This window comes from Brevundimonas sp. Leaf363, assembly GCF_001424025.1.
Taxonomy (GTDB): Bacteria; Pseudomonadota; Alphaproteobacteria; order Caulobacterales; family Caulobacteraceae; genus Brevundimonas.
In genome coordinates, this window is the sequence record NZ_LMPZ01000002.1 from 994,899 (window position 1) to 1,050,320 (window position 55,422).

56 protein-coding genes (2 of these 56 running past the window's edge) are annotated in these 55,422 nt (G+C 68.5%); 39 read left to right on the forward strand and 17 right to left on the reverse strand.

The annotated features are described in order from the left end of the window. The 4 genes from ASG17_RS07970 to ASG17_RS07985 all read left to right on the forward strand — a co-directional run. A protein-coding gene (locus ASG17_RS07970) for an amidohydrolase family protein (protein WP_056101524.1) crosses the window boundary here: on the forward strand, positions 1 to 63 show its end. Its footprint begins 951 nt before the window's first position; 63 of the gene's 1,014 nt are visible here — the last part of the coding sequence; its start codon lies beyond the left edge, outside the window; the stop codon is at positions 61 to 63. A gap of 529 nt (positions 64 to 592) precedes the next feature. Then, positions 593 to 1,909, forward strand: coding sequence for a proline--tRNA ligase (gene proS / locus ASG17_RS07975; RefSeq protein ID WP_056103270.1), 1,317 nt, complete (start codon positions 593 to 595; stop codon positions 1,907 to 1,909). Continuing rightward, positions 1,906 to 3,204: a lipoprotein-releasing ABC transporter permease subunit gene (locus ASG17_RS07980; RefSeq protein WP_082496156.1), complete on the forward strand. Its 1,299-nt coding sequence runs from the start codon at positions 1,906 to 1,908 to the stop codon at positions 3,202 to 3,204. The genes proS and ASG17_RS07980 overlap by 4 nt, the downstream gene beginning before the upstream one ends. Then, positions 3,197 to 3,901, forward strand: coding sequence for an ABC transporter ATP-binding protein (locus ASG17_RS07985; RefSeq protein WP_056101526.1), 705 nt, complete (start codon positions 3,197 to 3,199; stop codon positions 3,899 to 3,901). Before ASG17_RS07980 ends, ASG17_RS07985 begins: the two co-directional genes overlap by 8 nt. A 71-nt stretch (positions 3,902 to 3,972) precedes the next feature. Here ASG17_RS07985 and ASG17_RS07990 read toward each other — a convergent pair whose 3' ends face one another. After that, positions 3,973 to 4,416, reverse strand: coding sequence for a hypothetical protein (locus ASG17_RS07990; protein ID WP_056101528.1), 444 nt, complete (start codon positions 4,414 to 4,416; stop codon positions 3,973 to 3,975). Positions 4,417 to 4,626: 210 nt separating this feature from the next. Between ASG17_RS07990 and dnaE the strand changes: the two genes are divergently transcribed. The 18 genes from dnaE to ASG17_RS08080 all read left to right on the forward strand — a co-directional run bounded on the left by dnaE (position 4,627) and on the right by ASG17_RS08080 (position 25,709). Then, on the forward strand, positions 4,627 to 8,124 hold the full coding sequence (gene dnaE, locus ASG17_RS07995) for a DNA polymerase III subunit alpha (RefSeq protein ID WP_156367775.1): 3,498 nt from the start codon (positions 4,627 to 4,629) through the stop codon (positions 8,122 to 8,124). A gap of 270 nt (positions 8,125 to 8,394) precedes the next feature. Further along, positions 8,395 to 8,910, forward strand: a complete 516-nt coding sequence (locus tag ASG17_RS08000) for a nucleotidyltransferase family protein (RefSeq protein ID WP_056103279.1) — start codon at positions 8,395 to 8,397, stop codon at positions 8,908 to 8,910. A 361-nt stretch (positions 8,911 to 9,271) separates the two neighbouring features. Further along, a complete protein-coding gene (gene rpsB, locus ASG17_RS08005) occupies positions 9,272 to 10,207 on the forward strand; it encodes a 30S ribosomal protein S2 (RefSeq protein WP_056101531.1) in 936 nt (311 codons plus the stop codon). Positions 10,208 to 10,315: 108 nt separating this feature from the next. Next, positions 10,316 to 11,257 (forward strand): translation elongation factor Ts, encoded by a 942-nt coding sequence (tsf, locus tag ASG17_RS08010; protein ID WP_056101534.1) that lies wholly within the window; start codon positions 10,316 to 10,318, stop codon positions 11,255 to 11,257. A gap of 235 nt (positions 11,258 to 11,492) precedes the next feature. Further along, the gene (pyrH, locus tag ASG17_RS08015) at positions 11,493 to 12,236 is read left to right on the forward strand and encodes a UMP kinase (RefSeq protein ID WP_056103282.1); all 744 of its coding nucleotides are present in this window, start codon (positions 11,493 to 11,495) and stop codon (positions 12,234 to 12,236) included. A 20-nt stretch (positions 12,237 to 12,256) separates the two neighbouring features. Next, on the forward strand, positions 12,257 to 12,814 hold the full coding sequence (gene frr, locus ASG17_RS08020; protein WP_056101537.1) for a ribosome recycling factor: 558 nt from the start codon (positions 12,257 to 12,259) through the stop codon (positions 12,812 to 12,814). Positions 12,815 to 12,858: 44 nt separating this feature from the next. Next, complete coding sequence (gene uppS / locus ASG17_RS08025; RefSeq protein WP_056101539.1) at positions 12,859 to 13,635, forward strand: polyprenyl diphosphate synthase; 777 nt, start codon at positions 12,859 to 12,861, stop codon at positions 13,633 to 13,635. Further along, entirely contained in the window at positions 13,632 to 14,447 is an 816-nt protein-coding gene (locus ASG17_RS08030) for a phosphatidate cytidylyltransferase (RefSeq protein ID WP_056101542.1), read from the forward strand. The genes uppS and ASG17_RS08030 overlap by 4 nt, the downstream gene beginning before the upstream one ends. Further along, complete coding sequence (gene dxr / locus ASG17_RS08035; protein WP_235560382.1) at positions 14,447 to 15,640, forward strand: 1-deoxy-D-xylulose-5-phosphate reductoisomerase; 1,194 nt, start codon at positions 14,447 to 14,449, stop codon at positions 15,638 to 15,640. The genes ASG17_RS08030 and dxr overlap by 1 nt, the downstream gene beginning before the upstream one ends. A 78-nt stretch (positions 15,641 to 15,718) precedes the next feature. Continuing rightward, positions 15,719 to 16,957, forward strand: a complete 1,239-nt coding sequence (locus ASG17_RS08040) for an RIP metalloprotease (RefSeq protein WP_235560383.1) — start codon at positions 15,719 to 15,721, stop codon at positions 16,955 to 16,957. Between the two features lie 29 nt (positions 16,958 to 16,986). Continuing rightward, the gene (bamA, locus tag ASG17_RS08045) at positions 16,987 to 19,413 is read left to right on the forward strand and encodes an outer membrane protein assembly factor BamA (protein ID WP_056101545.1); all 2,427 of its coding nucleotides are present in this window, start codon (positions 16,987 to 16,989) and stop codon (positions 19,411 to 19,413) included. A 33-nt stretch (positions 19,414 to 19,446) separates the two neighbouring features. Next, positions 19,447 to 20,037 (forward strand): OmpH family outer membrane protein, encoded by a 591-nt coding sequence (locus ASG17_RS08050; protein WP_056101547.1) that lies wholly within the window; start codon positions 19,447 to 19,449, stop codon positions 20,035 to 20,037. Between the two features lie 15 nt (positions 20,038 to 20,052). Next, the gene (gene lpxD / locus ASG17_RS08055) at positions 20,053 to 21,066 is read left to right on the forward strand and encodes a UDP-3-O-(3-hydroxymyristoyl)glucosamine N-acyltransferase (protein ID WP_056101550.1); all 1,014 of its coding nucleotides are present in this window, start codon (positions 20,053 to 20,055) and stop codon (positions 21,064 to 21,066) included. Then, a complete protein-coding gene (gene fabZ, locus ASG17_RS08060) occupies positions 21,059 to 21,526 on the forward strand; it encodes a 3-hydroxyacyl-ACP dehydratase FabZ (RefSeq protein ID WP_056101554.1) in 468 nt (155 codons plus the stop codon). The genes lpxD and fabZ overlap by 8 nt, the downstream gene beginning before the upstream one ends. Beyond that, positions 21,523 to 22,308, forward strand: coding sequence for an acyl-ACP--UDP-N-acetylglucosamine O-acyltransferase (gene lpxA / locus ASG17_RS08065; protein WP_056101556.1), 786 nt, complete (start codon positions 21,523 to 21,525; stop codon positions 22,306 to 22,308). The genes fabZ and lpxA overlap by 4 nt, the downstream gene beginning before the upstream one ends. A 20-nt stretch (positions 22,309 to 22,328) precedes the next feature. Beyond that, the gene (locus ASG17_RS08070; RefSeq protein WP_056103291.1) at positions 22,329 to 23,159 is read left to right on the forward strand and encodes an LpxI family protein; all 831 of its coding nucleotides are present in this window, start codon (positions 22,329 to 22,331) and stop codon (positions 23,157 to 23,159) included. Positions 23,160 to 23,164: 5 nt separating this feature from the next. Continuing rightward, positions 23,165 to 24,322, forward strand: coding sequence for a lipid-A-disaccharide synthase (gene lpxB, locus ASG17_RS08075; protein ID WP_056103294.1), 1,158 nt, complete (start codon positions 23,165 to 23,167; stop codon positions 24,320 to 24,322). A gap of 19 nt (positions 24,323 to 24,341) precedes the next feature. Beyond that, the gene (locus ASG17_RS08080; protein WP_056101559.1) at positions 24,342 to 25,709 is read left to right on the forward strand and encodes a DUF6880 family protein; all 1,368 of its coding nucleotides are present in this window, start codon (positions 24,342 to 24,344) and stop codon (positions 25,707 to 25,709) included. A 156-nt stretch (positions 25,710 to 25,865) separates the two neighbouring features. Here ASG17_RS08080 and gltA read toward each other — a convergent pair whose 3' ends face one another. Together gltA and gltX are read right to left on the reverse strand one after the other, a co-directional pair. Beyond that, the gene (gene gltA, locus ASG17_RS08085; RefSeq protein ID WP_056101560.1) at positions 25,866 to 27,167 is read right to left on the reverse strand and encodes a citrate synthase; all 1,302 of its coding nucleotides are present in this window, start codon (positions 27,165 to 27,167) and stop codon (positions 25,866 to 25,868) included. 58 nt (positions 27,168 to 27,225) lie between these two features. Further along, complete coding sequence (gene gltX, locus ASG17_RS08090; protein WP_056101563.1) at positions 27,226 to 28,647, reverse strand: glutamate--tRNA ligase; 1,422 nt, start codon at positions 28,645 to 28,647, stop codon at positions 27,226 to 27,228. Here gltX and ASG17_RS08095 point away from each other — a divergent pair. After that, positions 28,646 to 30,784: a ComEC/Rec2 family competence protein gene (locus ASG17_RS08095; RefSeq protein WP_235560385.1), complete on the forward strand. Its 2,139-nt coding sequence runs from the start codon at positions 28,646 to 28,648 to the stop codon at positions 30,782 to 30,784. The genes gltX and ASG17_RS08095 overlap by 2 nt on opposite strands. Positions 30,785 to 31,076: 292 nt before the next feature. On the opposite strand, the gene lexA is transcribed toward ASG17_RS08095, so the two are convergent. The 4 genes from lexA to ASG17_RS08115 form a co-directional block, all read right to left on the reverse strand. After that, positions 31,077 to 31,772 (reverse strand): transcriptional repressor LexA, encoded by a 696-nt coding sequence (lexA, locus tag ASG17_RS08100; protein WP_056101569.1) that lies wholly within the window; start codon positions 31,770 to 31,772, stop codon positions 31,077 to 31,079. Positions 31,773 to 31,870: 98 nt separating this feature from the next. Continuing rightward, positions 31,871 to 32,656 carry an indole-3-glycerol phosphate synthase TrpC gene (gene trpC / locus ASG17_RS08105; RefSeq protein ID WP_056101572.1) on the reverse strand — a complete coding sequence of 262 codons (786 nt, stop codon included), beginning with the start codon at positions 32,654 to 32,656 and terminating at the stop codon, positions 31,871 to 31,873. Further along, entirely contained in the window at positions 32,653 to 33,678 is a 1,026-nt protein-coding gene (gene trpD / locus ASG17_RS08110) for an anthranilate phosphoribosyltransferase (RefSeq protein WP_056101575.1), read from the reverse strand. The genes trpC and trpD overlap by 4 nt, the downstream gene beginning before the upstream one ends. Further along, positions 33,679 to 34,269 (reverse strand): aminodeoxychorismate/anthranilate synthase component II, encoded by a 591-nt coding sequence (locus ASG17_RS08115; protein ID WP_056101576.1) that lies wholly within the window; start codon positions 34,267 to 34,269, stop codon positions 33,679 to 33,681. An 86-nt stretch (positions 34,270 to 34,355) separates the two neighbouring features. On the opposite strand from ASG17_RS08115, the gene ASG17_RS08120 reads away from it, so the two are divergent. Further along, positions 34,356 to 34,556, forward strand: a complete 201-nt coding sequence (locus ASG17_RS08120; RefSeq protein ID WP_056101579.1) for a hypothetical protein — start codon at positions 34,356 to 34,358, stop codon at positions 34,554 to 34,556. A 4-nt stretch (positions 34,557 to 34,560) separates the two neighbouring features. Here the strand turns inward: ASG17_RS08120 and accC are convergent, their stop codons facing one another. The 3 genes from accC to aroQ are packed head-to-tail and all read right to left on the reverse strand — an operon-like array spanning position 34,561 to position 36,926. Beyond that, positions 34,561 to 35,907, reverse strand: coding sequence for an acetyl-CoA carboxylase biotin carboxylase subunit (accC, locus tag ASG17_RS08125; protein WP_056101582.1), 1,347 nt, complete (start codon positions 35,905 to 35,907; stop codon positions 34,561 to 34,563). A 9-nt stretch (positions 35,908 to 35,916) separates the two neighbouring features. Further along, entirely contained in the window at positions 35,917 to 36,435 is a 519-nt protein-coding gene (gene accB, locus ASG17_RS08130; protein ID WP_056101585.1) for an acetyl-CoA carboxylase biotin carboxyl carrier protein, read from the reverse strand. 38 nt (positions 36,436 to 36,473) lie between these two features. Beyond that, positions 36,474 to 36,926 carry a type II 3-dehydroquinate dehydratase gene (gene aroQ, locus ASG17_RS08135; RefSeq protein ID WP_056101588.1) on the reverse strand — a complete coding sequence of 151 codons (453 nt, stop codon included), beginning with the start codon at positions 36,924 to 36,926 and terminating at the stop codon, positions 36,474 to 36,476. 98 nt (positions 36,927 to 37,024) lie between these two features. Here aroQ and thiS point away from each other — a divergent pair, with 98 nt between their 5' ends. From thiS to ASG17_RS08155, 4 genes are read left to right on the forward strand one after another with little or no spacing between them, the layout of a single operon-like run. Then, on the forward strand, positions 37,025 to 37,222 hold the full coding sequence (gene thiS / locus ASG17_RS08140) for a sulfur carrier protein ThiS (protein ID WP_056101591.1): 198 nt from the start codon (positions 37,025 to 37,027) through the stop codon (positions 37,220 to 37,222). Between the two features lie 44 nt (positions 37,223 to 37,266). After that, entirely contained in the window at positions 37,267 to 37,491 is a 225-nt protein-coding gene (locus tag ASG17_RS08145; RefSeq protein ID WP_056101594.1) for a hypothetical protein, read from the forward strand. Position 37,492: 1 nt separating this feature from the next. Continuing rightward, complete coding sequence (locus tag ASG17_RS08150) at positions 37,493 to 38,503, forward strand: SPFH domain-containing protein (protein ID WP_056101597.1); 1,011 nt, start codon at positions 37,493 to 37,495, stop codon at positions 38,501 to 38,503. A 46-nt stretch (positions 38,504 to 38,549) separates the two neighbouring features. Next, complete coding sequence (locus ASG17_RS08155; protein WP_369796676.1) at positions 38,550 to 39,326, forward strand: thiazole synthase; 777 nt, start codon at positions 38,550 to 38,552, stop codon at positions 39,324 to 39,326. 113 nt (positions 39,327 to 39,439) lie between these two features. Here ASG17_RS08155 and ASG17_RS08160 read toward each other — a convergent pair whose 3' ends face one another. Further along, positions 39,440 to 40,234, reverse strand: a complete 795-nt coding sequence (locus tag ASG17_RS08160) for a polysaccharide deacetylase family protein (RefSeq protein ID WP_056101602.1) — start codon at positions 40,232 to 40,234, stop codon at positions 39,440 to 39,442. Here ASG17_RS08160 and ASG17_RS15780 point away from each other — a divergent pair. From ASG17_RS15780 to ASG17_RS08180, 4 genes are all read left to right on the forward strand, one after another. Beyond that, a complete protein-coding gene (locus ASG17_RS15780; protein ID WP_235560386.1) occupies positions 40,233 to 40,844 on the forward strand; it encodes a DUF3224 domain-containing protein in 612 nt (203 codons plus the stop codon). The two genes, ASG17_RS08160 and ASG17_RS15780, sit on opposite strands and share 2 nt — an antisense overlap. A 71-nt stretch (positions 40,845 to 40,915) precedes the next feature. Next, on the forward strand, positions 40,916 to 42,649 hold the full coding sequence (locus tag ASG17_RS08170) for a hypothetical protein (RefSeq protein WP_056101606.1): 1,734 nt from the start codon (positions 40,916 to 40,918) through the stop codon (positions 42,647 to 42,649). 80 nt (positions 42,650 to 42,729) lie between these two features. Further along, complete coding sequence (locus tag ASG17_RS08175) at positions 42,730 to 43,485, forward strand: RluA family pseudouridine synthase (RefSeq protein ID WP_056101609.1); 756 nt, start codon at positions 42,730 to 42,732, stop codon at positions 43,483 to 43,485. A gap of 21 nt (positions 43,486 to 43,506) precedes the next feature. Then, a complete protein-coding gene (locus ASG17_RS08180; protein WP_056101611.1) occupies positions 43,507 to 44,001 on the forward strand; it encodes a hypothetical protein in 495 nt (164 codons plus the stop codon). Between the two features lie 52 nt (positions 44,002 to 44,053). Here ASG17_RS08180 and ASG17_RS08185 read toward each other — a convergent pair whose 3' ends face one another. Continuing rightward, complete coding sequence (locus tag ASG17_RS08185) at positions 44,054 to 45,199, reverse strand: hypothetical protein (protein ID WP_162238782.1); 1,146 nt, start codon at positions 45,197 to 45,199, stop codon at positions 44,054 to 44,056. 226 nt (positions 45,200 to 45,425) lie between these two features. Between ASG17_RS08185 and crcB the strand changes: the two genes are divergently transcribed. The 5 genes from crcB (at position 45,426) to ASG17_RS08210 (ending at position 50,635) form a co-directional block, all read left to right on the forward strand. Then, a complete protein-coding gene (gene crcB / locus ASG17_RS08190) occupies positions 45,426 to 45,812 on the forward strand; it encodes a fluoride efflux transporter CrcB (protein WP_056101617.1) in 387 nt (128 codons plus the stop codon). Next, positions 45,809 to 46,804: an RluA family pseudouridine synthase gene (locus tag ASG17_RS08195; protein WP_056101619.1), complete on the forward strand. Its 996-nt coding sequence runs from the start codon at positions 45,809 to 45,811 to the stop codon at positions 46,802 to 46,804. Before crcB ends, ASG17_RS08195 begins: the two co-directional genes overlap by 4 nt. Next, positions 46,801 to 48,270, forward strand: a complete 1,470-nt coding sequence (locus ASG17_RS08200) for a putative 2OG-Fe(II) oxygenase (RefSeq protein WP_056101622.1) — start codon at positions 46,801 to 46,803, stop codon at positions 48,268 to 48,270. The genes ASG17_RS08195 and ASG17_RS08200 overlap by 4 nt, the downstream gene beginning before the upstream one ends. Further along, positions 48,267 to 49,025: an ATP12 family chaperone protein gene (locus tag ASG17_RS08205; protein ID WP_056101625.1), complete on the forward strand. Its 759-nt coding sequence runs from the start codon at positions 48,267 to 48,269 to the stop codon at positions 49,023 to 49,025. Before ASG17_RS08200 ends, ASG17_RS08205 begins: the two co-directional genes overlap by 4 nt. Before the next feature lie 77 nt (positions 49,026 to 49,102). Then, a complete protein-coding gene (locus ASG17_RS08210) occupies positions 49,103 to 50,635 on the forward strand; it encodes an acyl-CoA carboxylase subunit beta (RefSeq protein ID WP_056101629.1) in 1,533 nt (510 codons plus the stop codon). Here the strand turns inward: ASG17_RS08210 and ASG17_RS15475 are convergent. Continuing rightward, a complete protein-coding gene (locus ASG17_RS15475) occupies positions 50,630 to 51,544 on the reverse strand; it encodes a hypothetical protein (protein ID WP_156367777.1) in 915 nt (304 codons plus the stop codon). The two genes, ASG17_RS08210 and ASG17_RS15475, sit on opposite strands and share 6 nt — an antisense overlap. A gap of 79 nt (positions 51,545 to 51,623) precedes the next feature. Between ASG17_RS15475 and ASG17_RS15995 the strand changes: the two genes are divergently transcribed. Together ASG17_RS15995 and ASG17_RS08220 are read left to right on the forward strand one after the other, a co-directional pair. Then, positions 51,624 to 51,770: a hypothetical protein gene (locus ASG17_RS15995; RefSeq protein WP_200935043.1), complete on the forward strand. Its 147-nt coding sequence runs from the start codon at positions 51,624 to 51,626 to the stop codon at positions 51,768 to 51,770. A gap of 207 nt (positions 51,771 to 51,977) precedes the next feature. Continuing rightward, entirely contained in the window at positions 51,978 to 52,325 is a 348-nt protein-coding gene (locus tag ASG17_RS08220) for an endonuclease domain-containing protein (protein WP_200935044.1), read from the forward strand. A 335-nt stretch (positions 52,326 to 52,660) separates the two neighbouring features. On the opposite strand, the gene cobS is transcribed toward ASG17_RS08220, so the two are convergent. The 4 genes in view from cobS to pyrC are tightly spaced (at most 41 nt apart) and all read right to left on the reverse strand, a layout consistent with a single transcriptional unit that may run on beyond the window. Then, complete coding sequence (cobS, locus tag ASG17_RS08225) at positions 52,661 to 53,665, reverse strand: cobaltochelatase subunit CobS (protein ID WP_056101636.1); 1,005 nt, start codon at positions 53,663 to 53,665, stop codon at positions 52,661 to 52,663. 31 nt (positions 53,666 to 53,696) lie between these two features. Next, positions 53,697 to 54,344, reverse strand: coding sequence for a glutathione S-transferase family protein (locus ASG17_RS08230; protein ID WP_056101638.1), 648 nt, complete (start codon positions 54,342 to 54,344; stop codon positions 53,697 to 53,699). 41 nt (positions 54,345 to 54,385) lie between these two features. After that, positions 54,386 to 54,814 (reverse strand): organic hydroperoxide resistance protein, encoded by a 429-nt coding sequence (locus tag ASG17_RS08235; RefSeq protein WP_056101640.1) that lies wholly within the window; start codon positions 54,812 to 54,814, stop codon positions 54,386 to 54,388. A gap of 17 nt (positions 54,815 to 54,831) precedes the next feature. After that, positions 54,832 to 55,422, reverse strand: partial view of a dihydroorotase gene (gene pyrC, locus ASG17_RS08240; protein ID WP_056101642.1) — the end only. The gene runs 693 nt beyond the window's last position; 591 of the gene's 1,284 nt are visible here — the last part of the coding sequence; its start codon lies beyond the right edge, outside the window — the gene reads right to left on this strand; it ends in the stop codon at positions 54,832 to 54,834.

Consider the following 55,422-nt stretch of genomic DNA (forward strand, 5'->3'; position numbering starts at 1 on the left):
GATAATGCGGCGCGCTTTCTCCGGATCGACCCGGCGGGGACGGGCGTGTTGGAGCGCCCCTGAAAAAACCGCGTGCGGAGCGTCCAATGCGTCCGATCCGTCCAATGCGTCCGATCCGTCCGACCCGTCCGATCCGTCCGAACCGTCCCCTAGGTGCAGGTCGTTGAGCGCGGGCGGCGTTTGCTTTTGGCCATGTCAAAGACCGGTTCGGGCGGGAGCTTAAACGGGGTGCGGACCACGGCGCGTTGGAGGCAAGTCTGGACTGCGGCGGTTGAGGCGGATCAAGGGCTTGGCGGGATGGGCTGCGCCGGGATGGTCGGCGCAGCGCGCGTAGTGCGCCCTCTCTCCCACAGGCAGAGGGCTTGAGCGCCTGGGAGCCAAAGGCGAGCAGACTTGCGCGAAAGGGTGAGGGGACTGCCCTGTCCTGTGTACCGCCTACCCCTCACCCTTTCGGCTTGGCCAGTCGCTTCGCTCTTGGAGCCTCAAGCCCTCTCCCTCTGGGAGAGGGAGTAATCTCGATCTTTCGGCGCCGCCTAGCTTTCGCCCCGCTGCCCCGGCTAAAGCAGTGGCCCGCTGCAACGTCGAGACGCCCATGCGCCTGTCGCGCTATTTCCTGCCCACGCTGAAAGAGGCGCCGTCGGACGCCCAGATCGTGTCGCACCAGCTGATGCTGCGCGCCGGTCTGATCAAGCAGGAGGCCGCGGGCATCTATGCCTGGCTGCCGCTGGGTCTGCGTGTGCTGCGCAAGATTGAGACGATCGTGCGCGAGGAGCAGGAGCGGGCAGGGGCGGTCGAGCTGTTGATGCCGACGCTGCAACTGGCCGACCTGTGGCGCGAATCGGGGCGGTACGACGCCTATGGCCCCGAGATGCTGCGCATCACCGACCGGCATGAGCGCGAGCTGCTGTACGGGCCCACCAACGAGGAGATGATCACCGACATCTTCCGGGGCTTCGTGAAGAGCTACAAACAGCTGCCGCTGAACCTGTTCCACATTCAGTGGAAGTTCCGCGACGAGCGCCGGCCGCGCTTTGGGGTCATGCGCGGGCGCGAATTTCTGATGAAGGACGCCTATTCGTTCGATCTGGACGAGGACTCGGCGCGGGTGGCCTACAACCGCATGTTCGTCGCCTATCTGAACACCTTCGCCCGCATGGGCCTGAAGGCGGTGCCGATGCGCGCCGACACCGGCCCCATCGGCGGCGACCTGAGCCACGAGTTCATCGTCCTGGCGGACACCGGCGAGAGCGAGGTCTTCTGCGACCGCAAGCTGGTCGAGATGCCGGCGCCCGGCGGCGACTTCAGCGCCGAGGCGGTGCAGGCCGTGTTCGACGAGCGCACGGCCCTCTATGCCGCCACCGAGGAAATGCATGACGCGGCCCGGTTCGAAGCCGAGACGGCCAAAGGCGACCGCCTGTCGGCGCGCGGCATCGAGGTCGGGCACATCTTCTATTTCGGCACCAAATACTCCGAGCCGATGAAGGCCAAGGTGGCGGGGCCGGACGGCGTCGACACCCACGTCCACATGGGCAGCTATGGCGTCGGCGTGTCCCGCCTGCTGGGCGCCATTATCGAGGCCAGCCATGACGCGGGCGGCATCATCTGGCCCGACGCGGTGGCGCCGTTCGACGTGGTGGTCATCAACCTGCGGCCCAACGACGAGGCCGTGTCGGTCGCGTGCGAGGAGGCGGTGACGCGGCTGGAAGCGGCTGGTCTGGACGTCCTCTATGACGACACCGACGAACGGCCTGGCGGCAAGTTCGCCACCGCCGATCTGATCGGCGTGCCGTGGCAGCTGACCATCGGGCCCAAGGGTCTGGCGGACGGCGTGGTCGAGCTGAAGCGCCGCGCCACCGGCGAGAAGGACAGCCTGCCGCTGGACGCCGCCCTGACGAAGTTGCTGGGATGACCGACGATACGTTGCGGGACATGAAGCCCGCCGGACCCTTCGCCGCCTGGGAGTTCGGCCTGGCGCTGCGCTATCTGCGCGCCAAGCGGAAGGAGGGCGGCATCGCCCTGATCGCCATCATCAGCTACGTAGCCATTGCCCTGGCGGTGATGGCGCTGATCACGGTGATGAGCATCATGGCGGGCTTCCGCGCCGAGCTGCTGGACCGGATGCTGTCCTTCAACGGGCATATGTATGTGCAGGGGCCGGTGCTGAACGCCGCCGACCGCGAGCAGGCGCTGTCGCGCATTCGCGCTGTGCCGGGGGTCATCAGCGTGTCGCCGCTGATCGAGACGCAGTCGATCTTCCGCGCGGCCGGACAGACGTCGGGCGGCATCGTGCGCGGCGTTCGGCCAGCCGATCTTCGGGACACCAAGTTCGTCTGGGACAGCCTGACGCCGCAAGCGCGCGCCGCGTTTGGTCAAGGCGCCTACGGCGGCGACGGCATCCTGATCGGCAACGCGCTGGCGGTGCAATTGGGCCTGCGGGTCGGTGACCCTATCACCCTGTATTCGCCGTCGGGCGCCGACAGCGCCTTCGGCAATCTGGGCGGGCTGGAGAAGACCTATAGGGTCGTCGGCCTCTATTCGTCCGGCACCGCCGATTACGACCGCGCCTTCATCTTCATGCCGCTGGAACAGGCGCAGCTGTTCTTTGGGAAGGAGGGGATGTGGGACGTGATCGAGATGAAGGTCGCCGAGCCCGATCGCGTCGGAGAGTATCTCGAACCCGTGCGTCAGGCCGCAGGACCGGGCTCGCTGGTCGTCGACTGGCGTGATCGCCTCGCCGCCTTCTGGGGCGCGCTGAAGGTCGAGCGGGTGGCCATGAGCATCATCCTGGGCCTGGTCGTCGCCATCGCCGCCCTGAACATCATCTCCGGCATCGTCATGCTGGTGAAGAACAAGACGCGCGACATCGCCATCCTGAGGACCGTCGGGGCCAGCCAGGGGTCGATGCTGCGGATCTTCTTCATCGCCGGCGCCACCATAGGTGTGCTGGGCACGCTGACGGGCCTGATCCTGGGGCTGCTGTTCTGCCTGAACATCGGGCCGATCCAGCATTTCCTGGAGTTCGTTTTCCAGACCGAGCTGTTCAACGCGGACGTCTACATGCTGGACGCCGTTCCGGCGCTGGTCGATCCGGCGGACGTCTTCTGGGTCGCCGTCTGGTCCTTCTTCATGAGCTGCGTGGCCGGTCTGATCCCGTCGTGGCAGGCCGCCAAGCTCGATCCGGTCGAGGCGCTTCGTTATGAGTAGTGTGCCCGTCCTTTCGGTGCGTGGCCTGACCCGCACCTATGACACCGCCACCGGCGGACTGACCGTGCTGAAGGGCATCGACCTGGATGTGCGGCCGGGCGAGATCGTCGGCCTTATCGGACCGTCGGGTTCGGGCAAGTCCAGCCTGCTGCACGCCGCCGGTCTGTTGGAGCGGCCGACCGCGGGCGAGGTGCGGATCGAGGGCGAAGATGTCGGCGCCCTGCCGGAGGGCGTGCGCACGCGCATCCGCCTGGGCCGCATAGGCTTCGTCTATCAGTTCCACCACCTGCTGCCGGAGTTCGACGCGCGCGACAACGTGGCCCTGCCGCTGCGGATCGCGGGTCAGACGCCGGCGGCTGCGCGGGCGCGGGCGGACGAGCTGCTGACGGCGCTGGGCCTGGCCGACCGGCTGACGCACCAGCCGTCACAGCTGTCGGGCGGCGAGCGTCAGCGCGTCGCCGTGGCGCGGGCCCTGGCCAACAGGCCGCGCCTGCTGCTGGCGGACGAACCGACCGGCAACCTGGACCCCGCCACCAGCCAGCAGGTGTTCGAGGCGCTGCACGACGTGGTCAAACAGACGGGCGTCGCCGCCCTGATCGCCACCCACAACATGGAGCTGGCCGGTCACATGGACCGGGTGTTCGCCATCCGCGACGGCCACCTGGAAGAGCGTCCGGCCGAAAGCCAGGCCTACTAGAGGCCCGGCTTCCCGGCTTCCCGGCGGCCCGGCTTCCCGGCGGCCTGGCGTCCGGCTCGCGTACGCCCGACCTAATTCGCCCGTGCGGCGGCGATGGCTTCGGCCAGGGAGGGATAGACGTTGTCGGACTCGGCGCCGTCGCAGACCGACTGGGCGATCGCGCCGACCATCGAGCCCTCGACGATCGGTTCGGGCGGTTCGGTTGAGGCGTCGAACTCGCCCATCGTCAGGTCCGCCTCGACGTCGCGATAGCCGGTCGCGTGATAGGTGCGCGCCCGGCAGTTGAAGCTCCAGCGCGTCTGCTCGCCGGCGATGTCAGTGTTCGCCTTCGATACCGAGATGGTGACGGCGGCGTTGTCGGCGCTGGAACCGCGCACTGAGCCCAGGTCGATATAGGTGACGCGGTCGCCCAGCTCGCCGACCTTGGCCCACTGGCTGGCGCCCTGAGCCATGGCTGAGCCGGCCGTCATCGAGGCGATCAGGCAAATCGCCGTCGCCGTGCTGCGTATGATCATAGGTCTCCTCCCACAGAGATCGAACGCATTAGACGACCGCAAAGCGCCGGCATCAAGGGCCGCTTGACGCGAACGAAAACGGAACATAGAACGAAGGCAGAACACAGCTTCTGGGGATAAGGCCATGGCGCGTTGGGCTCGTGAAATGCTGTCGCTTGCATCGTGCGGCGGCTTTGTCTGGATGGTCTGGCAGGCGGCGTTGCTGGCGCGATGAGTCGCTACCGGCCTGCGGAGGAGACGCAGGCCATCGCCGACGCAGACGCAAACGCCCGGACCGGCTTCATCCATTTGCGGGTGCGGTCCGCCTATTCGCTGCTGGAAGGCGCGATCAAGGCGGGCAAGGTCGGCAAGATGGCGGCCGATCACGGCATGCCGGCCGTGGGGGTGGCGGATCGCGGCAATCTGTTCGGCGCGCTGGAGTTCAGCCAGGCCGCGCGTGACGCCGGCGTCCAACCCATCATCGCCTGCGCCCTGCCGGTGACCGGCATCGGCGGCCGGCTGGCCCCGCGCTGGGCCCGGCCGTCCACCGTGGTGCTGATCGCGCAGAATGAAGCCGGCTGGCTGAATCTCTGCGCCCTGTCGTCCGCGGCCTATCTGGAAAGCGACGAGGCCGGAGAGCCGGTCGTCGAATGGTCCCGCGTGGCCGAGCGGTCGGAGGGGCTGATCCTGCTGTCCGGGGGACCGGACGGACCTGTCGACCCCCTGTTCGCCCAGAGCAAGCCAGGCGACGCGAACCAGGCGCTGGCCACCATGAAGGCGGTCTTCGGCGATCGCTTCTATGTCGAGCTGCAACGGCATGGCCGGCCAGAGGAGGCGCAGGCCGAGCCCGGTCTGGTCGAATGGGCCTATGCCAACGACACGCCCCTGGTCGCCACCAACGACGTCTATTACGCCAAGGCGGCGCAGGCGCGCTCGCACGACGCCCTGCTATGCATCGCCGACGGCGCCTTCACCGGTCAGGAGGATCGGCGCCGCGTTACGGATCAGCACTGGTTCAAGCCGGCGGCGGATATGCGGACATTGTTCGCGGACCTGCCCGAGGCTTGTGACAACACCCTGGACATCGCCCGGCGCTGCGCCTTCCTGGTGCAGACGCGCGCGCCGATCCTGCCGCGCTTCGACACTGGCGCGGGCCGATCGGAAGACGATGAACTGGCGCACCAGGCGCGCGAGGGGCTGAAGGTCCGCTTGGCCCAGGTGACGCCGGCCGCGCCCGAGGAAGACTACTGGAAACGCCTCGAATGGGAGGTGTCCATCATCCAGCAGATGGGCTTCCCCGGCTACTTCCTGATCGTGTCGGACTTCATCAAATGGGCCAAGTCGCACGGGATTCCCGTGGGGCCGGGCCGGGGCTCGGGCGCCGGGTCGCTGGTCGCCTGGTCGCTGACCATCACCGATCTGGACCCCTTGCGGTTCGGCCTGCTGTTCGAGCGGTTCCTGAACCCCGAACGGGTCTCCATGCCCGACTTCGACATCGATTTCTGCCAGGAGCGACGCGAAGAGGTCATCAGCTACGTCCAGCAGCGCTACGGCGCGGACCGGGTGGCGCAGATCATCACCTTCGGCACCCTGCAGGCGCGGGCCGTGCTGCGCGACGTCGGCCGGGTGCTGCAGATGCCGCTGGGCCAGGTGGACCGGCTGGCCAAGATGGTGCCGGCCAACCCCGCCAACCCGGTGACCCTGGCCCAGGCGATCGAGCTGGAGCCCCGCCTGCGCGAGGCGCGGGACAACGAAAAGTCGGTCGAGACCCTGCTGGACACGGCGCTGGAGCTGGAGGGGCTGTACCGCAACGCCTCGACCCACGCCGCCGGCATCGTCATCGGCGACCGGCCGCTGGTCGAGCTGACGCCGCTGTACAAGGACCCGCGCTCGACCATTCCCGCCACCCAGTTCAACATGAAGTGGGTCGAGCCGGCGGGGCTGGTGAAGTTCGACTTCCTGGGCCTGAAGACGCTGACGGTGCTGGACCGCGCCCACGGCTATCTGAAACGGCGCGGCGCGGCGCCCGACTGGAACACCCTGCCGCTGGAGGACAAGACCACCTACGAGTTGATGGCCTCGGGCCAGACGGTCGGCGTATTCCAGCTGGAATCCCAGGGCATGCGCGACACGCTGCGCAAGATGCGCTGCGGCTCCATCGAGGAGATCACCGCCCTGATCTCCCTCTATCGCCCCGGGCCGATGGAGATGATCGACACCTATATCGACCGCAAATTCGGTCGGGCCGAGGTCGACTATCTGCACCCGACCCTGACCGAGGTGCTGACTGAGACCTACGGCGTCATCATCTACCAGGAACAGGTGATGAAGATCGCCCAGATCCTGGCCGGCTATTCGCTGGGCGAGGCCGACCTTCTCCGCCGCGCCATGGGCAAGAAGAAGAAGGAGGAGATGGACTTCCAGCGGGCGCGCTTCATCAAGGGCGCGTCCGAGAAGGGCGTGGCCGAGGCGCAGTCGGGCGGCATCTTCGACCTGGTGGCCAAATTCGCCGGCTATGGTTTCAACAAGTCACACGCGGCCGCCTATGCGCTGATCTCGTTCCAGACCGGCTGGCTGAAGGCCACGCACCCGGTGGAGTTCATGGCCGCGTCCATGAGCCTGGACCTGTCCAACACCGACAAGCTGGCGGTCTTCTACCAGGACGCACGGCGGTTCGAGGTGAAGGTCATTCCGCCGGACGTGAACCGCTCCTCGGCCGACTTCGATGTGGAATGGACCGACGGCGAGGGCGTGGTCCTCTACGCCTTGGGCGCCATCCGCAATGTGGGCCTGGAGGCCATGCGCCACGTGGTCGAGGTGCGCGAGCAAGGCGGGCGCTTTACCGACATCTTCGACTTCCTGGAGCGCGTCGATCCGCGCTGCGTCAACAAGCGCGCGCTGGAGGGGCTGGCCAAGGCGGGCGCCTTCGACAGCATCCATCCGAACCGGCACCAGCTGATGGAACAGGCAGACGCCCTGATGGCCTATTGCCAGAGCGTGGCGGCCGACCGTGCGTCCAGCCAGGTCAGCCTGTTCGGCGCCGATCAGGCCCACGCGGCGCGGCCCCGGCTGTCGCCGGTCGATCCCTGGATCGGTCCTGAGAAGCTGGATCACGAACTGGCGGCGGTCGGCTTCTATCTGTCCGGCCACCCGCTGGAGGACCTGGTCCCCGTGCTGAAGCGCAAGCGCGTGACCTTCGTCGCCGAGGCCACGGCCCTGGCCGAGAGCGGCCACGAGGCCTTCAACATGGTCGGCGTCGTGCGCCGCAAGCAGGAACGCGCCAGCCAGAAGAGCGGCGAGAAGTTCGCCTTCGTCACCTTCTCCGATCCGACGGGCGAGTTCGAATGCCTGTTCCCGCCCGAAAGCCTGCGCCGGTGCCGCGAGGTGCTGGAGCCCGGCGCCTCCATCCTGCTGCGGGTCCGCGCCAAATCGGCCGACGGCGAGGTGCGCTTCTTCGGCGACGAGGCCCAGCGGCTGGACGCGGTGATCGAGAACGCCGTGGCGGGCCTGCGCGTTCACGTCTCGGCCAACGGCTTCGAGGCCGAGGCGCTGAAGACACGGCTGGACCGGGCCCGGGCGGAAGGGAAGGGCGGTGAGGTGTCGGTCATCGCCTCGCTGGACGGCCGCCGCGAGGTGGAGCTGAAGCTGCCCGGCCGCTACCGCCTGGACGGCGCCCTGCGCGGCGCCCTGAAGACGGCGCCGGGCGTGGTGATGCTGGAAGATGCGTGATCGGGCAGGCGGGCGAGGATCTACCTTCGAGCCTGAGCTCGGTTTGGCGGGCTCACTGTACCGCTCATCCCGGCGGAAGCCGGGATCCAGTGAGAACTTCACGCGCCGCGCCTTTCCGATCTCCAGAGCCACCCGCACAGCGCCGCTCGGACTGGGTCCCGGCTTCCGCCGGGATGAGCGGTTTTTGCGTTGTGACGGGGCAGATCGTTGAAAGGCGACATTTCGCTTGAGCAGCAGCTGGACGCCATCGTCCGCAACGACCCCGATCTGATGATGGTGCTCAGGACCGTGCGGGGCCTGCACTTGCCGGACTGGTTGATCTTTTCGGGCAGCATCTACCAGTCGGTGTGGAACGCGGTGACGGGCCGCGCCCCCGGCTATGGCGTGCGCGACTTCGACGTCGGCTATTTCGACCCGGACACCAGCTGGGACGCCGAGGACGCGGTGATCCGGCGCGTCGCGGACGCGTTCGAGTCGCCGCTTCGCGAGCGCGTCGAGGTGCGGAACCAGGCGCGGGTGCCGATCTGGTTTCCCGCCAAGTTCGGCGAACCCTATCCGCCGATCGCCACGACCGCCGAGGCGCTGGAGCGGTTCGTGGCGCCGGCGTTCGCGGTCGGCGTGCGGCTGGAGGCGGACTATCGCCTGACGATCGCCGCACCGTTCGGTTTGGATGACGCCTTTGCCCTGACCCTGCGGCCCAATCCCAACCGCCCGCTGGCGAAGGATTGGGAACGTGTCGTGGAGCGCGCGCTGGCGCGGTGGCCGGAGCTGGTGGTGATCGCTTGACAGCTGCCCTCTCCCAGAGGGAGAGGGCTTGAGGCTCCAAGAGCGAAGCGATTGGTTTAGCCGAAAGGGTGAGGGGTGCGCCCTTTCCTGTTGGCCGCCCACCCCTCACCCTTTCGCGCAAGACTGATCGCTACGCTCTCAGGCGCTCAAGCCCTCTCCCTTTGGGAGAGGGAAGCTAAGGAGGCGGCCCGCGCCCAGCCGCCCCGCTTGCGTTTCACCGCCGTTTCGCCTATCTGCCGCCCCGCAATCACGCACGCAGGCGTGGCGCGGTCGGGGAGACATCCTGGCCTGCTCCGTTCCGAGGGTCCTTTCAGAGCCTTTTTCGTCTGCGGTGGATCATCGGATAAAGGACTGACTACAGATGGCTCTGCCTGACTTCTCCATGCGTTCGCTGCTCGAAGCCGGCGCGCACTTCGGCCACCAGACGCACCGGTGGAACCCGAAGATGGAGCGCTACATCTTCGGCGCTCGCTCGAACATCCACATCATCGACCTGTCGCAGACGATGCCGCTGCTGCACCAAGCGCTGGTCGAAGTGCGCAACGTCGCGGCCAAGGGCGGTCGCGTCCTGTTCGTCGGCACCAAGCGCCAGGCGCAAGACCCGGTGGCCGAAGCCGCCAAGCGCTGCGCCCAGTACTACATGAACAACCGCTGGCTCGGCGGCACCCTGACCAACTGGCGCACCGTGTCGGGCTCTATCGCCCGCCTGCGTGAGCTGGACACGGTTCTGGAGTCGGGTGGCGAAGGCCGCGTGAAGCGTGAGCTGCTGAGCCTGCAGCGCGAACGCGACAAGCTGGAAGCCTCGCTGGGCGGCATCAAGGACATGGGGGGCATCCCCGACATCATGTTCGTGATCGACACCAACAAGGAAGCGATCGCGATTCAAGAAGCCCGCAAGCTGAACATCCCGGTCGTCGCCATCCTGGACACCAACTCGGACCCGGACGGCATCACCTATCCGGTCCCGGGCAACGATGACGCCGCGCGCGCCATCCAGACCTATTGCGATCTGGTCGCCGACGCCGTTCTGGACGGCCTGGCCGCCGGCGCGTCGAACTCGGGCGTCGACCTGGGCGCCGCGGTGAACCCGGACGAGCCGATGCTGCGCGAAGCCGCCGCCCCGGCTGAAGCCGAAGCCGCCCCGGCCGGCACGGAAGGCGTCGCCGCCGAACTGGAAGCCGCCGCCGAGCCGGCGGCCCCGGAACCGGCTGCCGAACCGGCCGTCGCCGATGAAGCCGCCCAGCAGGCGACTTCAGACGCCAACGACGCCGTCGAAACCGAGAAGGCCGCGGTCTAAGCCGCACCCGGCTTTTTCCGACGGTGACAATACGCGGCCGGGCTCACCAGAGCCCGGCCGTTACCGCATACGACACATCAAAGACTTCCCAAGTCAGGAGCTAAAACAATGGCCGAGATCACAGCCGCCCTCGTCATGGAACTGCGCGCCAAGTCGGGCGTCGGCATGATGGACTGCAAGAAGGCCCTGCAAGAGACCGACGGCGACATCAACGCCGCCATCGACTGGCTGCGCGCCAAGGGCCTGTCCAAGGCCGCCAAGAAGGCAGACCGCGTCGCGGCCGAGGGCCTGGTCGCCGTCGCCTCGAAGGAAGTCGGAGCCGGTGAAGTCGGCGCCGCCGTCGAGTTCAACGCCGAGACCGACTTCGTCGCCCGCAACGAACTGTTCCAGAACGCCGCCAACGCCTTCGCGGCGCGCGGCCTGGAGCACGACACGCTGGAGGCCCTGCACGGCGCCACGCTGGAAAACGGCAACACCATCCAGGACGAGATCACCAACATGATCGCGACCATCGGTGAGAACATGCAGCTGCGCCGCGCCGCCCGCCTGTCGGTCGACGAAGGCGTGGTCGCCACCTACGTCCACAACGCGGTGTCGCCGGGCGTCGGCCGCATCGGCGTGCTGGTCGCCCTGCACGGCGCCGGCGACAAGACCAAGCTGCGTGAACTGGGCCGCAAGATCGCCATGCACGTGGCCGCGACCGCGCCGCTGTCGCTGAACACGGACGATCTGGACCCGGCCGCGGTCGAGAAGGAGCGTGCCGTCCTGACCGAGAAGGCCAAGGAAGAGGGCCGTCCGGAAAACATGATCGACAAGATCGTCTCGGGCCAGATCGCCAAGTTCCAGAAGGACGTGGTGCTGACCAAGCAGCCGTTCGTCATGAACCCGGACCTGACCATCGAGCAGCTGGTCGCCGAAGAAGGCAAGGCCGTGGGCAACCCGAACCTGCACATCGCCGGCTTCGTGCGCCTGGCCCTGGGCGAAGGCGTCGAGAAGGTCGAAGGCCCGGACTTCGCTTCGGAAGTCGCCTCCATGATGGGCGGCCAGTAAGCAGCTCGGCTTTCCTCCCCATGCAATGGGGAGGGGGACCGCTTGCGGTGGAGGGGCAGTTCAAGCGCCGCGCGTGTGATCGCCCCTCCGTCTCGGCCTGGCGCCCGAGCCACCTCCCCATCATCGATGGGGAGGAGATTGCAGAGTTAGGGCGCGTTCGGCTTTGATGGCCGGCGCGCCCTTCGTCTATAAGAAGCCGCCCGATTCAGCGGGCGCAGTTCCGATCCGGTCCCGTATGTCAGACGCCCCCTCCGAGTTCCGCTACAAACGCGTCCTGCTGAAGGTCTCGGGCGAGGTGCTGATGGGCGACCAGACCTACGGCATCGACATGCGCACGGTGGACGAGGTGGCCAAGGCGATCGCCAGCGTCGCCAGCGAGGGCGTCGAGATCTGTCTGGTCATCGGCGGCGGCAACATCTTCCGCGGGCTGTCGAAGGCGGCGGCCGACATGGACCGCGCCCAGGCCGACTACATGGGCATGCTGGCCACCGTCATGAACGCCCTGGCGATGCAGGCGGCGCTGGAGAAGATCGGCGTGCAGACGCGTGTGCAGAGCGCCCTGGTCATGAATGCCGTGGCCGAGCCCTATGTGCGGCGCCGGGCGCTGCGTCATCTCGAAAAGGGCCGGGTGGTCATATTCGCCGCCGGCGTGGGCGCCCCCTTCTTCACGACCGACTCGGGGGCCGCGCTGCGGGCCGCGGAGATGGGTTGCGACGCCCTCTTGAAGGGCACCAGCGTGGACGGCGTTTATTCGGCCGATCCCAAGAAGGACGCTTCGGCCACCCGCTACGAGACGCTGACCTACCAGGAAGTCCTGGCCAAGGACCTGAAGGTCATGGACGCCTCGGCCGTGGCCCTGATGCGCGACAGCGACATTCCGATCGTGGTCTTCTCGATCCGGGAAGAGGGCGCATTCCGCCGTGTCATGAGCGGCGAGGGCGCCTATACCGTGATCACCAACACGCCTCGCCAAGCCTGAGACTGAAGAGAGAAACGACCATGGCCAAGCCCGACCTCAAGACCTACCGCGAGCGCATGGACAAGGCGGTCGCCGCGCTGAAGGAGGAGTTCTCCGGCCTGCGGACCGGGCGCGCCAACGCCGGCCTGCTGGAGCCCGTGCGGGTCGAGGCCTATGGCTCGGCCTCGCCGCTGACGGCCGTGGCGGCCATCAGCGTGCCGGAGCCGCGCATGCTGTCGGTCAGCGTCTGGGACAAGGGCATGGTGACGGCGGTCGAGAAGGCCATCCGCAACGCCAATCTGGGCCTGAACCCCATCGTCGACGGCCAGACCCTGCGCATCCCGGTGCCGCCGCTGACCGAGGAGCGCCGCAAGGACCTGGCCAAGCTGGCCGGCAAATATTCCGAGCAGCAGAAGATCGCCGTCCGCAACGTGCGACGCGACGCCAACGAGGACCTGAAGAAGGCCGAGAAGGCGTCCGACATCAGCCAGGACGAGCAGAAGAAGATGGAGACGGAGGTCCAGAAGGACACCGATGCGGCCATCAAGCGGATCGATGAAGCCTTGAAGATCAAGGAACAAGAGATCATGCAGGTTTGAGGCGCGGCGTCTCGACCACTGATTTCCCTGGAACCCGTTTGACCATGCCGGAACAGCCCGTCGCAGCGAAATCCGGTGCTCCCGCGCCCGGATCGTCGTCGGCCGGCGCGCCGCGTCATGTGGCCATCATCATGGATGGGAACGGGCGCTGGGCGCAGCGGCGAGGCCTGCCGCGGGCTGCCGGCCACCGCGAGGGCGTCCAGGCGCTGAAGCGCACGGTCGAGGCGGCGGGCAACGCGGGCGTCGAATGCCTGACCGTCTTCGGCTTCTCGACCGAGAACTGGAGCCGCCCGGCTGATGAAGTCTCGGACCTGATGGGTCTGGTCCGGGCCTATGTGACGAGCGATCTGGCGCGGCTGAAGAAGGCCGGTGTGCGGGTCAAGGTGCTGGGCCGCCGCACGGGCGTTCCGGCCGACATCGTGCGCATGATCGAGGGCGCCGAGGCCGATACGGCCGCGAACAACCGGTTTCTCCTGCAGGTCGCCTTCAACTACGGCGGCCGGGCCGACATCCTGGACGCCGCCGAGGACCATGCGCAGCGCCGTCTGGCCGGGGATGCGGCGCCCCTGACCGAGGCCGCTTTCAGCACGGGTCTGGCGAGCGCCGGATCGCCGGAGCTGGATCTGATCATCCGCACCTCGGGCGAGCGGCGGCTGTCGAACTTCCTGCTGTGGGAAGCGGCCTACGCGGAGCTGGTGTTCCAGGACATCCTGTGGCCCGACTACGGCGCCGAGCCGCTGGCGCAGGCGATCGGCGAATTTCAGCAGCGCCAGCGGCGCTACGGCGGCCGCCTGGCCGAGCCCGCGATGGCTCGGGCATGAAGGCGCCGGCCCGCGATATCGGCGTCCGCGCGGCGTCGGCCCTGGTTCTGGCGCCGGCCGCCGCCTTGGCGACATGGGCGGGCGGCTGGTGGTTCCTGGCGTTGATGTCGGCCGCCTGCGTGCTGCTGGCCAGCGAATGGGCGACCATGAGCGCGCCGCGCGCGTGGCGCGTGGTCGCCGTCACCGTCGGCCTGGCGCTGCTGGCCGCCGTGGCCACGACAGCGCTGGGCCGGCTGTCAATCGGTCTGGTCATCTTGGTCGTCGGCGCGGGCGCCGCCTTCGCCTTCGCCAAGTGGCGCGGGCAGGAGGGGATCGATGCCGCCTATGGCGTGCTTTACCTCGGCTGGCCCGCCATTCTGATCATCTGGCTGCGCGACCAGGGCGCGCCTCAGGGGCTGACCTGGACGATCCTGGTCTTCGTCGTGGCGTGGGCGTCGGACATCATGGCGTATCTGGTCGGGTCCATGATCGGCGGGCCCAAACTGTGGCCACGCTTCTCGCCCAACAAGACCTGGTCGGGCTTCATCGGCGGACTGGCGGCAGGGGTGCTGGCGGCGATGGGATGTGCTTACTGGCTGGATATGGAGCCGCTCACGGTCGGCTGGGCCGCCTTGCTGGGCCTGGCGGCGGCGTTGGCGACCATGGCCGGCGACCTGTGGGAATCGGCGCTGAAGCGGCGGTTCGGGGTCAAGGACGCGGGCGCCATCATTCCCGGGCACGGCGGCCTGCTGGACCGGGTCGACGGCATGATGTTCGCCATCGTCATCGTCGCGGTCGGGCGCCTGCTGGTCCTTCTGGTCGAGCGCGCCTGATGCACCGCCGCGTCAGCATCCTGGGGGCGACCGGCTCGGTCGGCGCGTCGACGCTGGACCTCATGGACCAGGCGCAGGCCGCGGGATCCGCGACCTTCGAGGTCGAGGTGGTCACCGGCGACCAGAACATCGCCCTGCTGGCCCAACAGGCCCGCCGCTGGAACGCCAAGCTGGCGGTGACGGCCGATCCATCCCGGCTGGAGGATCTGCGCGACGCGCTGGCCGGATCGGGCGTGGAGGCGGCGGCGGGCGCCGATGCCGTGGTCGATGCCGCGAGGCGTCCGGTTGACTGGACGATGTGCAGCATCGTCGGCGCGGCCGGTCTGCGTTCGGCCTGGGCGGCGGCGGGGCAGGGGGGCGTGCTCGCCCTGGCCAACAAGGAAAGCCTGGTTTGCTGCGGCCCCGCCCTGATGGCGCGGGTGAAGGCTGCGGGCGGCCGGTTGATCCCCGTCGATTCCGAGCACTCCGCCATCTTCCAGGTCTTTCCGGCCGAGGCGCCCGAGCGGGTGGCCCGGATCATCCTGACCGCGTCGGGCGGCCCGTTCCGCCAAGCGACGCTGGCCCGCATGGCGGCCGTGACCCCGCGCGAGGCGGTGGCGCATCCGAACTGGAGCATGGGCGCCAAGATCTCGGTCGACAGCGCCACCATGGCCAACAAGGGCCTGGAGATGATCGAGGCCGCCTATCTGTTCGGCCTGCCCGGCGATAAGATCGACGTGGTGGTCCATCCGGAATCGATCATCCACAGCCTGGTCGAGATGGTCGACGGCTCCACCCTCGCACAGATGGGCCCGCCGGACATGCGCACGCCCATCGCCTGCGCCCTGTCGTGGCCGGACCGGCTGGCGTGGCCAGCGCCGAAACTGGACCTCGCGACGCTGGGCCGGCTGACCTTCGAGGCGCCAGACGAGACGCGGTTTCCGGCCTTGGCCCTGGCCCGTCAGGCGCTGGGCGCGGGCGGCGCGGTCCCGGCCGTCTTCAACGCGGCCAATGAGGTGGCGGCGCGCGCGTTTCTGGACGGCAAACTGGGCTTTCTCAATATTGCCGCAGTCGTCGCGGAAACCATGCAGCGCGCCGAGGGCGCGGGGGTGCGGTTCGGCGCCGACAACGCCTGCGACGCGGCCCTTGCGGTCGACGCCGAGGCGCGGAAGATCGCCGATCGCGTCGTCGCTTCGCTCGCGGCCGCCGCCTGAGCGAAATCGGTTCCGATGCTCTCGCATCAGGGCTCAGATTTCGCTCTCTACCAAGCTGGTTCGCCCGTCGGGGGGCGTGTGGAGATCACGAACGGCATGTTGGGCGTCCTGTCGCAGATCGTGACCTATGTGCTGCCGTTCCTGGTGGTGCTGACCACCGTCGTGACCATTCATGAGCTGGGCCACTTCCTGGTCGCGCGCTGGTGCGGCGTGAAGATCGACCGCTTCGCCATCGGTTTCGGCAAGGCCATTTTCAGTCGCACGGACCGGCATGGCGTCGAATGGCGCGTCGCCTGGCTGCCGCTGGGCGGCTATGTGAAGTTCGCCGGCGATCTGGACGCCTCCAGCGTGCCCGACCGTGAGGGGCTGGACCGCTTGCGCAGCCGCATCATCGCCGAGCAGGGGCCGGGTGCAGAGCGCGTCTACTTCCACTTCAAGCCGGTGTGGCAGCGGGCGCTGGTCACCGTGGCCGGGCCGGTCGCCAACTTCATCCTGGCCTTTGTTCTATTCACCGTCCTGTTCAGCATCGTCGGCGAGCAGATCGTGGCACCGCGCGTTTTCGCCGTTGCCCCCGGGTCTCCCGCCGCCGCGGCGGGCTTCCAGTCCCGCGACCTCATCACGGCCGTCAACGGCCGCCCGGTCCATGACGGCAGCGAAGTGACCGGCACGGTGATGCTGAGCGCGGGCGAGCCGATCCGCTTCACGGTTGATCGCGGCGGTCGCCCGGTCGAACTGACCGCCACTCCGCAACGCGTCGAAATCCAGGATCAGGTAGCCGGCCGCGTGAAGGTGGCCCGCATCGGCCTGGACCTGCGCCCGCTAGTCGGGTCCGACATCTCGATCCGTCGCCTCAACCCGATCGAGGCGGCCGCCAAGGGCGTGGACCGGATCGGCGAGGTTCTGGGAACCACGCTGCGCTACCTGGGCCGCATCGTGACGGGCCGGGAATCGGGCGACATGCTGAACGGCCCCATCGGCATCGCGACCGCCGCCGGCGGCATCACCAAACAGGCCAGCGACGTCGGCGGCTCCGTCGGCGACGCCGCGATCAGCGTCGGCCTCAATCTGGTGCAGCTGGCCGCCATACTTTCGATCGGAATCGGCTTTCTAAACCTGCTTCCGATCCCGATTCTGGACGGGGGGCACTTGGTCTTCTACGCGTACGAAGCTGTTGCACGCAGGCCCGTGGCCGCGCGTGTTCAGGAGGCCGGATACCGGGTCGGTCTTGCGTTGCTGGCGGGATTGATGTTGTTCGCCACCTGGAACGACCTGCAAAAGCTGAATCTGTTCAAATTCCTCGGCGGGCTCGTGTCATGAGCCAGCGCCAGCCCCCGATGGTTTCCTCTATGATCGAATATCTCAACCGCCCCCTGGTCCGCCGCAGCGGCCGCGCCAGCCTGCTGGCCCTGGCCGTCGCCGCGGGTCTGAGCGCGCCCGCCCTGGCCCAGACGGCGGCCGCCCCGGCCCAGCCGGCTCCGGCCCAGCCCGCGGCGGCCGAGCCGACCGCAGCCGTGGCTGTGGCTCCGCCCGAGCGCGTCACCGTCAACCGCATCCTGGTGCGCGGCGCCCAGCGGATCGATGAGACGACGGTCCTGTCCTATCTGCCGATCCAGCCGGGCGACACGGTCGATCCGATCACGCTGGACGTCGCCGTCCGCACCCTGTCGCGCACCGGCCTGTTCGCGGACGTCCAGCTGGGCGTTCAGAACGGCGATCTGGTCGTCCAGATCGTCGAGAACCCCATCGTCAACCAGGTGGTCTTCGAGGGGAACAGCGCGGTCCGCGAGGACAAGCTGCGCGAAGAGGTCACGATCAAGCCGCGCGGCATCTACACCCGCGCCAAGATTCAGGAAGACGTCGGCGCCATCGTCGAACTGTACCGCCTGCAGGGCCGCATCTCAGCGACCGTGACGCCCAAGCTGGTCCAGCTGGAGCAGAACCGCGTCGACGTGGTGTTCGAGATCGACGAGGGCCCCGAGACCGGCCTGGACGCCATCACCTTCCTGGGCAATTCGGCCTTCGGCGACAGCGACCTGCGCGAAGTCATGGTGACGAAGCAGTCGCGCTGGTGGCGGCTGTTCTCCAGCAACGACAACTACGATCCCAACCGGCTGGACTACGACCGCGAGCAGCTGCGGAAGTTCTACACGAACCGGGGCTATTACGATTTCCGCATCGTTTCGGCGATCGCCGAGCTGAAGCCGAACGACAGCGCCTTCGGCATCACCATGACCGTGGACGAAGGCGACCGCTACAACTTCGGCGACGTCACCGTGGTGACCGAGAACGATCGCCTGAACGGCGACTTCCTGCGCCAGCTGCTGCCTATCCGTTCCGGCCAGCTGTATGAAAGCGACAAGATCGAGCAGGCGGTCGACGCCCTGACGTTCGCGGCCGGTTCGGCCGGTTACGCCTTCGTCGAGATCAATCCGACCTACCGCGCCAACCCGGAGACCGACACCGTCGACGTGACGTTCAACGTCTCGGAAGGGCAGCGCGTGTATGTCGACCGCATCAACGTCATCGGCAACACCCGCACCATCGACCCGGTCATCCGCCGCGAGATGATGCTGACAGAAGGCGACGCCTTCAACCGTGCCCTGATGGAGCGGTCGCGCAACAACCTGCGCAGCCTGGGCTTCTTCAAGGACGTGACGATTGAGGAGACGCGCGGCGACGCGCCGGACCGCTCGGTCATCAACGTCACCGTCGAGGAACAGCCGACCGGGGAGCTGTCGGTGGGCGCCGGTTTCTCGTCGGTCGACAGCTTCGTCGTCAACGTCGGCATCTCGGAGCGCAACTTCCGCGGCCGGGGCCAGAACGTCGTGGCGCGCGCGGAATGGGGTGCGCTGCGCCAGCAGATCGACTTCCGCTTCACCGAACCCAAGTTCCTGGGACGCGACCTGCGCGCGGGCTGGGATCTGTTCCATAGCCGCTACGACCTCAGCGAATATTCGTCCTACGACTATCGCTCGACCGGCGGCGGCCTGCGCCTCAGCTATCCGCTGAACGGCTACACCCTGTTCAGCGTCCGCTACTTCCTGAAGGACGACGAGATCATCGTGCCGTCGGGTTACTGCACCACCACTGGTGCGGGTTCCAGTGCGCTGTGCGATCAGGTCGGCAGCTATCTGAACTCGTCGGTCGGCTACACGCTGAACATCGACCGCCGCAACGACCCGGTCCGCGCCACGCGCGGCTGGGCGGCCTCGGTGCGCCAGGATCTGGCCGGCGTCGGCGGTGATGTGAACTATCTGAAGACCGAGGTCGAAGGCGCTTGGTACTACGGCATCACGCCCGACTGGATCGTCAGCGTCGAGGGCTCGGGCGGCTATGTCTCGGGCTGGAACGGCGACGCCATCCGCATCAACGACCGCTTCTTCAAGGGCGGCAACAGCTTCCGCGGCTTCGAGACCGCCGGCATGGGCCCGCGGGACCTGCTGACGGACGACTCGCTGGGCGGCAACTTCTACGCCATTGGTACCGTCGAGGTGACGCTGCCGAACTATTTGCCGGAAGAGTACGGCATCAAGACCTCCCTGTTCGCCGACGTCGGCACGCTGGGCGTTCTGGATGAGCGTTACACGATCACCAGCGCCGGCGTGACGGACCCCAACATCGTCGACGACCTGTCGCTGCGCGCCTCGGCGGGCATCAGCATCCACTGGAAGTCGCCGATGGGCCCGATCCGCTTCGACATCTCCAAGGTGCTGGCCAAGGAAGACTACGACGAGACGGAATCCTTCCGCTTCTCGACCTCGACCCAGTTCTAACCGCGGCCAGTCCGGCCGCACCAAAGGCAAGTCATGAAAGCTCTTACCCTCGGCGCTCTCGCCATCGTCGCCCTGGCCGCCACAGCGACCGGCGCTTCGGCCCAGACCAACGGCCCGGCCAACCCGGGTCCGGTGATCCCGGGCGTCTGCGTCTATTTCAACCAGCGTCTGCTGGCCCAATCGACCGCCGGCGCGGCCGTCCAGGCTCGCATGCAGCAGCTGACGCAGGAAGTTCAGGGCGAGCTGGCCCCGTACGCGACCTCGATCCAGGCTGAAGCCCAGGCCCTGCAGGCGGCGGGCGCCAGCCTGCCGGCCGCCGAGCGCCAGACGCGCGGTCAGGCCCTGCAAGCCCGCGTGCAGGAAGCCCAGCAGCTGGAACAGACCCGTGACGCCGAGCTGCGCTACACCCTGGCCACCCAGCGCCAGGCCATCTCGCAAGCCGTCGAGCCGATCCTGGTCGCCGTCTATCAGGAAAAGGGCTGCGGACTGATGCTGGACCGCGAGAGCGTTTTCATCATGAACCCGGCCATGGACGTCACCGACACGGTGATCCAGCGCCTGAACACCGCCCTGCCGAGCCTGACCTTCAACCGCCTGCCGGTTCCGGCCCAGACGCAGCAGTAAGGTCTCCCGAGCGCCGTGCCGGATCCCCGTTTTTTCCGCAGCCTGCCGGCGCTCAGCGTCGGCGACCTGGCCAGCCGGATCGGAGGGGAGGTCGTGCGCGGCGCCGACCGGACCCTGTCGGCCGTCGCCCCCCTCGCCAGTGCGGGGGCCGGCGACCTGGCCTTTTTCGCTGACCGCAAATTCCGTGACGCGCTGAGCGCCAGCGCGGCCGGCGCGGTGGTGTTGTCGCCCGGCCTGGAGGATGCGGCGCCTGACGGCGCCGCCATCCTGATTTCGCGCACGCCCCAGGCCGCCTGGGCGCAGGCGTCGCTTCTCTTCCATCGTCATCTGACGCTCGATTCGGCCGCCGATGCCGCCGACTGCATCGAAGACGACAGCGTCGTGATCGAGCCCGGCGCCGTGCTGGGTCAAGGCGTCCGCATCGGGCGCGGCAGCCGCATCGGCGCCAATACTGTCATCGGCCCGGGCGTCCAGATCGGCCGCGATTGCCGCATCGGCGCCAACGTCTCCGTCGGCTTCGCCCTGGTCGGCGACCGTGTCACCCTGTTGTCCGGCGCGCGGATCGGCGAGGCGGGCTTCGGTGCGACCGGGTCGTCGCTGGGCGTCATCGACGTACCCCAGCTGGGCCGCGTCATCCTGCAGGACGGCGTCACGGTCGGCGCCAACACCTGCATCGATCGCGGCGCCTATGACGACACGGTCATCGGCGAGAATACGAAGATCGATAATCTGGTCATGATCGGCCACAACTGCGTCATCGGGCGCAATGTCCTGATGGCCGCCCACACCGGGCTGGCCGGTTCGGTCGTGGTCGGCGACGGCGTCATGTTCGGCGGCCAGGCAGGCGTCGGCGATCACATCACCATCGGCCGGGGCGCGCGCGTCGCGGCGGGCGGCGGGGTGTTGAAGGATATCCCGCCGGGCGAGACCTGGTCCGGCTATCCTGCCAGACCGCTGCGACAATCCTTGCGCGAGGCGATCTGGCTGTCCAAACAGGCGTCTGGAAAGAAGACGCGGACAGATGGCTGAAGTGACGGACAAGATCGACTACGCCGAGGTGATGCGGCGCCTGCCGCACAGATACCCCTTCCTGCTGGTCGACAAGGCCGAGGACTATGTCGCCTCGACCTCGATCACGGGCATCAAGAACGTCACGCACAACGAGCCCTTCTTCCCCGGCCACTTCCCGATCGATCCGGTCATGCCGGGTGTGCTGATCGTTGAAGCCATGGCCCAGACCGGCGCGCTGCTGATGTCCAAGAGCTTGGACGTCGCGGTCTATGGCAAGGTAATCATGTTCATGTCGATCGACGGCGTGCGCTTCCGCAAGCCCGCCCGCCCGGGCGATCAGCTGAAGATGAAGGTGGTCGTGACCCGCGCGCGCGGCGACATCTTCAAGTTCCGCGGCGAGACCTTCATCGACGACAAGCTGGCCGCCGAGGCGGACTTCGCCGCCATGGTCGTGACCGTGGACCAGCCCGCATCGTGAGCATCCACCCCACCGCCATCGTCGATGCGAAGGCGGAGATGGCCGCCGACGTTGAGGTCGGCCCATGGTGCACCGTCGGCCCGGGCGTCGTCCTGTCCGAAGGCGTGCGTCTGGTCAGCCATGTGGTGGTCCAGCAGGACACGATGGTCGGCGCCCGCACCGTCATCCACCCCTTCGCCGTCATCGGCGGCGACCCCCAGCACAACGGCTACAAGGGCGAGCCGGTGACGCTGGAGATCGGGACGGACAATTCGATCCGTGAGCACTGCACCTTCAACCGGGGCACGCCGCAGGGCACGGGCGTGACCCGCATCGGCTCGCACAGCCTGTTCATGACCGGCGCCCATGTCGGCCACGATGCGGTCGTCGGCGACCATGTCGTCATGGCCAACAATGCGACGCTGGGCGGTCACGCCCACATTGGGTCCAAGGTCTTCCTCGGCGGCCTGTGCGCCGTGCACCAGAACGGCCGGGTGGGGCAGGGCGCCATCGTCGGCGGACTGGCGGCGGTCACGCGCGATGTCATTCCTTATGGCTCGGCGTGGGGCAATCACGCGCGGCTACATGGGTTGAACCTGATCGGGCTGAAGCGGAAGGGCTACGGCAAGGATCAGGTGCGCCGCCTGCTGGCCGCCTTCCGCGACCTGTTCGAGGGTACGGGCGTCTTCGCCGATCGCCTGGATGCGGTAGAGACCGGATACGCCGACCTGCCCGAGATCATGGAGATCGTCGCCTTCATCCGCGACGGCGGCAAGCGGCCCCTGTGCCTGCCGGGCGAATGACGCCGCTCAGCGGCTCAAGCATGGGCAAGCTGGGCCTGATCGCCGGCGGCGGCGACCTTCCGCTGACCATCGCCGCGCGGTGTGAGGCCGAAGGGCGAGAGCTGTTCGTCATACGGTTGGCGGGCTTCGCCGATCCGCACATGGCGCGCTGGCCCGGCGCCGCGTTCGGCATGGCCGAGATCGGTCACATCCTGAAGGCGCTGAAGGCGGCTCGGTGCGAGGCCGTCTGCTTCGCCGGCAACGTCAGTCGCCCCGATTTCAAGACGTTGCGGCCCGATTTGAAGGGCGCGACGCTGCTGCCCGGCATTGTGGCGGCGGCGACCAAGGGCGACGACGCCCTGCTGCGCAAGATCCTGTCGATCTTCGAGGATGAGGGCTACGCCATCGAGGGCGCCGACGACATTCTGGGTGGCGAGACGCTGGGCAAGGGCGCGCTGGGCCGCATCAAACCCACGGCGGCGCAACTGGCGGACCTGACCAAGGCGCTGCACGTCGCCGAAAAGGCGGGCGAACTGGACATCGGCCAAGGCGCGATCGTGGTCGATGGCCTGGTGCTGGCAGTGGAGGCGCAGGAGGGAACGGACGCCATGCTGACCCGCGTCGCCGGCCTGCCGGCCGATCTGCGCGGCAGGCCCACGGCCCTGAAAGGCGCGCTGGGCAAGGCGCCCAAGCCCATTCAGGACCTGCGCGTCGACATGCCGGTGATCGGCCCGCGCACGATCGCTCTGGCCGCCGAGGCTGGGCTGGCGGGCGTGGGCGGCGTGGCGGGCCAGCTGATCCTGATCGACCGTAAGGCCATCATCGCCGCCGCAGACGGCCTGGGCCTGTTCGTCTGGGGCGTCGAACGGTGAAGATCATGCTGGTCGCCGCCGAAGCTTCGGGCGATGTGCTGGGCGCGGGCCTGGCGCGGGCGCTCAAGAGCCGGCTGGGCGATGGCGTGAGCTTCGTGGGCGTCGGCGGGCCGCGCATGGCGGAGCAGGGCGTGGCGAGCCCGTTCGACATCGCCGAGCTGTCGATCATCGGCTGGCTGGAGGGCCTGCGGGCCTACGGTCTGGTCAAGCGGCGGGTGGCCGACACGGTCGCCCTGGCCGTCGCCGAGCGGCCCGACGCCGTCGTCCTGATCGACAGCTGGGGCTTCACCATCCGGGTCGCCCAGGCGATCCGCGCGGCCTTGCCGGGCGTGCCGCTGATCAAATACGTCGGGCCCCAGGTCTGGGCCTCGCGCCCCGGCCGGGCCAAGACCCTGGCCGCCTCGGTCGATCACCTACTGGCCCTGCACAGTTTCGATGCGCCTTGGTTCGAGCGCGCGGGCCTGCCCACCACGGTCGTCGGCTCTCACGCCCTGCACATCGACATGGGCAGCGCCGACGGCGACCGCTTCCGCAAGCAGCGCGGCATTGCGCCGGACGCGCCCCTGCTGCTGGTCCTGCCCGGCAGCCGTCCCTCAGAGATCAGCCGTCTGACGCCCGTGTTCGAAGGCGCGGTCGCCCGCCTGAAGGCTGCGCATCCCGATCTGCAGGTCGCCGTCGCCCTGGCCGGGACGGTGGCCGAGGATGTGACCGCGCGGCTGGCCGCCTGGCCCTTTCGCATCCACACCGTGGCCGAGGCGGACAAGTACGACGCCATGAAGGCGTGCGACGTCGCCCTGGCCGCCAGCGGCACCGTCTCGACCGAACTGGCCCTGGCCGGCGCGCCCATGGTCATCGCCTACCGCTTCGGGCCGGTCAGCTATGCGATCATGAAGCCGTTCTTCACCGGCAAGTTCGCGACCCTGTTCAACGTCGCGGCGGACCGCATGGTCGCCCCCGAATTGATCCAGAACGACGCCACGCCCGAAAAGCTGGCCGCCGCCATCGGCCGCTTGCTGACCGACCGCGCCGCCGCCGCAGACCAAATCGCGGCTCAGACCGCCGCCCTGGATCAGATGGGCCGCACCGACCGCGATCCGTCCGAGGTCGCGGCCGACGCCGTTCTGAAGGTTCTCTCCAATCACAGGAGCGACGCCGCGCGCTGATCTGGCGCGTTGCGGCACCATGGCGAAGAAACCGACCACAGCGAAGAAGACGGTGTCGGCCGCCAATCTGGCCGCGCTGGGCGCCGAGCGGCTGGCGGCGCTGCTGATGGAGGCGGGTAACGCGGACCCCGCCCTGAAACGGCGCCTGCGGATGGAGCTGGCGGCTGAGGTCGGCGCCGCCGATCTGGCGTTCGAGATCGACAAGCGCTTGAACACCATCGGCACCAGTCGCGCGCGGGTGTCATGGCGCAAGCGGCCTGCGCTGCTGACTGATCTGAAGACCCTGTTGAGGATCATCACCGACCGGCTGGCCGCGGCGGATGCGCGGCTGGGTCTCGACCGGCTGGTCGCCTGGTTCGACCTCTACCCCGATCTGACGACGCGGGTCAGCGACGCCAAGGGCGAGCTGCCGCGAATGTTCGACGACGCCACCACCGATCTGGGCGCGGTCGCCACGGCCGCCGGCCCCGACGTGGCCGCGCCGGTCCTGGTCGAGGCCCTGTCGACGCGGCTGAACCCGTGGGCGTCCTGGGTCGGCCGTGCGGCGCCGTCCATGGAGCCCGACCTCGCCCGCCGTGTGCTGGCTGGCGTCGCCAACGGGCCTAAGCCGACGGGCCGTCTGGCGCTGGTGGTCCGCAAGCTGGCGGACCGCGGGGGCGATCTGGACGCCTGGATGCATTCCATCGGAGAAGATGAGGCGCGCAAGCCGGACGTGGGCGCCGAGATCGCGCGCCGGCTGGCGCTGGGCGGGCGTCCGGCCGAGGCGCGCGCCGCCCTGGACGCCGCCCGCCACGCCGGGACGCCCAGGTCGCGCTGGAGCAAGACCGCCGCGCCCGAGCCGCCGTCCGACGCCTGGACGGTCGCCGAGATCGCCGTACTGGACGCCGAGGGACGCAAGGACGACGCAGAACAGGCCCGCTGGGCCCGCTTCGCCCGTACCCTGTCGGCTGACGACCTGAAGGTGCTGCTCAGCGGTCTGGCCGACTTCGAAGACGTCGCCGCTCTGGACCGCGCGTTCGAGATCGCCGCGCACCATCACGACGCTATGGCCGGGCTGGCCTTCCTGATCGAGTGGCCGGCCGTGCGAGAGGCGGCGGCCCTGGTCGTCGCGAGGCAGGGCGAGATTCGAGGCGGCCACGTCGATGCGCCGCTGTGGGCCTCGCGCCTGGCGGGCCGCTACCCCTTGGCGGCCCTGGTCCTGATCCGCGCACGCGCCCGCTCGCTGGTGGTGCTGGGCGCCGGCCTGACCGACGAGGCCCGCGACGCCCTGGCGGAAGCCGAGGCCTTCGCCGCCTCCATCAGCGACCTGGACCCGCTGCCCAGCCACGACGCCTTCGCCGCCGAACTGGCCGCCCTGGCCGTCGAGAAGCGTCGGCGGGGTTGGTAGTCAGAAGGCGCGCCATCGTAGCGCTCCGCCCAGCGGACTGGCTGCGGGCCCGCATTTCGGCGACGCCGGATATGGAAAGGGCGCAGCGAAACCGCTGCGCCCCCATCCCATGCCAACCGGCGCATTCGAACTGAAGCTCCGTCGCCGGAGCCGCGATCAGCCCCGCTGGTCGATCGAGACGTAATCGCGCTCGGTCGGGCCGGTGTAGAGCTGGCGCGGGCGGCCGATCTTCTGCGAGGGATCGGCCATCATTTCCTGCCACTGCGAGATCCAGCCGACCGTGCGGGCCAGGGCGAACAGGACGGTGAACATGGTGGTCGGGAAGCCCATCGCCGACAGGGTGATGCCGGAATAGAAGTCCACGTTCGGGAACAGCTTGCGCGAGGTGAAGTACTCGTCCTGAAGCGCCACGCGTTCCAGCTCCTTGGCGACCAGGAACAGCGGGTCGTTCTCGCGGCCCGTGGCGGCCAGAACCTCATAGGCCGACTGCTGCATGACCTTCGCGCGCGGGTCGTAGTTCTTGTAGACCCGGTGGCCGAAGCCCATCAGCTTGAATTTGCGGTCCTTCACGCCCTGAATGAAGCCTGGGATGTTCTCGGGCGTGCCGATCTCTTTCAGCATGTTCAGCGCCTCTTCGTTGGCGCCCCCATGCGACGGGCCCCACAGGCAGGCGATGCCGGCGGCGATACAGGCGAACGGATTGGCGCCCGACGAACCGGCCAGACGGACCGTCGAGGTCGAGGCGTTCTGCTCGTGATCGGCGTGCAGGATGAAGATGCGGTCCATGGCGCGAACCAGGGCCGGATCGACGTGGTAATCCTCGGCCGGCACGGCGAAGCACATGCGCAGGAAGTTCTCGGCGTAGCTCAGCTCGTTGCGCGGCGACACGAACGGCTGGCCGATGTGGTATTTATAGGCCCGCGCCGCGATGGTCGGCATCTTGGCGATCAGGCGGATGGCCGAGATGTCGCGCTGCACCGGATCGTGGATGTCCAGGCTGTCGTGATAGAAGGCCGACAGGGCGCCGACCGTGCCCACCATGATCGACATCGGGTGGGCGTCGCGGCGGAAGCCCTCGAAGAAGCGGTCGAACTGGGCGTGCAGCATGGTGTGCCGCGTGACCGTCTCGGCGAACGCCTCATACTGGGCCGCCGTCGGCAGCTCGCCGTGCAGCAGCAGGTGGCAGACTTCCAGGAAGTTTGACTTCGACGCCAGCTGGTCGATCGGATAGCCGCGGTGCAGCAGCACGCCGGCGTCGCCGTCGATATAGGTCAGGGCCGACTCACAGGCGGCCGTGGACGTGAAGCCCGGGTCATAGGTGAAGGCGTCGGTCGCGCCGTACAGCTTGCGGATGTCGATCACATCCGGACCGGTGGAGCCGGACAGAACGGGCAGTTCCACGGACTTGTCGCCATAGGTGAGCGTCGCCGTACCGGCGGGTTTCGCGTCTTCGGTCATATCGGCCCCTTGGCTTGGCGTCGGCTCTTAGGGAGGCGCCGGCGTCTTGTTGTGGCGGTTATTTAGTCTGTTGCAGCGCATCATCCAAGCGCCCGAGGCTCTCATCACGACCGAGTGAGGCCAGGATGCGAGCGATGTCGGGCGACGGCGACCTGGCGGTCAGGGCCGCGCGCAGGGGCGGGCCGATCTTGCCGAAGCCCACGGCTTCCTCTTCCGCGAAGGCCTTCAGTTCGGCTTCGAGGGCGAAGACGTCCCAGGACTGGAACAGTTCCAGCCGCGCCTTCAAGCGAGCGACGCGCTCGGCCGTTTCACCGGACAGCAGGGCGCGCGCCTTGTCGTCCAGCGCCAGCGGGCGCTCCAGCAGCACGAACGCTGTCTGATTCGCCAGTTCCAGCAGGGTCTTGGCGCGATCTTTCACGAACGGCAGCGCGCGGGTGAGGCGGGCCTCGTCGTCAGGCTGCAGGATGCGCCCGCGCCTCAGATGGGCGTCGAGCGCCTCCTTGGCCAGGCGGTCGTCGTCGGCCAGGCGCAGCCAGTGGGCGTTGACGTGGGCCAGTTTGTCGAAGTCCAGGCGGGCGGGCGCCTTGCCGATGCCGTCCAGGTCGAACCAGGCCCGCGCCTGCGCGTCGCTGAACAGCTCGTCGTCGCCATGCGCCCAGCCCAGGCGGGCCAGATAGTTGCGCATGGCCTCGGGCAGATAGCCCATCTCGGCATACTCATGCACCGCCTGGGCGCCATGCCGTTTCGACAGCTTGGCGCCGTCCGGGCCGTGGATCAGCGGGATGTGGGCGAAGGTCGGGCGGCCCCAGCCCAGGGCGTCGTAGATCAGGCCCTGCCGCGCGGCGTTGTTCAGATGGTCGTCGCCGCGAATGACGTGGGTCACGCCCATGTCGTGGTCGTCCACCACCACGGCGAGGTTGTAGGTCGGCGCGCCGTCGGACCTCAGCAGCACCAGATCGTCCAGCGCCGAAACGTCCCAGCTGACGCGCCCCTGCACCGCGTCATCCACCACCACCTGGCCGTCGTCCGGCCGGCGGAAGCGCACGGTGTGGGGCCGGGCCAGATCGTCGACGGTGGGCGTGCGGTCGCGCCAGGGCGAGACGAAGGGGCGCCCCTCCGCCTTCGCCGCATCGCGCAGGGCGTTTGTTTCCTCCGCCGAGGTGTAGTCGCGATACGCGTGGCCGCTCTCCAGCAGCTGATCCACGGCCTCGCGGTGGCGGTCGGCGCGGGCGAACTGAAACACCGGCTCTTCGTCGGCGAACAGCTCCAGCCAGTTCAAGCCTTCGAAGATGGCCGCGACCGCCGCGTCGGTGGACCGCTCGCGATCGGTGTCCTCCACACGGATAAGAAAGCGCCCGCCATGGCGTTTCGCGAATAAGTAGTTGAACAAAGCGGTCCGGGCGCCGCCAATGTGCAGATAGCCCGTGGGGGAGGGGGCGAAGCGGGTGACGACGGCAGGGGGCGAAGACGCTGTGGGCATGGGGGAGTCCGTTGAGGCGGCCCTTATACGCGCCCGTGCGGACATGCCCACCCGCCGCGCGCGTGTGGCCGGATGGCTAGGCGAGATGGTTGCGCGCCAGACCGACCGCTGGCGGTTGTGGGCGCCGGTGGCCTTCGGCGCCGGATGCGCCAGCTATTTCGCGGTGAAGACCGAGCCGCCGCTTTGGCCTTTGTTGCTGCTGGCGTTGGTGGCGACCGGGGCCTGGGGCGTGGCGCGCCTGATGCATGCGCGGCGGGGGGTGACGCTGGCGCTGATGCTGGTCGCCTGCGCGGCGCTGGGGCTGGCGGCGGCAAAGGGGCGGACGATGCGGGTCGCCGCGCCCATCGCACCGTCGTCCGATGGGCCGGTGCGGATCGAGGGCTGGGTCGTGGATGTCGATCCGCCGGGCGAACGCGGCATGCGGGTGGTGATCGCGCCGGTGCGGATCGAAGGACTGGCGCCTGAGGCGACGCCGCTGCGCCTGCGCGCCACGGTGCGAGGGGAGGCGCCGGCGCCCGGCACGCCGATCCGCCTCTTCGCCATCCTGAACCCGCCGCCGGGGCCCGCGTCGCCCGGAGGCTACGACTTCGCGCGCGGCGCCTTCTTCGAGGGGATGGGCGGCACGGCCTTCGCCCTGTCGGACACGCGGGAGGCGGATTTGGCCCCGCCGCCGTGGGGCCTGCGGCTGATGATGGCCGTGAATGCGACGCGGTTCGACTTGGCGCGGCGGATCGTGGAGCGGCTGGGCTCGCGCTCGGGCGGCGTCGCGGCGGCCATGACCACGGGGCACGAAGCGTGGATCGGCGCCGAGGACGAGCAGGCCATGCGCGACTCCGGACTGGCGCACATCCTGTCGATCTCGGGCCTGCACATGGCCATCGTCGGCGGCTTTGTCTTCTTCCTGGTGCGGCTGGGCGTCGCCGCCTGGCCCTGGCTGGCGCTGCGGGCGCCGGGCAAGAAGATTGCGGCCACCGCCGGCCTGGTCGCGGTCGGGGTCTATCTGATCGTGTCGGGCGCGCCGCCGCCGGCCGAGCGAGCCGCCATCACCGCGGCCATCGCCTTCGTGGCCGTCCTGCTGGATCGAGAGGCGATCAGCATGCACGCCTTGGCCGTCGCCGCCTTTGTAGTGCTGGCCTTGCAGCCCGAGGCGGTGGTCACCCCCGGCTTCCAGATGTCCTTCGCCGCCACCGCCGCCCTGATCGCCCTGGTCGAAGCCTGGCCCAAGACGCCGCGGGAGATCCACGCCCCCTGGCCCATCGTGGCGGTGCAGCGACTGGGGCGCTGGATCGGCGCGGCCTGCCTGGCCAGCCTGGTCGCGGGCCTCGCGACCGGCCCATTCGCCATGCAGCACTTCAACCGCACGGCCGTCTATGGCCTGTTCGCCAACCTGGCGACCTCGCCCGTCGCCGACTTCATCATGCTGCCGGCCTTGGCGTTGGGGGCGTTCCTGGGACCGGACGGGCTTGGTGCGCCTTTCATGGCCGTGGCCGGTTGGGGCGTGGACGCCATGCTGGCCATCGGCCACTGGGTCGCGAACCTGCCCGGCGCGGTGCGGACGGTGCCGAGCGCGCCGGCGGCTGCGTTGCCGCTGGCGTTCGTGGGCGTGCTGTTCGTCTGCCTTTGGCGCGGCCCGCTGCGATGGCTGGGCGCGCCCTTCGCGGCCGCGGTGCTGCTGTGGCCCCGACCGCCCATGCCCGATGTGTGGATCAACGAGGCGGGGACGGCCGCCGCCTATCGGGACGATCGCACGGCGGTGGTGGTGCGGCCCGGCGTGCAGACCTTCGGCGTCGAAAGCTGGTCGCGGCGACGGGGGCTGGAGCCTGTGGACGTGGACCCCGCCGGATGGAGCTGCAGCCGCTACGCCTGCGCGCCGGTGGATGGGGGAGCGCCTGTAGCGCTGTCATGGGGCAAGCGCGCCTTAGGCGACGAGGCGCTGTCCGCCCTGTGCGCCAGTGCGCCGGTGGTCAGCGTTCGCGCAGTGGCGGCCCGCCTGCCACCTACCTGCGATGGCAGACTGGTGCTGGATGGGAGAGATCGCGGACGCGGCTCGGTGGAGCTGTGGCGCGTGGACGATGGCTGGCGCGCCCGCTGGAGCGCCGATGTGCGTGGCGACCGGCCCTGGACGCGTGGTTCTTAGGCCTACATGCCACCCCAAAAACCGCTCATCCCGGCGGAAGCCGGGATCCAGTTCTCTGGCCAGAAGCGGAATGAGTGGAGGGGGTGCGCGAGGTTCTCACTGGATCCCGGCTTCCGCCGGGATGAGCGGCAATTTGAGGTCGGGCGCCTCTCAACGATGCGAAGCGCTGCCGGGTGAGCCAGACTGGGACCCCGTTGTGTTCTTTGTGATCCCTTTGTGCCCGTTGTGAAGAACCTGGGCATCCACCACGCATGAGGCTCTCGCAGAACCCCTACGCCCGCCTAAAAGCGGTCTAGTGATACCGACGGATCAATCCGACCAGCTTGCCCTGCACCTCGACCTGATCGGGGCCGAAGATGCGCGTCTCGTAGTTTCGGTTGGCGGGCTCCAGCGCGATGGAGCCGCCCTTGCGGCGCAGGCGCTTCAGGGTGGCTTCCTCGCCTTCGACCAGGGCCACGACGATCTCGCCGTTCGTCGCCGTATCGCCCTTGCGAATGACCACGAAGTCGCCGTCCAGGATGCCGGCCTCGATCATCGAATCGCCCTCGATCTCCAGTACATAGTGTTCGCCGGCGCCCAGCATGGACTCCGGCACCGGCAGGCGGTCGCGCTCGTGCTGGATGGCGGCGATGGGGGTGCCGGCGGCGATCTTGCCCAGCATCGGCAGTTCGCGCACGTCGTTGGCGGCAGGGAAATCGGCGGCGCGGCCGCCGCCCTGGATGACGCCCGGCTTGAAGGGCTGGCGGCCACCAATGGGCGCCGCCGCCGTAGCCTGTTCGGGCAGCTTTTGGATCTCGAGCGCCCGAGCACGGTGGGCTAGGCGGCGGATGAAGCCGCGCTCCTCCAGCGCCGTGATCAGGCGGTGGATGCCCGACTTGGAGGCCAGATCCAGCGCCTCCTTCATCTCGTCGAACGACGGCGAGACGCCGGTCTCCTTGATCCGCTGATGGATGAACATCAGCAGTTCATGCTGCTTGCGCGTAAGCATCTGGCCGCCTCGGTGCTGGCCGCCCGTAGAATCGGAACAGGCCGTGAACGTCTGGCGATGTTCTGTAAGTGTTCTAGGTTAATGTCAACTTACCGGCCTTAAGCCAGCAAAGCGCGTGTCGCCGCCTCGACATCGACCTGTCGCATCAGGCTTTCGCCCACCAGAATCGCGCCCGCACCGGCCGCGGAGACGGTCGCCACATCCTCAGGCGTGAACAGGCCGCTTTCGGCGACCAGCAGGGCGTCCGCCGGCGCCATGGGGGCCAAGGCCGCCGTCGTCGCCAGATCGACCTCAAAGGTCCGCAGCGAGCGATTGTTGATCCCGACCAGGTCGCCGCCCAGTGCGACGGCGCGGGCCATCTCATCGGCGTCGTGCGTCTCGATCAGGGCGTCCATACCGAACCGCCGTGCCTCGCTGAGCAGCTCTGCGGCCAGGGCGTCGTCGATCATGTCGAGGATGATCAGGATGCAATCGGCGCCCAGCGCCCGGCTCTCGGCCACCTGCCAGGGATCGACCAGGAAATCCTTGCGGAGGCAGGGCAGGGCGGTCGCCGCGCGCGCCGCCACCAGAAAGGCGTCGTCGCCCTGGAAGCTGGGGCCGTCGGTCAGCACCGACAGGCAAGCCGCGCCGCCGCGCTCATAGGCTTGGGCCAGAATCGGCGGGTCGAAGTCGGCGCGGATCAGGCCCTTGGACGGGCTGGCCTTCTTGACCTCGGCGATCAGGGCGGGACGGCGGCCAGACTTGGCCAGCAGCGCGTCGCGGAAGCCGCGGGGGGCGGACGCCTCTCTAGCGGCGGCCTCGACCACGTCTTGCGATCGCGCGGCCTTCCGGGCGGCGACGTCCTCGCGCTTGTAGGCGGCGATGCGTTCGAGAACGTCGCTCATTGAATCGGCTCCTGGCCGGTGATCCTGACCAGCGCATCGAGCGAGGCGAGCGCCTTGCCGTTGTCGATGACCCCGGCGGCCATCGTGGCCCCCTCGGCCAGAGTCTGCGCCTTGCCGGCGACGATCAGGCCGGCGGCCGCGTTCAGCAGCACCACGTCGCGATAGGGACCGGTGGCGCCGTGCAGCAGTGCGCGCAGGGCCTCGGCGTTCTCCGCCGGCTCGCCGCCGCGCAGGGCCTCAATGGAGACGGTCTCGACGCCGATGTCCGACGGGGTGACGGTAAAGCGACGCACGCCGCCGTCCTTCCACTCGGCCACCTCGGTGACACCCGTGGTGGTCAGTTCGTCCAGCCCCTGGCCATGCACGGTCCAGGCGTGAACGGCGCCCAGTCGGCCCAGCGCCTCGGCCAGCGGTTGCAGTAGCACGGGGTCATAGACGCCCATCAGCTGGCGTCGTGCCCGCGCCGGGTTGGACAGCGGCCCGACCATGTTGAAGACGGTGCGGAAGCCCAGCTCGGCGCGCACCGGGGTGACGTGGCGCATGGCGCTATGGTGGCTGGGCGCGAACAGGAAGGCGATGTTGGCCTGGTCCAGCGCCTGGCGCTGCTGCTGCGGCGTTGCGGCCAGATTGACGCCCAGCGCCGCCAGGACCTCGGAGGAGCCGGACTTGGAGCTGAGCGCCCGGTTGCCGTGCTTGGCGACCTTCACACCCGCGCCGGCCAGCACCAGGGCCGCGGCGGTCGAGATGTTATAGGTGTGCTGGCCGTCGCCGCCGGTGCCGCAGGTGTCGACCACATCATAGGGGTGTTCCAGCGTCAGGGCCGCGTCGCGCATGGCGCTGGCGAAGGCGGCGATCTCCTCGACCGTCTCGCCGCGAAGGCGCAGTGCGGTCAGGGCGGCGGCGACCTGGGCGGGCGTGGGCTCGCCGCGCAGGCAGGCGGCCATGAAGTCCGAGGCCTCCTCGGCGCTCAGGACCTGACCCTCGGCCAGCTTGCCGAGCAGGGGTTTGAAGGCGGCTGACATTTACGCGGCCGCGAGCCGCCGGACGCCGGCCAGATCGAGGAAGTTGGCCAACAGGTCGTGGCCATGCTGGGTCGCGATCGATTCCGGGTGGAACTGTACACCGTGGATCGGCCGGGTCCGGTGGGCGAGGCCCATGATCTCGCCGTCGGCGGTCCAGGCGGTGACCTCCAGCACGTCCGGCAGGGTTTCGCGCTTCACAGCCAGCGAGTGGTAGCGTGTCGCTGTGAAGGGCGAGGGCAGGCCCGAGAACACGCTGTTTCCATCGTGCTCGATCGGGCTGGTCTTGCCGTGCATCAGGGCCTTGGCGCGGATGACGTCGCCGCCGAAGGCCTGTCCGATCGACTGATGACCCAGGCAGACGCCCAGGATCGGCATGTCGAGCGGGGCGGTCGCGATCAGCGGCAGGCAGATCCCCGCCTGATCCGGCGCGCACGGTCCGGGCGACAGCAAGACCGCATCCGGCTTCAGCGCCCAAGCTTCCTCGACGCTCAGATCGTCGTTGCGCACGACATGCGTCGGCGCGCCCAGTTCCGCCAGATAGTGGACCAGGTTGTAGGTGAAGCTGTCGTAGTTATCGACCACCAGGATCATGGTTCGACCTCTACGCCGAGCGGTCGCACTCGCCAAGCGCGGAGCGCGGTAAGCGATGATTAACGGACTGGCGCTGAGATGCAGACATGTCCCGCTTCGACGATTCCGTGAGCCAGGCTCGCATACTGTTGCTGGAAACCGAGCCGAAAGGCGCGTCCGGAGTGGGCGTCCTGGCCGCCGGCGCCGTGGCCGCCATGGCGGCCGTGCTGCTGGCCGGGGTGGTCATCCTCGGACCGGGCGTCGCGCTGGACCAGCCCGCGCCGACGCCCGCCGAGGCGACCTTCTAGGGCTTCAGCCCGCCCGCTTGGCCTGCCATTTCTCGAGCCAGTGGATGTCGTAGTCGCCCGACAGGATGTCCGGCTCCTGCAAAAGCTTCTGGAACAGCGGGATGGTCGTATCGATGCCGCCCACGACCATTTCGCCCAGGCTGCGTTTCAGTCGCGCGATGCACTCCTCGCGGTCGCGGCCGTGCACGATCAGCTTGCCGATCAGGCTGTCGTAATAGGGCGGGATCGAATAGCCGGCGTAGATCGCGCTATCCAGCCGCACGCCCAGGCCGCCCGGCGCGTGGAAGTCGTTCACCGTGCCCGGCGAGGGGGTGAAGGTGTCCGGGTTCTCGGCGTTGATCCGAACCTCGATGGCGTGGCCCTCGAAGTGGATGTCGTCCTGGGTAAAGCTGAGCGGCAGTCCGGCCGCGATCCGCACCTGTTCGCGCACCAGATCGACGCCGGTGATGGCCTCGGTCACCGGGTGCTCGACCTGCAGGCGGGTGTTCATCTCGATGAAGAAGAATTCGCCGTCCTCCCACAGGAACTCGATGGTGCCGACGCCCAGATAGCCGATGGCGGCGATGGCCTTGTTGACCGTTTCGCCGATCTGGCGACGGCCCTCGGCCGACAGGGCGGGCGAGGGGGCCTCTTCCAGCACCTTCTGGTGACGGCGCTGCAGCGAGCAGTCGCGTTCGCCCAGGTGCACGACGTTGCCGTGGCTGTCGGCGATGACCTGGATTTCGATGTGGCGCGGCTTCTGGAGATAGCGCTCCATATAGACCGCGCCGTTGCCGAAGGCGGCCTTGGCTTCGGACTGGGCTGTCTGCACGGCCTCGACCAGATCGTCGGGCGTCAGCGCCACCTTCATGCCGCGACCGCCGCCGCCGGCGGCCGCCTTGACGATCAGGGGGAAGCCGATGTCCTTGGACGCCGTGATCGCGTCCTCGACCGTCTCGACCTCGCCCTTGGAGCCGGGAACGACCGGGATGCCCGCGTCCATCACCGTCTGCTTGGCGCTGATCTTGTCGCCCATGACGCGGATGTGCTCGGGCTTGGGCCCGATGAAGGTCATGCCGTGCGCTTCCACGATCTCGGCGAAGCGCGCGTTTTCGGACAGGAAGCCATAGCCCGGGTGGATGGCCTGGGCGCCCGTGATCTCAGCCGCCGCGATGATCGAGGGGATGTTCAGATAACTCTTGGCCGCCGGCGCTGGGCCGATGCAGACGCTCTCGTCGGCCAGCCGCACCCACATGGCGCCGCGGTCGGCCTCGGAGTGCACGGCGACGGTGGAGATGCCCATCTCCTTGCACGCGCGATGAATGCGCAGGGCGATCTCGCCGCGGTTGGCGATCAGGACCTTGGTGAACATGGCGGCGCCCTAGGCTTCGAGCAGGACGAGCGGCTCGCCGAACTCGACCGGCTGGGCGTCGCCGACCAGGATGTCCAGCACCACGCCGTCGCGCGGGGCCTGGATCGGATTCATCGTCTTCATGGCCTCGACGATCAGCAGGGTCTGGCCCTTCTTGACCTTGTCGCCCGGCTTGGCGAACTGCGGCGCCTCGGGCGAGGCCTGCAGATAGACGGTGCCGACCATCGGCGATTTCACCTCTTCGCCCACCTTGGCCTTCAGGGCGGCGGGATCGGACGGCATGGCGGCCGGAGCAGCCGCCGCAGCGGCCGCCGGTGCGGCGGCGTGGGCCGCGACGGGCGCAGGGGCATAAGCGACGGGCGCGGCGGCCACGGTCACTTCGCGCGCCACCCGGATCTTCAGATCACCGCGCTCGACCTCGATTTCGGTCAGGTCGGTGTCGTTCAGGATGTCGGCCAGCTGGCGAACCAGTCCGGTGTCGATCTCCGCGACGGGATCGTTCTTCAGAGCCTTCTTGTCGTCGGCCATCGTTGGAGCCTTTCGGTCTTCAGGTTTAGCGAACGGCGTCAGGCCGCAGCGCGTTCCCGGATCAGGGTCACGGCGGCGCGAACCGCCAGGTCATAGCTGTTGACGCCAAAGCCCGACACGATCCCCGTCGCCACCGGCGACACATAGGATTGATGCCGGAAACTCTCGCGCGCCAGCGGGTTTGAGAGGTGGCATTCCACGATCGGAATGCTGAGAGATTTGAGTGCGTCCAGAAGCGCGACCGAAGTGTGGCCGTAGGCCGCCGGGTTCAGCACCAGTCCGGCCGCCTCGCGTCCCGCCTCGTGGATCCAGTCGATCAACTGGCCTTCGTGATTGGTCTGGCGAAACACGACCGCCAATCCGCCGGCGGCCGCCTTCGCCACGTTTTCCGCGTCCGCCAGCGTCGCCGAGCCATAGATGGCGGGCTCGCGCGTTCCCAACAGGTTGAGGTTGGGGCCGTTCAGGACGTAGAGGACAGGGCTGTCGGGCATTCGCTCGGAATCGGCGCTGATCCACCGGGATCGGGCGCGCCTTTTAGCGGACGGGCGGCGTGGGTCAAACCACGACACCGTCAGAGGCCTCGTTGCATATGCATCTTCAGATCAACGGCGAACCCCGCACCATCGACGCCACGACCATTCTGGACCTCGTCCACGCTTTGTCTCTGGACCCCCGAAAGGTCGCCGTGGAGCGCAATCTGGAGATCGTGCCGCGCAGCCTGCACGGTGAAACGGCGTTGGCGGACGGCGACCGGATAGAGATCGTCCAGCTGGTCGGCGGGGGGTGAAACCGTCGGTTGCGCCCGGCGCGCGCGCGGGTGATGGTCCCCGCATGGGGAGAGACATCAGAATCGGCCTGATCACCGCCGCCGGTGTCGTGGGACTGCTCAGCGCCCTGTTCGTGCTGATGCGCTACGCCGTGCCGATGGTGCTGTCGCTGCGCTTTAGCGCAGCGCTGGTCGCCGGCTGGGCCGTCGCGGTCGCGGGCGTGCTTCTCATCGTGTGGCTGGCGTGGCGGCTGTGGTCGTGGATCGCCACGGCTCTACGGAGGGGATGAGATGAGCAGCATCGGAACATATGGCGGCGACCGCTCCATCGGACGGATCATCGCCATCGTGATCGCTGTCATCGTGCTGCTGGGCACGCTGCTGATCTCCGTTACAAGCTGCAGCGTGACCGTCGAGAGCGGCTACATGGGCATCAAGACGACTAAGTTCGGCTCGAACCCTGGCGTCCAGCGCGCCGAACTGGGCCCGGGCTTCCACTGGGAAGGCGTGGGCGAGAAGATCCGCACCTATCCGACGCTGCAGCGCACCTACAGCTATACCCGCGAGCCCAACAGCGACGGCGGGGAGAATGAGGAGATCACCTTCTCGGATGTCCTCGGACTGCCCATGACCGCCGACGTGGCCCTGACCTTCCGTGTTCGCGAGGACAAGGCGGCTGATCTCTACGCGACCTGGCGCCAGGAGTTCGGCGACTTCATCGACGGCCCCCTGCGCACCTCGACCCGCGCCGCCATCGCCCGCGAGACCGAGCGTCTGCCGGTGGCGTGCAGCGCCGTCCAGCCCGACACGACCCCAGGACCCATCCCGGGCGACGCCGCGCCGGCCGCCCCAACGGTCGCCGACTGTCCCGGACAACTGATCGGCCCCGGGCGTCAGATCGTGCTCCAGCGCGCCATGCAGGCCTTGCAGCGCGAATGGGCCCCGCAGGGGCTGGAGATCAGCCGCATGGAATGGGTCGGCTCGATCCGTTATCCGGAGAGCGTGCTGCAGGCCATCCAGTCGCGCACGACGGCCGAGCAGAATACCCGCGCGGCCCTGGAGCGAGTCAATCTGGAGCGCGCCAACGCCGAGGCCCGCATCGCCCAGGCGCGCGGCCAGGCCGAGGCCAACCGACTGCTGGCCGAATCCATCCGATCGAACCCCGAGGTGGTCCGCCTGCGAGAGATTGAACGCACCCTCGGCCTGTGCCCGCTCAGCGCAGACACCTGCGTCATCGGCCAGGGGATCAACCTGTCGCAGCTGATCGACGCCAGAAACAGCGCCCAGTCGAACAACCAATAGCGTCCGGCCGGTGGAAATGCCGGCCGGATCGGCCTACCTCGGCCCCATGAGCCAAGCTGACACCTGGACCGTCGCCGGTCGCACTTTCTCGTCGCGCCTGATCGTCGGCACCGGCAAGTATCGCGACTACGCCCAGAACGCCGCCGCCGCCGAGGCTTCGGGGGCCGAGATCGTCACCGTGGCGGTGCGGCGGGTGAACCTGACCGATCCGGGCCAGCCGGTGCTGACCGACTTCCTGGACCCGAAACGCTACACCTATCTGCCCAATACGGCCGGCTGTTTCACCGGCGAGGATGCGGTGCGGACCCTGCGTCTGGCGCGCGAGGCGGGCGACTGGAAACTGGTCAAGCTGGAGGTGCTGGCTGATCCCAAGACCCTGTTCCCCGACATGGAGGAGACTCTGCGCTCGCTGAAGCTGCTGGTCTCAGAGGGCTTCGAGGTCATGGTCTACTGCACCGACGACCCCGTCTACGCCCGCAAGCTGGAGGACGCGGGCGCCGTGGCCATCATGCCGTTGGGCGCGCCGATCGGCTCGGGCCTGGGGGTGCAGAACCCGGTCAACATCCGCCTGATCGTCGAACAGTCCAAGGTGCCGGTGCTGGTCGACGCGGGCGTCGGCACGGCGTCCGATGCGGCCGTGGCCATGGAGCTGGGCTGCGACGGTGTCCTGATGAACACCGCCATCGCCGAAGCGCGCGACCCCGTGCTGATGGCCAGCGCCATGAAGCACGCCGTCATCGCCGGCCGCGAAGCCTATCTCGCGGGTCGCATGAAGAAGCGCCTCTACGCCGACCCGTCCTCGCCGCTGGCGGGGCTGATCTAGCCTCTTCCGCTCATCCCGGCGGAAGCCGGGATCCAGTAAGAGCGACGCGCACCCGGCCGGCCGATCCTTCGTGGCCAAAGAACTGGATCCCGACTTCCGTCGGGATGAGCGGGTTAGTGCGTCGAAGGATGGTCCTTGGCCCAGTCCAGTGCGCCCTGCAGGGTCGTCACCCACACATCCGGATGCGCCTTCAGCCAGTCGATCAGCGCCTGATGCGCTCCCAGCGACACCTGCAGGTGGTCCCCGCCCACGCCGTGGAACAGGAAGACCGCCATGCCCCCGCCCGCCTGGGCGCCCTCGGCGAAGTCGATCAGCTGCGGCCCCGTCACCCCGACTGGAAAGCCGCGCGCCGGTACATGCATCGGGTCCATCGTCCCGACATCGGCCCGCAGGTCGGCCGGCGTGACGTTCACGCCGCGCACATAGGTCACCAGACCGGCCGCCCGCAGCGCCTCCAGATAGTCGACCCCGCCCGCGACGCTCTGCCCGCAAGGCGTCGCCATGCCGTGCGTGGGCCGACCGTCCAGCGCGGTCAGCGTCACGTTCATCTGCTCGATCTCCTTCAGCATCTCGTCGACCGTATAGGCCTCGGATGTGTAGCGAGCGGGCGCGGGGAAGCTGGCGGCCGAGCAGGGATGGAAGATGGTGTGGTTGCCCAGCTCGTGCCCCTCGGCGGCGACGGCGCGCCACCGCTCGATGTCCGCCGGCTTCGGCGCCGACAGGAAGAAGGTGCCCTTGAACCCGGCCGCGTCCAGCGCGGGCACGGCGTGGTCCAGCTGCGACGTGGCCGCGTCGTCATAGGTCAGGACCACGGCCGCCCTGGCCCCATTCGGCCACTCGGTCGCCTGGGCCGGCAGGGCTGCGAGCGACAGCAGCGGGGCGATCAGAAGGGCGAGGACGCGTTTCATGGACCTGACGCTAGACCCGTCCGCCCCCACCCGCCAGCAGAATGAAGGCTTGACCATTCCGTCGGTTCGCGATCAGATGTTCTGGAAATGTTCACGGGAGACGCGGGTGCGGGTTCTGACCCTTCGAGGCTATATGGTCGCCACGCTGGCGGTCATCGTGTTCGCCGCCGCGACCGCCTGGACCTTCGGCCGCGCCCACGCTGAGGAAACGACGATGCGCCACGCGGCCGGTACTTTCGAGGTTCAGCTCATCCCGACGGAGGAGGGCGACACCGCGTCGGGGCTCGGTCTGGGTCGCTACACCCTCAGCAAGACCTTCAGCGGCGGCATGATCGGCGAGGGCAGCGGCCAGATGCTGAGCGGGGGCAACGAGGCGACGTCGATGGGCGTCTATGTCGCCCTGGAACGCTTCGTCGGTCAGATCGACGGGCATGACGGGGCGCTGCTTTTCGCCCACAGGGGCGTCATGGATCCGTCAGGCCAGTCACTGTCGATCGGCATCGTGCCCGGCTCCGGCACGGGTGGGCTGGCGGGCATCGCGGGCGAGTTCGCCCTGCGCGTCGAGGGCGGGGTCCACCACTACGACCTCAGCTACAGTTTGCCGGAATAGCGGACAGAACGCCCTTGGCGCGCGCCGCGACCCGTCGCACAGTGACCGCGGTTCATCGGGGGAGCGGACGGATGCGGGCGATCAAGAGCGGACTTCTGGCGGGCGCGGCCGGGGTGATGATGCTGGGACTGGCGCCGGCGGCGGTGGCCGATGCGACGGCGACGGCCAGCGTTCTGGCCCTGATACAGTCGCCCACCGTCTGCGGCCGGGGCGGCGCCGAGACGGCGGCCCTGCCGACCAGCGAGATCGTCATGGTCGACGGCTTCGGCGCCGAGACCTTCAAGGTCGATACGGCCAACCCGGAGGCCCAGGCCTGGTTCGACCACGGCGTGCGCCTGCGCTGGGCGTTCGAGCACAGCGAATCCGTTCGCGCTTTCCGCAAGGCGCGCGCGCTGGATCCGACGTGCGGCATGTGCGCCTGGGGCGAGGCATGGGCGATCGGGCCGAACATCAACGGCGGCGGCAATGACGCCGATTCGATCCACGCGGGCCTGGCCGCCGCCCGCGACGCCCGCCGCCTGGCGCGTGACGCCACGCCGATGCAGCGCCAGATGATCGACGCCCTGATCCAGCGATATTCCGGGCGCGAGAGCACGCGCGGCGTGCGCTTCGCCCGCACCATGGACCGCATCGCCCGTCGCAATCCGGACGATGTCATGGTCGCCGCCGTGACCGCCGACGCCTGGATGCTGAAGGTCGACGGCGAATGGTTCGACAAGGCCGGCAAGGCGACTGACCCCGGCGTCACCCGCGCCATGACCCTGCTGGAGCACGCCCTGACCGTCGACGCCGACGATCCAGGCTCGATCCATCTGTACATCCACCTGACCGAATGGTCGGACGACCCGCACAAGGCCATTCCTTACGGCGAGAAGCTGGCTCTGTTGGCGCCGGGCGCCAGCCACCTGGTGCACATGCCGTCGCACACCTTCTACCGCGTCGGCCGCTACCGCGACGCCATGATGTCGAACGTCAACGCCGTGGCGCTGGACAAGCGCTACGATGGGCTGGCCAAGCCGCCCGGCGGCCTGCCGGGAATGCGGCTGCATGCTCACAACGTCCACTTCGGCATGGGCGGCGCCCTGATGGCCGGCGGCGCGGTGGAGGGGTTGAAGCTGGCCGACTGGTATATGGCCACCTGGCCGACCCTGACGGCGGCGCCCGGCGCGGCCGAGGATCCGTCGATGCTGTACCGCCAGATCATGGCGGCCGACGCCTACGCCCTTTACGGCCGGTTCGGCGACGCCGCCAAGGTCGCCGGCCTGGCCGAGCCCGACGCCGGTCGCCCGCTGATGCGCGTCGGCTGGCGCTATGCGCGGGGCGAGGCCGCCGCACGACGGGGTGACGCCGCCGCCGTCCGCGCCGAGGCCGCCGCCATCGGCGCGATCCTGGTCCAGAAGCCGTTCAAGGCGCCCATGCTGGACGAGCAGAACGGCTTCGCCGCCCTGTTCCAGAAGGTGCTGGAGGGCCGCGCCGCCATGATCGACGGCGACTGGGCGGCGGCCAAGACCGCCTACGCCGCCGCCGCCGCCATCCAGGCGCAAGGCCCCGAGGGCGGCGATCCGCCTCTGATCTGGTACCCCACCCGCCGCAGCCTGGCCGCCGCCATGCTGGCGGGCGGCGACGCGGCCGGCGCCAAGGCCAAGGTCGAGGAGCTGCTGAAGGACTGGCCGAACGACCCCTACAGCTACCTGATCTTGGCCCAGGCCGAGGCGGCGCTGGGCAACCACGACGCGGCCAACGCGGCCGAGGCCAGGTCGCATATCGAGTGGATCGGCGGCGAACGCCCTCTGGCCCTCGCCTGATCCAGTTGTTCGTGTGCGAGCGGAGGTCTGAGTGAGGATGCTGGTCGCATCCTCACCGATTTCCCTCTAGACGGCCCGGCATGGCCCGCACCCCCCTCGACCTGCCGCCCGAAGAGGCCGCCGCCGTGCGCTCGTGGGCGCTGTTCGAGGATCCGCACGTCCTGGTGCTGAACAAGCCCGCCGGCCTGTCCAGCCAGGGCGGCGGCATCCGCGTCAACACGCTGGACGACCTGCTCTGGGCCTTCATGCGCTCGAACGGCAAACGGCCGGAACTGGTGCACCGGCTGGACCGCGACACCTCGGGCGTCATCCTGGCCGCCAAGACCAAGCCCGCCGCCGGCTTCCTGGGCAAGGCGATCCAGGCCCGCCGCCTGAAGAAGACCTATCTCGCCCTCGTCGCCTCGGCGCCCGAACCCGCCGCCGGCGTCATCACCACGCCCCTTCTGCGCGAGGACATCGGCCGCGAGAGCTATATGCGTTTGTCCACGCCCGACACGCCCGATGCGAAGGCGGCCGAGAGCCGTTATCGCACCCTCAGCCGCTCGGACGAAGGAGCCCTGGTCGAGCTGGAGCCGGTCACCGGCCGCATGCACCAGCTGCGCGTCCACATGATGGGCGCGGGCCGTCCGCTGATCGGAGATGTCCGCTACGGCGGCGCCCTGACCTTCGCCGGGACCGCCGCGCCGCGCCTGATGCTGCACGCCGTGCGCCTGACCTTCCCGCACCCCGAAGGCGGTTCGCGCACCGTCGAGGCGCCGCCGCCCGAGGATTTCCAGGCGCTTATGGCGGCTGCGGGTCTGGTCCTGCCGGAACGAAGCGCCGGGGCCGAACGCTAGACAGGGTGAAGGAGCCCCTCCATGCGCCGTCTCACGCTCACGCTCGTCGCCGCCTCCGCCGCCTTGCTGGCGGCCTGCCAGACAATGGCCCCCTACGGCGCCCAGGCCGGACCGCGCGGGCAGGGCTATTCGGAACAGCGGATCGAGAGCAACCGATACCGCGTCTCGTACAACGGCGTGGGCGACCCGATGGTCAGCGCCGATTACGCACTGCTGCGCGCCGCCGACCTGGCCCTGCAGGACGGCTATGACTGGTTCGAGGTGACCGGCCGCTGGACCGACGGCCGTCCTGACAGCCGTGGCGGCTTGCGCCCGCGCCTGTCCATCGGCGGCGGCTCGACCAGCTGGGGCAGCTACCGTGCGTCAGGCGTAGGCGTCGGCCTCGGCCTGGACATCAGCGGCCCGCAACCGACCTCGACCACGCTTGAGGTCGTGATGGGTCGGGGTGCGACGCCCAGCAACCCGGACGCCTACAATGCGCGTGAGGTTCAACAGGCGCTCAGGGGTGTGAACTGACATCGAGTTCGCTCTCCGCCCAAAGGGCAGAGATCGAACCGCGGACTGAGCCCTACCGCCCCCGCGTCAGCGCGCGGTATTCCACCAGGCGTTCCTTGTCGCGCCGCACCTGATCGGCCACGGCGTTGTCGACGTCCAGCGAGGCGTAACGAACCCAGCCCTCGACCCCCAGCTTGTCCTGCACCGCCGCGACCGGCGTCTGCCACAGGAAATAGCTCATCCAGCTGATGACCAGCGCCAGGATGGCGGCCAGGCCCTGAAGCGCGTGGAACACCAAGGCCTCGCCGGTCGGCGCCGGCTCCAGCACGACGAACAGCAGGCCGATCATCAGCACCAGCGGCGTCACGAACCGCGAGAACCAGCGCATCCAGTACCGCTCGCGCCGCACGCGCCACAGCTCCATCTGGACGAACTTCTCCAGGTATTCCATGCGCGCCCCCAGCCACATGGTCAGGCGCGTCAGGTACAGCGCCCGCTGGCCCCAGCCCTTGCCGTCCATCTGAAACTGGGTCTCGGCCTGATCGGCCATGGCGCGGGCCGAGGTGAACAGGTTCTGCAGCTCGCGCGTCGCCTGCACGATCTCGCGCGACAGCTCGTACGAGTCGTTCTCCAGACGGAAGCGATACTGGATGTAGAGAATCTGCTGCGCGCCGGCGAACACCCCGACGATCGCCGCCATGGCCGCGACGGCCAGCCCCACGCCGATCGGTCCCGACCCGCTCCAGGACGCGAACCAGGTCGGGCCCAACAGGGCCAGCAGGCCCATGCCGATGATGGAGGCCAGCTGCATCGCCCGCTTGGTGAAGACGTGGACGCACAGCGCCCGGAACACCCGGCGACCATAGTCATGGATGTGGCTGCGCAACGGTTGATCGACCGGGAAGCGTTCCTCGATCTGGCGCTGGAACAGCACGTGGAAGCGGTCGGGCTTCCCCTCCGTCTCCCAGAACGGGAAGATATCCAGCGGCTGGTTGAAATACTCGTCGATGTGCGACGACACGACCGCCTCTGAGACCGGGTCGCTGGAGAAATACTCGCTGTCCTGAATGGGGCGCAGGATGCCGTCGGCCGACCGCTCGCTGCGCACGCCGGACGGGGTCACGCCCGGGATCTCGCGGTTGGGGGCGTCCTCTGCACCGGGCGGCGGCGGATTTGGCGCGGCGGTCAGACCCCCCGTCTCCATTGAGATCGTCTCCACCGGTCGCTCGTCGCTCGGAGTGTGATCGGCCATCGAATGCTGTCGCCCCAGTCGCCCCGGCCGTGGACTATGCCCGAAAAGCCGCCCGGCCGCGACGGCTTCCCCCCCGACGCGAACGTGCGGTGTCTCAGCTATCGCCGTTAACCGAAGCCGGCGGCAAGTGAAGTTTCGGTCAGAACCGCGCTCTCCCTCGCCATGCCACGGGCGCGCGGCGTATAGGGCGCGGATGACACGCTTCCTGTTGGTCGGATTGGGCGGCGCCGTGGGCTCCATGGCGCGCTATGGGCTGGGCGTCGCCGCCGGGCGACTGGCGCCGGGCTCGGCCTGGCCGTGGGGGACGTTTGCGGCGAACCTGATCGGAGGCTTGCTGATGGGCCTGTTGGTCGGCGGATTGGCGCTGCGAAGCGGCGAGACGCAGGAAACGCTGCGGCTGCTGGTGGCCGTCGGCGTCCTAGGCGGCTTCACCACCTTTTCCGCCTTCAGCCTGGAGACGGCCCTGATGCTGCAACGGCGCGACTGGGGCCTGGCCGGCGGCTATGTCGCCCTGTCGGTCACGCTGGCCGTCGCGGGCGTGATGGTCGGCCTGTTCCTGATGCGGCGAGCGTTCGCATGAGCGCACAGGTCCAGACCCTTTACGTCGCCGAGAGCGAGGACGGCATCCGCCTGGATCGCTGGTTCAAGCGCCGCTGGCCGCATGTCTCGCACATCCAGGTCCAGAAGCTGGCCCGCAGCGGCCAGATCCGCGTCGACGGTTCGCGCGCCAAACCCGAGGATCGCCTGACCGCCGGTGCCGCCGTGCGCGTACCGCCGATCGCGGAGGCGGACGAACGCACCGCCGCCGACAAGGCCGCCCTGACCCCCAGGGACATCGCCTACGCCAGGTCGCTGGTCCTTTATGAGGACGATCTGGTCATCGCGCTGAACAAGCCCGCCGGCCTGGCCGTGCAAGGCGGCACCAAGACGACGAAGCACGTCGACCGCCTGCTGTCCGCCTGGGGCGAGGGGATGGAGCGGCCGCGTCTCGTCCACCGCCTGGACCGCGACACCTCCGGCGTCCTGCTGCTGGGCAAGGGGCCTGAGGCGGCCAAGCGGCTGGCCGGCGCCTTCGCGCGGCGTCAGGCCAAAAAGACCTATTGGGCCATCGTCATCGGCAACCCCAAGCCGGTCTCGGGCCAGATCGACATGGCGCTGAAGAAGTCGGGCATCAACGACTATGAGATCATGCGCCCGGCCGATCCCAAGGAGAACGGCGCCGAAAGCGCCGAGACCGCCTATCAGACCATCAGCCGCGCCGCCCACCGCGCCGCCTGGATGGCTCTGCGCCCCTTCACCGGCCGCACCCACCAGCTCAGAGCCCACATGAAGGCCATCGGTCATCCCATTCTGGGGGATCCGAAATACGGCGACGCCTTCTCGACCGAACTGTCGGGCGTGCTGAAGCTGCAACTGCACGCCCGCCGGATCGAACTGGACCATCCGTCCGGCGGAACCCTGGTGGTTGAGGCGCCGCTGAGCCCCGAGATGAAGGCCGGCTTCGCCCACTTCGGCTTCGACGAGACCGACGCCGAGGCCGACCCCTTCGCCGGGGTCAAGCGCATCCGATGAGCGACCTGCTGGCCGAGGCGCGCGCGCTGATGGCCCAGGGGCGGGCGGCGGACGCCCTGTCCCGGCTCAAACGCCTGCCCGCCGACGCCCCCGCCGTCGCGCACCATTTCCACAGCCAGGCGCTGAAGGCCGTCGGCCGGATGGAGGACGCCGTCGCGCCCGCGCGCCGGGCCGCCGACCTGTCCCCCACGGGCGTCGCCTACCGCCACAACCTGGCGGCCCTGCTGGGCGATCTGGACCGCAACGCCGAGGCCGAGGACGCCGCGCGGCAGGCTTTGGCCATCGGCGGCGACGCGCCCGAGACCTGGCTGGTGCTGGGCCGCGCCCTGCAGGGCCTGAACCGCTTTGACCAGGCCGACGCAGCCTACCGCGCCGCCGTCCAGCGCCGTCCCGGCTATGCCGACGCCCTGAAGGAGCTGTCGCAACTGATCTGGATGCGCACGGGGGAAGTGAAGCAGGCCACCGCCGAACTGGACGCAGCCATCGCCGCACAACCCGGCGACCCGGCGATACGCATCGTCAAGGCGCGCCTGCTGGACTACGCCGGTCGCCCGGAGGCCGCCTACGCCGCCCTGACGCAGGGTCCGCTGAACCCGGCCGGCGAGCTGACGGCCGCCCAGCTGGCGCTGCACATCGCGCCCGCCCGCGCTCTGGCCCACGCCCGCCGCATCGAAGCGACGGCGCCGACGGCCCATCCCGTCCGCCTGGTCCTGGCCGAGGCGCACCTGGCGCTGGGCCAGCCGGATCAGGCCCTGACCTATCTGGAGGCCCTGTCGGCCGCCACGCCGCTGGACCAGTACGTCATCGCCCTGAGCGCCACGGCCTGGCGCATGACCGGCGATCCCCGATACCCAGCCCTCTACGACTACGACGCCTTCGTCCGCCCCTCGCTGATCGACACCCCGGACGGCTGGCCCGATCTGCCGTCCTATCTGGCGGACCTCAAACGCACCCTGGTCGCCCTCCACGGCCTTAAGACTCACCCCGTCGGCCAGTCCCTGCGCGGCGGATCCCAGACCACGGCGGCGCTGAAGCGCAGCGACGATCCCGTCATCCAAGCCTTCTTCCAGGCCATCGACGGCCCGATCCGCCGCTACATGGACGCGGTGGGGCAGGGGACCGACATCCTCCGAAGCCGCAACACCGGCGCCTACGCCATCGCCGGCAGCTGGTCGGTGCGCCTGCGCCCCAACGGCTTCCATGCCGACCACGTCCACCCGCAGGGCTGGCTGTCCAGCGCCTGCTACATCGACCTGCCGGACGCGGTGGAGGGCTCAGGGAACGAAGGCTGGATCCAGTTCGGCCACCCCGCCATCCCGACGCCGCAACCCCTGCCAGCCGAGCATGTGGTCAAGCCCCAGCCCGGAACCCTGGTGCTGTTTCCGTCCTACATGTGGCACGGCACCATTCCGTTCGGCGGTGACCAGCACCGCCTGACCATCGCCTTCGACGTGATCCCGCAATGAGCCACATCCCGCCCCTCGATCCCATGGTCGCCGCCCGCAAGGGCTTCCGCGAGAGCGAGGAGCGGCTGAAGCGGTTCTGGAAGGCCGTCACCGTCGAGGCCACGGACGGCGGCTTCGTCATCCTGCTGGACGGGCGGGCGCCCAAGACGCCGGCCCACGCCCGTTTCGTCCTGCCGACCGAGGCCGCGGCCCGCATGGTCGCGGACGAGTGGGGCGCCCAGGGCGAGTTCATCGAGCCCGCCGCCATGCCCGCCACCCGCCTGGCCGCCACCGCCATCGACCGCGTGTCGCAGGCGCGCGAGGCGGTGGCCGACGAGATCGCCGCCTACGCCGGCTCCGACGCCCTCTGCTATCTGGCCGAACACCCGCGCGGTCTGGTGGAGCAGCAGGCTCGCGCCTGGACGCCGTGGCGCGACTGGGCGTCCGGCGCGCTGGGCGTCCGGCTGGAGCCCGCCGAAGGCATCATCCACCGCGCCCAGGACCCCGCCGCCGTCGCCCGCGTGCGGGATCTGGCCCTGGCGCTGGACGACTTCGCCCTGACCGGCCTGGCCACCGCCGTACCCCTGCTGGGCAGCGCGGTCCTGGGCCTGGCGGTCCAGCGCGGCGCCCTGACCGGCGAGGCCGCCTTCGACCTGTCCCGCCTGGACGAGGCCTTCCAGGAAGGTCAGTGGGGCGTCGACGCCGAGAACGCCGACCGCACCGAAGCCAGGCGCGCGGAAGCGATGCTGCTGGAGCGCTGGTTCAAGGCCCTCTGACCCGACCCCTGCGATCCGCCCCCGCGCTTGCCTCCCGCCCGCCGCGCCCCTACCCAAGGACGCAAAGGAGCCGGCCCATGCAGCACATCCTCGAGGAACTGGAATCCCGCCGCGAAAGGGCCCGCATGGGCGGCGGCGAGGCCCGCATCCAGGCCCAGCACGCCAAGGGCAAGCTGACGGCGCGCGAGCGGATCGACGTCCTGCTGGACGAAGACAGCTTCGAGGAAACCGACATGTTCGTGGAGCATCGCAGCCACGACTTCGGCATGGAGAAACAGCGCATCCCCGGCGACGGCGTCGTCACCGGCCGCGGCACCATCGGCGGCCGCCTGGTCTATGTCTTCTCCAAGGATTTCACCGTCTTCGGCGGCTCTCTTTCGGGCGCGCATGCGGCCAAGATCGTCAAGCTGCAGAAGATGGCCCTGACCACGGGCGCGCCGATCATCGGCCTGTTCGACGCCGGCGGCGCCCGCATCCAGGAGGGGGTCGAGAGCCTGGCCGGATACGCCGACATCTTCCTGCAGAACACGCTGGCCTCGGGCGTCATCCCCCAGATCAGCGTCATCATGGGCCCCTGCGCCGGCGGCGACGTCTATTCGCCGGCCATCACCGACTTCATCTTCATGGTGCGCGACACCTCCTACATGTACGTCACCGGCCCCGACGTGGTGAAGACGGTGACCAACGAGGTGGTCAGCCACGAGGATCTGGGCGGCGCCAGCGTTCACACCAAGAAGTCCGGCGTGTCCGACGGCGCTTTCGACAACGATCTGGAGGCCCTCAGCGAGGTCCGCCGCCTGATCGGCTTCCTGCCCCTGTCGAACCGCGAGAAGCCGCCGGTCCGCGACAGCTACGACGACCCCGACCGCCAGGAGCCCAGCCTGGACGCCCTGGTCCCGGCCAACCCGAACCAGCCCTATGACATCAAGGAGCTGATCCTGAAGACGGTGGACGAGGCCGATTTCTTCGAGATCGGCGCCGACTTCGCCAAGAACATCGTCACCGGCTTCGGCCGCCTGGACGGCCAGCCCATCGGCGTCGTCGCCAACCAGCCCCAGGTCCTGGCCGGGGTGCTGGACATCGACTCGAGCCGTAAGGCCGCCCGCTTCGTCCGCTTCTGCGACGCCTTCGACATCCCCCTGGTCACCTTCGTCGACGTGCCCGGCTTCATGCCAGGCACGCGCCAGGAATACGGCGCCCTGATCAAGCACGGCGCCAAGCTGTTGTTCGCCTATGCCGAGGCCACGGTGCCGAAACTGACCGTCATCACGCGCAAGGCCTACGGCGGCGCCTATGATGTGATGAGCTCCAAACACCTGCGCGGCGACGTCAACTACGCCTGGCCCTCGGCCGAGATCGCCGTCATGGGCGCCAAGGGCGCGGTCGAGATCATCTTCCGCAAGGAAGCCGCCGACCCCGAGGCCCTGGCGGCCCGCGAAGCCGAGTATAAAGACCGCTTCGCCAACCCCTTCGTCGCGGCCGGCCTGGGCTACATCGACGACGTGATCATGCCGCACGGGACGCGGCGGAGGTTGATCCGGGCGCTAAGGGCTCTGAAGGGGAAGGTGCAGGAGAATCCGTGGAAGAAGCATGATAATATCCCGCTATAGGTCTAGCGTCGGAGCGATGCTGTAAGGCTGGTATTCGACCCCATAGACCCGCTTTACGATCACCCGTTCGCTTATTGGCGCGCCGGATTTGTCGAGCTGGAGCGAGTATTCGCCGTCGATCTTGATTGCGTCTCCAGGCTGGAGTCCGACCTCACGGCTGTGAAAGCGTGCCAGCCAGATTTGATCGGCAATGGTCGCTCTAACAGTCCTGTCGCCGAACTTCAGCTGCCACTGACTTCGGCCGAGGTAGTCCGGCTTTTTCACAGTCAGAAGACTGCCGCGGAGCGGGTGGGTCGTCTCCGATGCGACCTCTACGCCTTCGATTTGGGCGACATCGAGCCGTTGGCTGACATCCATTGCGACGGAGCCGATCGTCGACTCGAAAACGGCGTGGTCGCCATCGGCTAGCATCTCCTTGGCAGTCCCCAACCGCCTAACTGAATCAAGGAGTAGTCCCCGACTAGGGGGGCTATATGCCGGAATTAATCGCACATCCGTCCGGATCGCCTCTTCCGAAATCCGGGCCTCGAGTTCGATGATTTTCTTGGGATTTTCGTCTTCTAACCATTCGATGGCGGCGTACTTTACCCGAACCAGATACGCGCCGATTAGCTGCTTTAAATCGAGGTTTTTGAGTGCCTCGTCATCGACAGATTTGAGTATTGATGTGAACCACGTCCGGAGTGATCCATTCTCGAAACCGAGTATGACAAGCGAAGTTGTGATGTGTCCGTCGATTGAATGAACAGCAGCGCCATCTAGCGCATGAAATGCGTCGGCAAACTGAGCTGCAGACCTGAACAAGGAGCTCGGCGCTTCCGCAAACGGATCGAATTTCAGCAGTAGTGAAAAGCTGGTATCGCTGTCACGCGCGGGAAGGACGGGATTTTCGAAGGTCCGCACGGCCAAAGAACGTCTCCGCGAATCATTGTGCAACACGCAACCATAGGCCTAACGCTCTCCTGACATAACATTGGTGGTTGAGACCATGACCAACCTCCTCTTCCTCTGCTCCCGCAACCGCCTGCGCTCGCCAACGGCCGAGCAGGTGGTCGCCGCCTGGCCGGGGGTGGAGACGGCGTCGGCCGGGCTGGCGCCGGATGCGGCGTCCCTCTCCCAGAGGGAGAGGGCTTGAGGCTCGCAGAGCGCAGCGATGCGCCAAGCCGAAAGGGTGAGGGGTGGGCGATGTCCAATCCTGGCACGGCGGCAGACCCATCCGACCTCCCCGTGCGCAACCGGATAGGTTGTACCCCTCACCCTTTCGCGCAAGACTGATCGCCTGATGGCTCTCAGGCGCTCAAGCCCTCTCCCTTTGGGAGAGGGATCAGTAAGGGGAGGGATGATGGATCGGATCACCTTCGCCAGATCGCTCCGCCAAGCCCAGACGCCAGCCGAGGCCAAGCTCTGGAAAGCCCTGCGAAACGGACAACTCGACGGGCTGAAGTTTCGCCGCCAGCATGACATCAGCCTCTACGTCGTAGACTTCGCCTGCGAGGCCCTGAAGCTGGTCGTCGAACTGGACGGCGGGGTGCATCGGGACGAGGCGCAGGTGGTGAAGGACCTGCATCGCCAGCAGGATCTGGAACAGATGGGTTGGGCGGTGCTGCGGTTCGAGAATGCGCAGGTGACGGGGCGGATGGGCGAGGTGCTGGAGGCGATCCGGGCCTACGCACGAGGCGTTCGAGGGTAGACCCCTCACCCTTTGCCGCTTGGCGCCGCCCTTCGGGTCGCGCCAGAACGACGGCTACCGCCGCCGTGCGCTCAAGCCCTCTCCCTGTGGCAGGGGGCAAAGGCAGCGAAGCGAACTTCAGCGCGCACCAATACGCGAAAAATATCGAGACCAATCAACGGCCGTCAGCTGAAATAGCCCGATCTGCCTGGCCAGGTCGGCGCCGCGCGTACAGTCGCCGGTCATCCGGTCTTTGAAATGCAGCGCGGCTCGACCAACCGCCGAACGCATCGGACGGTTCGAACGGGTCGAACGATCTGGACGGTTCGGACGGCGTTTTCGCCATCCAAGGGGGATCAGCCGATTTTCACCCGCGTCGCCGCCTCGGGCAGGTCCTCGCCGAACGCCCGCTGATAAAACTCCGCAATCGTCGGCCGCTCCAGCTCGTCGCACTTGTTCAGAAACGTCAGGCGGAAGCTCAAGCCCAGGTCGCCGCCGAAGATCTGGGCGTTCTGCGCCCAGGTGATGACCGTGCGGGGGCTCATGACCGTCGAGATGTCGCCGTTCATGAAGGCGTTGCGGGTCATGTCGGCGACGCGGACCATGGCGGCGATCTTGCGGCGGCCCTCGGCGTCCTGCCACTCCGGGACCTTGGCGGCCACGATCTCGGCCTCCACGTCGTGGTCCAGATAGTTCAGCGTCGTGACGATGTTCCAGCGGTCCAGCTGGGCCTGATTGATCTGCTGCGCGCCGTGATACAGCCCCGTCGTGTCGCCCAGGCCGATGGTGTTCGACGTGGCGAACAGGCGGAAGAACGGGTTGGGCCGGATCACCCGGTTCTGGTCCAGCAGCGTCAGCCGACCCTGCGCCTCCAGCACCCGCTGGATCACGAACATGACGTCCGGGCGGCCTGCGTCGTATTCGTCGAACACCAGGGCGATGGGCCGCTGGATGGCCCAGGGCAGCATGCCCTCGCGGAACTCGGTGATCTGCTGGCCGTCCTTCAGGACGATGGCGTCCTTGCCGATCAGGTCGATCCGGCTGACGTGGCTGTCCAGGTTGATCCGCACCAGCGGCCAGTTCAGGCGAGCGGCGACCTGCTCGATATGGGTCGACTTGCCTGTGCCGTGATAGCCCTGGACCATCACCCGGCGGTCGAAGCTGAAGCCCGCGGCGATGGCGATGGTGGTCTGGGGGTCGAACTTATAGGCCTCGTCGATCTCGGGCACGTGGCTGTCGCGCTCGATGAACATGGGCGCGGTCATGTCGCTGTCGATCCCGAAGGCCTCGCGCAGCGTGACCTGACGGGTCGGCTCCAGTGTCAGCAGGGGATCGGGGGTGACGTCGAGGGGGGAGGCCATGCGCAGCGATTAGCGGGTCCGCCCGAACCCCTCAATCCCGATCCGGCGCCCCGAGCGGGAAATAGCCCCGGAACGGCCGCGCATCCTCGACACAGCGCGCCACCGACGGCCGCGCCAGCAGTCGGGCGCGGTAGGCCTTGAGGTGTGTCAGCTCAGCCGGGATCGGATGCGTCCAGTCGGCGTAGAACAGCGACGGCGCCGCCGCGCAATCGGCCAGGCTGAAGGTCTCGCCGCACGCCCAGGTCCGGCTCGCCATCCGCTCGTCCAGCCAGGCGTAGATCGTGTCCAGCCGCTTGCCGGCCTCAGCCACGCCGTACGGATCGCGGTCCGCCTCGGGGCGCAGCCTGTCGTAGATGAACCGCTGCTGGGGCGTGGAGACATGGATGTCGAAGATGCGGTCCATCATCCGCACGTCCACCGCCGCCACGGGATCGCTCGGGATCAGCGGCGCGATCGAGGCCTGCGTCGCCGCCAGATACTCGATCACCGCCGTCGTCTCGACGATCACCCGCTCCCGGTCGACCAGCACGGGGAACAGCTTGAGCGGCCACAGCCGCGCCAGCTCGGCGTTGTTCTCGGGCTCTTCCAGGTTGGCGTAGTCGAACGCCACGTCGCCCTCATAGAGCGCGATCAGCGCCTTCCAGCTGTAGGACGAGAAGGGGTGGACGAAGAGCTTCATGGGACCGGTTAGATTTCCTAACCGGTCCCCAGTCAAGCGGCTCAGGCTGTCGTCAGACGCACATCGACGTTGCCGCGCGTTGCGTTGGAATAGGGGCAGACCTGGTGGGCGGCCTCGACGGCCTTTTGAGCGGTCTCGGCATCCAGGCCGTGGTCGCTGACGGTCAGGTCGATGTCGAGGTTGAAACCCTCGCCTTTGGTGTTCTTGCCGAAGCCGACGCCGGCGGTGACCTTGGTGTCCGGGCCGACAGGCGTGCCCAGCTTGCCCGAGACCAGCCGCAGCGCGCCCAGGAAGCAGGCGGCGTAGCCGGTGGCGAACAGCTGTTCAGGGTTCGTGCCGTCGCCGCCCTTGCCGCCCATTTCGGTCGGCGTGGACAGGCGCACGTCGATCTTGCCGTCGTCGGTGGTCGAGCGACCGTCTTCGCGGCCGCCGCCGCTGGCGGTCGATTGGGCGCGGTAGAGAACTTCCATGGTGGCTCCTTTTGGGGTCAGGCCGCGTAAACGCCGCGACCCCCGACCCAGGTCCGAAGAACCTTGCCCTGAAGCCTTCGGCCGTCGAACGGCGAGTTCTTGGATTTGGAGCGTAGACGGTCCGCGTCAATGACCACCGGAGCGCCCGCGTCGAAAAGAACCAGATCGGCCGGCGCGCCCTCGGCCAGCACACCCGCATCGAGACCCAGCAGTGTCGCCGGGCCGTGGGTCAGGGGGCGCAGAACGTCCAGCAGGTCCAGCCCCGCCTCGTGATGCAGAGTCAGGGCGGCGGGCAGGAGGGTCTCCAGACCCACGGCGCCCGGCGCGGCCTCGGCGAAGGGGCGGCGCTTGTCCTCGGCGGGGGCGGGGGCGTGGGCGGAGGTGATGGCGTCGATCAGCCCCTCGCGGACCGCCTCGATAAGCGCCTGCCGGTCGCTCTCGGCGCGCAGCGGCGGGTCCAGCCGGTAGAAGGTGCGGTAGTCGCCGATGTCCACCTCGTTGAAGCACAGGTGGTTGATCGAGACGCTGACGGCGATCTCCAGGCCGCGCGCCCGGGCCCGTGCCAGGGTCTCCAGCGCGCCCTCGGTCGAGATCTGGTCGACCAGGAA

Coding starts and splice junctions, on each gene's coding strand:
- proS (WP_056103270.1), top strand. CDS start 593: ATGCGCCTGTCGCGCTATTTCCTGCCCACGCTGAAAGAGGCGCCGTCG.
- ASG17_RS07980 (WP_082496156.1), top strand. CDS start 1,906: ATGACCGACGATACGTTGCGGGACATGAAGCCCGCCGGACCCTTCGCC.
- ASG17_RS07985 (WP_056101526.1), top strand. CDS start 3,197: ATGAGTAGTGTGCCCGTCCTTTCGGTGCGTGGCCTGACCCGCACCTAT.
- ASG17_RS07990 (WP_056101528.1), bottom strand. CDS start 4,416: ATGATCATACGCAGCACGGCGACGGCGATTTGCCTGATCGCCTCGATG.
- dnaE (WP_156367775.1), top strand. CDS start 4,627: ATGAGTCGCTACCGGCCTGCGGAGGAGACGCAGGCCATCGCCGACGCA.
- ASG17_RS08000 (WP_056103279.1), top strand. CDS start 8,395: ATGATGGTGCTCAGGACCGTGCGGGGCCTGCACTTGCCGGACTGGTTG.
- rpsB (WP_056101531.1), top strand. CDS start 9,272: ATGGCTCTGCCTGACTTCTCCATGCGTTCGCTGCTCGAAGCCGGCGCG.
- tsf (WP_056101534.1), top strand. CDS start 10,316: ATGGCCGAGATCACAGCCGCCCTCGTCATGGAACTGCGCGCCAAGTCG.
- pyrH (WP_056103282.1), top strand. CDS start 11,493: ATGTCAGACGCCCCCTCCGAGTTCCGCTACAAACGCGTCCTGCTGAAG.
- frr (WP_056101537.1), top strand. CDS start 12,257: ATGGCCAAGCCCGACCTCAAGACCTACCGCGAGCGCATGGACAAGGCG.
- uppS (WP_056101539.1), top strand. CDS start 12,859: ATGCCGGAACAGCCCGTCGCAGCGAAATCCGGTGCTCCCGCGCCCGGA.
- ASG17_RS08030 (WP_056101542.1), top strand. CDS start 13,632: ATGAAGGCGCCGGCCCGCGATATCGGCGTCCGCGCGGCGTCGGCCCTG.
- dxr (WP_235560382.1), top strand. CDS start 14,447: ATGCACCGCCGCGTCAGCATCCTGGGGGCGACCGGCTCGGTCGGCGCG.
- bamA (WP_056101545.1), top strand. CDS start 16,987: ATGATCGAATATCTCAACCGCCCCCTGGTCCGCCGCAGCGGCCGCGCC.
- ASG17_RS08050 (WP_056101547.1), top strand. CDS start 19,447: ATGAAAGCTCTTACCCTCGGCGCTCTCGCCATCGTCGCCCTGGCCGCC.
- fabZ (WP_056101554.1), top strand. CDS start 21,059: ATGGCTGAAGTGACGGACAAGATCGACTACGCCGAGGTGATGCGGCGC.
- ASG17_RS08070 (WP_056103291.1), top strand. CDS start 22,329: ATGGGCAAGCTGGGCCTGATCGCCGGCGGCGGCGACCTTCCGCTGACC.
- lpxB (WP_056103294.1), top strand. CDS start 23,165: ATGCTGGTCGCCGCCGAAGCTTCGGGCGATGTGCTGGGCGCGGGCCTG.
- ASG17_RS08080 (WP_056101559.1), top strand. CDS start 24,342: ATGGCGAAGAAACCGACCACAGCGAAGAAGACGGTGTCGGCCGCCAAT.
- gltA (WP_056101560.1), bottom strand. CDS start 27,167: ATGACCGAAGACGCGAAACCCGCCGGTACGGCGACGCTCACCTATGGC.
- ASG17_RS08095 (WP_235560385.1), top strand. CDS start 28,646: ATGGGGGAGTCCGTTGAGGCGGCCCTTATACGCGCCCGTGCGGACATG.
- gltX (WP_056101563.1), bottom strand. CDS start 28,647: ATGCCCACAGCGTCTTCGCCCCCTGCCGTCGTCACCCGCTTCGCCCCC.
- lexA (WP_056101569.1), bottom strand. CDS start 31,772: ATGCTTACGCGCAAGCAGCATGAACTGCTGATGTTCATCCATCAGCGG.
- trpC (WP_056101572.1), bottom strand. CDS start 32,656: ATGAGCGACGTTCTCGAACGCATCGCCGCCTACAAGCGCGAGGACGTC.
- trpD (WP_056101575.1), bottom strand. CDS start 33,678: ATGTCAGCCGCCTTCAAACCCCTGCTCGGCAAGCTGGCCGAGGGTCAG.
- ASG17_RS08115 (WP_056101576.1), bottom strand. CDS start 34,269: ATGATCCTGGTGGTCGATAACTACGACAGCTTCACCTACAACCTGGTC.
- ASG17_RS08120 (WP_056101579.1), top strand. CDS start 34,356: ATGTCCCGCTTCGACGATTCCGTGAGCCAGGCTCGCATACTGTTGCTG.
- accC (WP_056101582.1), bottom strand. CDS start 35,907: ATGTTCACCAAGGTCCTGATCGCCAACCGCGGCGAGATCGCCCTGCGC.
- accB (WP_056101585.1), bottom strand. CDS start 36,435: ATGGCCGACGACAAGAAGGCTCTGAAGAACGATCCCGTCGCGGAGATC.
- aroQ (WP_056101588.1), bottom strand. CDS start 36,926: ATGCCCGACAGCCCTGTCCTCTACGTCCTGAACGGCCCCAACCTCAAC.
- thiS (WP_056101591.1), top strand. CDS start 37,025: ATGCATCTTCAGATCAACGGCGAACCCCGCACCATCGACGCCACGACC.
- ASG17_RS08145 (WP_056101594.1), top strand. CDS start 37,267: ATGGGGAGAGACATCAGAATCGGCCTGATCACCGCCGCCGGTGTCGTG.
- ASG17_RS08150 (WP_056101597.1), top strand. CDS start 37,493: ATGAGCAGCATCGGAACATATGGCGGCGACCGCTCCATCGGACGGATC.
- ASG17_RS08155 (WP_369796676.1), top strand. CDS start 38,550: ATGAGCCAAGCTGACACCTGGACCGTCGCCGGTCGCACTTTCTCGTCG.
- ASG17_RS15780 (WP_235560386.1), top strand. CDS start 40,233: ATGGACCTGACGCTAGACCCGTCCGCCCCCACCCGCCAGCAGAATGAA.
- ASG17_RS08160 (WP_056101602.1), bottom strand. CDS start 40,234: ATGAAACGCGTCCTCGCCCTTCTGATCGCCCCGCTGCTGTCGCTCGCA.
- ASG17_RS08170 (WP_056101606.1), top strand. CDS start 40,916: ATGCGGGCGATCAAGAGCGGACTTCTGGCGGGCGCGGCCGGGGTGATG.
- ASG17_RS08175 (WP_056101609.1), top strand. CDS start 42,730: ATGGCCCGCACCCCCCTCGACCTGCCGCCCGAAGAGGCCGCCGCCGTG.
- ASG17_RS08180 (WP_056101611.1), top strand. CDS start 43,507: ATGCGCCGTCTCACGCTCACGCTCGTCGCCGCCTCCGCCGCCTTGCTG.
- crcB (WP_056101617.1), top strand. CDS start 45,426: ATGACACGCTTCCTGTTGGTCGGATTGGGCGGCGCCGTGGGCTCCATG.
- ASG17_RS08195 (WP_056101619.1), top strand. CDS start 45,809: ATGAGCGCACAGGTCCAGACCCTTTACGTCGCCGAGAGCGAGGACGGC.
- ASG17_RS08200 (WP_056101622.1), top strand. CDS start 46,801: ATGAGCGACCTGCTGGCCGAGGCGCGCGCGCTGATGGCCCAGGGGCGG.
- ASG17_RS08205 (WP_056101625.1), top strand. CDS start 48,267: ATGAGCCACATCCCGCCCCTCGATCCCATGGTCGCCGCCCGCAAGGGC.
- ASG17_RS08210 (WP_056101629.1), top strand. CDS start 49,103: ATGCAGCACATCCTCGAGGAACTGGAATCCCGCCGCGAAAGGGCCCGC.
- ASG17_RS15995 (WP_200935043.1), top strand. CDS start 51,624: ATGACCAACCTCCTCTTCCTCTGCTCCCGCAACCGCCTGCGCTCGCCA.
- ASG17_RS08220 (WP_200935044.1), top strand. CDS start 51,978: ATGGATCGGATCACCTTCGCCAGATCGCTCCGCCAAGCCCAGACGCCA.
- cobS (WP_056101636.1), bottom strand. CDS start 53,665: ATGGCCTCCCCCCTCGACGTCACCCCCGATCCCCTGCTGACACTGGAG.
- ASG17_RS08230 (WP_056101638.1), bottom strand. CDS start 54,344: ATGAAGCTCTTCGTCCACCCCTTCTCGTCCTACAGCTGGAAGGCGCTG.
- ASG17_RS08235 (WP_056101640.1), bottom strand. CDS start 54,814: ATGGAAGTTCTCTACCGCGCCCAATCGACCGCCAGCGGCGGCGGCCGC.